General features: G+C 73.7%; 53 protein-coding genes and 2 pseudogenes (1 of these 55 only partly in view). 34 read left to right on the top strand and 21 right to left on the bottom strand.

Annotation, left to right across the window (positions count from 1 at the left end; translation table 11 throughout):
* From pgl to tkt, 6 genes are all read right to left on the bottom strand, one after another.
* A protein-coding gene (gene pgl, locus ABT006_RS22185; protein ID WP_350709150.1) for a 6-phosphogluconolactonase crosses the window boundary here: on the bottom strand, positions 1-710 show its 5' portion. It extends 61 nt beyond the left edge of the window; the window shows 710 of its 771 coding nt (coding positions 1-710); the start codon lies at positions 708-710; its stop codon lies off the left edge, out of view.
* Between the two features lie 67 nt (positions 711-777).
* On the bottom strand, positions 778-1,794 hold the full coding sequence (locus ABT006_RS22180) for a glucose-6-phosphate dehydrogenase assembly protein OpcA (protein WP_350709148.1): 1,017 nt from the start codon (positions 1,792-1,794) through the stop codon (positions 778-780).
* Positions 1,795-1,825: 31 nt separating this feature from the next.
* Positions 1,826-3,367: a glucose-6-phosphate dehydrogenase gene (gene zwf / locus ABT006_RS22175; protein WP_466024345.1), complete on the bottom strand. Its 1,542-nt coding sequence runs from the start codon at positions 3,365-3,367 to the stop codon at positions 1,826-1,828.
* Between the two features lie 11 nt (positions 3,368-3,378).
* Positions 3,379-5,028, bottom strand: coding sequence for a phosphoglucose isomerase-related protein (locus ABT006_RS22170; protein WP_350709147.1), 1,650 nt, complete (start codon positions 5,026-5,028; stop codon positions 3,379-3,381).
* Positions 5,029-5,095: 67 nt separating this feature from the next.
* Positions 5,096-6,277: a transaldolase gene (gene tal, locus ABT006_RS22165; protein ID WP_350709145.1), complete on the bottom strand. Its 1,182-nt coding sequence runs from the start codon at positions 6,275-6,277 to the stop codon at positions 5,096-5,098.
* Positions 6,278-6,293: 16 nt separating this feature from the next.
* On the bottom strand, positions 6,294-8,432 hold the full coding sequence (tkt, locus tag ABT006_RS22160) for a transketolase (RefSeq protein ID WP_350709143.1): 2,139 nt from the start codon (positions 8,430-8,432) through the stop codon (positions 6,294-6,296).
* Between the two features lie 263 nt (positions 8,433-8,695).
* Between tkt and ABT006_RS22155 the strand changes: the two genes are divergently transcribed.
* From ABT006_RS22155 to ABT006_RS22145, 3 genes are all read left to right on the top strand, one after another.
* On the top strand, positions 8,696-9,655 hold the full coding sequence (locus tag ABT006_RS22155; RefSeq protein WP_350709141.1) for a heme o synthase: 960 nt from the start codon (positions 8,696-8,698) through the stop codon (positions 9,653-9,655).
* A 318-nt stretch (positions 9,656-9,973) separates the two neighbouring features.
* Positions 9,974-10,306, top strand: coding sequence for a hypothetical protein (locus tag ABT006_RS22150; RefSeq protein WP_350709139.1), 333 nt, complete (start codon positions 9,974-9,976; stop codon positions 10,304-10,306).
* A gap of 6 nt (positions 10,307-10,312) precedes the next feature.
* On the top strand, positions 10,313-11,236 hold the full coding sequence (locus tag ABT006_RS22145; protein ID WP_350709137.1) for an ATP-grasp domain-containing protein: 924 nt from the start codon (positions 10,313-10,315) through the stop codon (positions 11,234-11,236).
* A gap of 122 nt (positions 11,237-11,358) precedes the next feature.
* Here the strand turns inward: ABT006_RS22145 and ABT006_RS22140 are convergent, their stop codons facing one another.
* Positions 11,359-12,321 carry a COX15/CtaA family protein gene (locus ABT006_RS22140; RefSeq protein ID WP_350709135.1) on the bottom strand — a complete coding sequence of 321 codons (963 nt, stop codon included), beginning with the start codon at positions 12,319-12,321 and terminating at the stop codon, positions 11,359-11,361.
* A gap of 98 nt (positions 12,322-12,419) precedes the next feature.
* Between ABT006_RS22140 and ABT006_RS22135 the strand changes: the two genes are divergently transcribed.
* The 8 genes from ABT006_RS22135 (at position 12,420) to ABT006_RS22100 (ending at position 19,252) form a co-directional block, all read left to right on the top strand.
* Positions 12,420-13,178: a helix-turn-helix transcriptional regulator gene (locus tag ABT006_RS22135; RefSeq protein ID WP_350709133.1), complete on the top strand. Its 759-nt coding sequence runs from the start codon at positions 12,420-12,422 to the stop codon at positions 13,176-13,178.
* Positions 13,175-14,605: a Fe-S cluster assembly protein SufB gene (gene sufB, locus ABT006_RS22130; protein ID WP_091105216.1), complete on the top strand. Its 1,431-nt coding sequence runs from the start codon at positions 13,175-13,177 to the stop codon at positions 14,603-14,605. Before ABT006_RS22135 ends, sufB begins: the two co-directional genes overlap by 4 nt.
* 116 nt (positions 14,606-14,721) lie before the next feature.
* Positions 14,722-15,864: a Fe-S cluster assembly protein SufD gene (gene sufD / locus ABT006_RS22125; protein WP_350709131.1), complete on the top strand. Its 1,143-nt coding sequence runs from the start codon at positions 14,722-14,724 to the stop codon at positions 15,862-15,864.
* Positions 15,864-16,190, top strand: a complete 327-nt coding sequence (locus tag ABT006_RS22120; RefSeq protein WP_350686402.1) for a non-heme iron oxygenase ferredoxin subunit — start codon at positions 15,864-15,866, stop codon at positions 16,188-16,190. Before sufD ends, ABT006_RS22120 begins: the two co-directional genes overlap by 1 nt.
* Positions 16,190-16,963 (top strand): Fe-S cluster assembly ATPase SufC, encoded by a 774-nt coding sequence (gene sufC, locus ABT006_RS22115; RefSeq protein WP_350686401.1) that lies wholly within the window; start codon positions 16,190-16,192, stop codon positions 16,961-16,963. Before ABT006_RS22120 ends, sufC begins: the two co-directional genes overlap by 1 nt.
* Before the next feature lie 31 nt (positions 16,964-16,994).
* Positions 16,995-18,299, top strand: coding sequence for a cysteine desulfurase (locus ABT006_RS22110; RefSeq protein WP_350709129.1), 1,305 nt, complete (start codon positions 16,995-16,997; stop codon positions 18,297-18,299).
* 42 nt (positions 18,300-18,341) lie between these two features.
* Entirely contained in the window at positions 18,342-18,818 is a 477-nt protein-coding gene (sufU, locus tag ABT006_RS22105) for a Fe-S cluster assembly sulfur transfer protein SufU (protein WP_350709127.1), read from the top strand.
* Positions 18,815-19,252 carry a metal-sulfur cluster assembly factor gene (locus ABT006_RS22100; RefSeq protein WP_350709125.1) on the top strand — a complete coding sequence of 146 codons (438 nt, stop codon included), beginning with the start codon at positions 18,815-18,817 and terminating at the stop codon, positions 19,250-19,252. Before sufU ends, ABT006_RS22100 begins: the two co-directional genes overlap by 4 nt.
* Here ABT006_RS22100 and ABT006_RS22095 read toward each other — a convergent pair.
* Complete coding sequence (locus ABT006_RS22095) at positions 19,242-19,403, bottom strand: hypothetical protein (RefSeq protein ID WP_350709123.1); 162 nt, start codon at positions 19,401-19,403, stop codon at positions 19,242-19,244. The genes ABT006_RS22100 and ABT006_RS22095 overlap by 11 nt on opposite strands.
* A 102-nt stretch (positions 19,404-19,505) precedes the next feature.
* Between ABT006_RS22095 and ABT006_RS22090 the strand changes: the two genes are divergently transcribed.
* Both ABT006_RS22090 and ABT006_RS22085 read left to right on the top strand, forming a co-directional pair.
* Entirely contained in the window at positions 19,506-19,892 is a 387-nt protein-coding gene (locus ABT006_RS22090; protein WP_350709121.1) for a hypothetical protein, read from the top strand.
* Between the two features lie 187 nt (positions 19,893-20,079).
* A complete protein-coding gene (locus ABT006_RS22085; protein ID WP_350709120.1) occupies positions 20,080-20,709 on the top strand; it encodes a LysE family transporter in 630 nt (209 codons plus the stop codon).
* 25 nt (positions 20,710-20,734) lie between these two features.
* On the opposite strand, the gene ABT006_RS22080 is transcribed toward ABT006_RS22085, so the two are convergent.
* Positions 20,735-21,715 (bottom strand): DsbA family protein, encoded by a 981-nt coding sequence (locus ABT006_RS22080; protein WP_350709118.1) that lies wholly within the window; start codon positions 21,713-21,715, stop codon positions 20,735-20,737.
* Between the two features lie 57 nt (positions 21,716-21,772).
* Here ABT006_RS22080 and ABT006_RS22075 point away from each other — a divergent pair, with 57 nt between their 5' ends.
* From ABT006_RS22075 to ABT006_RS22060, 4 genes are all read left to right on the top strand, one after another.
* Complete coding sequence (locus ABT006_RS22075; RefSeq protein ID WP_350709116.1) at positions 21,773-22,330, top strand: TetR/AcrR family transcriptional regulator; 558 nt, start codon at positions 21,773-21,775, stop codon at positions 22,328-22,330.
* 42 nt (positions 22,331-22,372) lie between these two features.
* Positions 22,373-23,032 (top strand): acVLRF1 family peptidyl-tRNA hydrolase, encoded by a 660-nt coding sequence (locus tag ABT006_RS22070; RefSeq protein ID WP_350709114.1) that lies wholly within the window; start codon positions 22,373-22,375, stop codon positions 23,030-23,032.
* Positions 23,033-23,182: 150 nt separating this feature from the next.
* Complete coding sequence (locus ABT006_RS22065) at positions 23,183-24,538, top strand: helix-turn-helix domain-containing protein (RefSeq protein ID WP_350709112.1); 1,356 nt, start codon at positions 23,183-23,185, stop codon at positions 24,536-24,538.
* Positions 24,535-25,866, top strand: coding sequence for a helix-turn-helix domain-containing protein (locus ABT006_RS22060; RefSeq protein ID WP_350709111.1), 1,332 nt, complete (start codon positions 24,535-24,537; stop codon positions 25,864-25,866). The genes ABT006_RS22065 and ABT006_RS22060 overlap by 4 nt, the downstream gene beginning before the upstream one ends.
* A gap of 197 nt (positions 25,867-26,063) precedes the next feature.
* Here the strand turns inward: ABT006_RS22060 and ABT006_RS22055 are convergent.
* A pseudogene (locus tag ABT006_RS22055) lies at positions 26,064-26,237 on the bottom strand (carbohydrate-binding protein); the annotation flags it as partial.
* A gap of 26 nt (positions 26,238-26,263) precedes the next feature.
* Between ABT006_RS22055 and ABT006_RS22050 the strand changes: the two are divergent.
* Entirely contained in the window at positions 26,264-27,550 is a 1,287-nt protein-coding gene (locus tag ABT006_RS22050) for an RNA-guided endonuclease InsQ/TnpB family protein (protein WP_350709110.1), read from the top strand.
* Here ABT006_RS22050 and ABT006_RS22045 read toward each other — a convergent pair.
* Positions 27,547-27,783: a hypothetical protein gene (locus ABT006_RS22045; RefSeq protein WP_350709109.1), complete on the bottom strand. Its 237-nt coding sequence runs from the start codon at positions 27,781-27,783 to the stop codon at positions 27,547-27,549. The genes ABT006_RS22050 and ABT006_RS22045 overlap by 4 nt on opposite strands.
* 215 nt (positions 27,784-27,998) lie before the next feature.
* Here ABT006_RS22045 and ABT006_RS22040 point away from each other — a divergent pair, with 215 nt between their 5' ends.
* On the top strand, positions 27,999-29,339 hold the full coding sequence (locus tag ABT006_RS22040) for a carbohydrate-binding protein (protein ID WP_350709107.1): 1,341 nt from the start codon (positions 27,999-28,001) through the stop codon (positions 29,337-29,339).
* Between the two features lie 103 nt (positions 29,340-29,442).
* Here the strand turns inward: ABT006_RS22040 and ypfJ are convergent, their stop codons facing one another.
* On the bottom strand, positions 29,443-30,360 hold the full coding sequence (ypfJ, locus tag ABT006_RS22035) for a KPN_02809 family neutral zinc metallopeptidase (RefSeq protein WP_350709105.1): 918 nt from the start codon (positions 30,358-30,360) through the stop codon (positions 29,443-29,445).
* Between the two features lie 244 nt (positions 30,361-30,604).
* Here ypfJ and ABT006_RS22030 point away from each other — a divergent pair, with 244 nt between their 5' ends.
* On the top strand, positions 30,605-32,209 hold the full coding sequence (locus ABT006_RS22030; protein ID WP_350709103.1) for an ABC-F family ATP-binding cassette domain-containing protein: 1,605 nt from the start codon (positions 30,605-30,607) through the stop codon (positions 32,207-32,209).
* Positions 32,210-32,223: 14 nt separating this feature from the next.
* Here the strand turns inward: ABT006_RS22030 and ABT006_RS22025 are convergent, their stop codons facing one another.
* Complete coding sequence (locus tag ABT006_RS22025) at positions 32,224-32,823, bottom strand: cadmium resistance transporter (RefSeq protein WP_350709101.1); 600 nt, start codon at positions 32,821-32,823, stop codon at positions 32,224-32,226.
* Positions 32,824-33,033: 210 nt separating this feature from the next.
* Here ABT006_RS22025 and ABT006_RS22020 point away from each other — a divergent pair, with 210 nt between their 5' ends.
* The 3 genes from ABT006_RS22020 to ABT006_RS22010 all read left to right on the top strand — a co-directional run bounded on the left by ABT006_RS22020 (position 33,034) and on the right by ABT006_RS22010 (position 36,164).
* Positions 33,034-33,261: a helix-turn-helix domain-containing protein gene (locus tag ABT006_RS22020; RefSeq protein WP_007462679.1), complete on the top strand. Its 228-nt coding sequence runs from the start codon at positions 33,034-33,036 to the stop codon at positions 33,259-33,261.
* 46 nt (positions 33,262-33,307) lie between these two features.
* Positions 33,308-34,075 (top strand): enoyl-CoA hydratase/isomerase family protein, encoded by a 768-nt coding sequence (locus tag ABT006_RS22015; RefSeq protein ID WP_350709100.1) that lies wholly within the window; start codon positions 33,308-33,310, stop codon positions 34,073-34,075.
* 112 nt (positions 34,076-34,187) lie between these two features.
* Positions 34,188-36,164 (top strand): ABC transporter ATP-binding protein, encoded by a 1,977-nt coding sequence (locus ABT006_RS22010; protein WP_350709372.1) that lies wholly within the window; start codon positions 34,188-34,190, stop codon positions 36,162-36,164.
* Between the two features lie 4 nt (positions 36,165-36,168).
* Here the strand turns inward: ABT006_RS22010 and mug are convergent, their stop codons facing one another.
* The 6 genes from mug to ABT006_RS21980 all read right to left on the bottom strand — a co-directional run bounded on the left by mug (position 36,169) and on the right by ABT006_RS21980 (position 40,561).
* Positions 36,169-36,816, bottom strand: coding sequence for a G/U mismatch-specific DNA glycosylase (gene mug / locus ABT006_RS22005; RefSeq protein ID WP_350709098.1), 648 nt, complete (start codon positions 36,814-36,816; stop codon positions 36,169-36,171).
* On the bottom strand, positions 36,816-37,583 hold the full coding sequence (locus ABT006_RS22000) for an SDR family oxidoreductase (protein WP_350709096.1): 768 nt from the start codon (positions 37,581-37,583) through the stop codon (positions 36,816-36,818). The genes mug and ABT006_RS22000 overlap by 1 nt, the downstream gene beginning before the upstream one ends.
* A gap of 54 nt (positions 37,584-37,637) precedes the next feature.
* Entirely contained in the window at positions 37,638-38,084 is a 447-nt protein-coding gene (locus tag ABT006_RS21995; protein WP_350709094.1) for an SCO6045 C-terminal-like domain-containing protein, read from the bottom strand.
* Complete coding sequence (locus ABT006_RS21990) at positions 38,081-38,899, bottom strand: MbnB/TglH/ChrH family RiPP precursor modification enzyme (RefSeq protein WP_350709092.1); 819 nt, start codon at positions 38,897-38,899, stop codon at positions 38,081-38,083. The genes ABT006_RS21995 and ABT006_RS21990 overlap by 4 nt, the downstream gene beginning before the upstream one ends.
* On the bottom strand, positions 38,896-39,792 hold the full coding sequence (locus ABT006_RS21985; RefSeq protein WP_350709090.1) for a TIGR04222 domain-containing membrane protein: 897 nt from the start codon (positions 39,790-39,792) through the stop codon (positions 38,896-38,898). Before ABT006_RS21985 ends, ABT006_RS21990 begins: the two co-directional genes overlap by 4 nt.
* 196 nt (positions 39,793-39,988) lie before the next feature.
* A complete protein-coding gene (locus tag ABT006_RS21980) occupies positions 39,989-40,561 on the bottom strand; it encodes a TetR/AcrR family transcriptional regulator (RefSeq protein WP_350709088.1) in 573 nt (190 codons plus the stop codon).
* A 108-nt stretch (positions 40,562-40,669) separates the two neighbouring features.
* Between ABT006_RS21980 and ABT006_RS21975 the strand changes: the two genes are divergently transcribed.
* Together ABT006_RS21975 and ABT006_RS21970 are read left to right on the top strand one after the other, a co-directional pair.
* Positions 40,670-41,536 carry a carbon-nitrogen hydrolase family protein gene (locus ABT006_RS21975; RefSeq protein WP_350709370.1) on the top strand — a complete coding sequence of 289 codons (867 nt, stop codon included), beginning with the start codon at positions 40,670-40,672 and terminating at the stop codon, positions 41,534-41,536.
* A gap of 180 nt (positions 41,537-41,716) precedes the next feature.
* Positions 41,717-42,652 (top strand): serine protein kinase RIO, encoded by a 936-nt coding sequence (locus ABT006_RS21970; protein WP_350709087.1) that lies wholly within the window; start codon positions 41,717-41,719, stop codon positions 42,650-42,652.
* Positions 42,653-42,695: 43 nt separating this feature from the next.
* Here the strand turns inward: ABT006_RS21970 and ABT006_RS21965 are convergent, their stop codons facing one another.
* Complete coding sequence (locus ABT006_RS21965; RefSeq protein WP_350709085.1) at positions 42,696-42,944, bottom strand: DUF2630 family protein; 249 nt, start codon at positions 42,942-42,944, stop codon at positions 42,696-42,698.
* A 92-nt stretch (positions 42,945-43,036) separates the two neighbouring features.
* Between ABT006_RS21965 and ABT006_RS21960 the strand changes: the two genes are divergently transcribed.
* From ABT006_RS21960 to ABT006_RS21925, 8 genes are all read left to right on the top strand, one after another.
* On the top strand, positions 43,037-43,951 hold the full coding sequence (locus tag ABT006_RS21960; RefSeq protein WP_350709083.1) for a GNAT family N-acetyltransferase: 915 nt from the start codon (positions 43,037-43,039) through the stop codon (positions 43,949-43,951).
* Between the two features lie 231 nt (positions 43,952-44,182).
* Entirely contained in the window at positions 44,183-45,523 is a 1,341-nt protein-coding gene (locus ABT006_RS21955) for a cytochrome P450 (protein WP_350709368.1), read from the top strand.
* 95 nt (positions 45,524-45,618) lie between these two features.
* Complete coding sequence (locus ABT006_RS21950) at positions 45,619-46,494, top strand: terpene synthase family protein (protein ID WP_350709366.1); 876 nt, start codon at positions 45,619-45,621, stop codon at positions 46,492-46,494.
* Positions 46,491-48,080, top strand: a complete 1,590-nt coding sequence (locus tag ABT006_RS21945) for a prenyltransferase (RefSeq protein ID WP_350709081.1) — start codon at positions 46,491-46,493, stop codon at positions 48,078-48,080. Before ABT006_RS21950 ends, ABT006_RS21945 begins: the two co-directional genes overlap by 4 nt.
* Before the next feature lie 190 nt (positions 48,081-48,270).
* Positions 48,271-50,832, top strand: coding sequence for a sensor histidine kinase (locus ABT006_RS21940; protein WP_502891015.1), 2,562 nt, complete (start codon positions 48,271-48,273; stop codon positions 50,830-50,832).
* Positions 50,833-50,924: 92 nt separating this feature from the next.
* A complete protein-coding gene (locus ABT006_RS21935; protein WP_350686945.1) occupies positions 50,925-51,344 on the top strand; it encodes a roadblock/LC7 domain-containing protein in 420 nt (139 codons plus the stop codon).
* Between the two features lie 5 nt (positions 51,345-51,349).
* Positions 51,350-51,736, top strand: coding sequence for a DUF742 domain-containing protein (locus ABT006_RS21930; RefSeq protein ID WP_350709077.1), 387 nt, complete (start codon positions 51,350-51,352; stop codon positions 51,734-51,736).
* A complete protein-coding gene (locus tag ABT006_RS21925; RefSeq protein ID WP_350709075.1) occupies positions 51,717-52,319 on the top strand; it encodes a GTP-binding protein in 603 nt (200 codons plus the stop codon). The genes ABT006_RS21930 and ABT006_RS21925 overlap by 20 nt, the downstream gene beginning before the upstream one ends.
* Before the next feature lie 122 nt (positions 52,320-52,441).
* Here ABT006_RS21925 and ABT006_RS21920 read toward each other — a convergent pair whose 3' ends face one another.
* Positions 52,442-55,297 (bottom strand): aconitate hydratase, encoded by a 2,856-nt coding sequence (locus tag ABT006_RS21920; protein WP_350709073.1) that lies wholly within the window; start codon positions 55,295-55,297, stop codon positions 52,442-52,444.
* 160 nt (positions 55,298-55,457) lie between these two features.
* Between ABT006_RS21920 and ABT006_RS21915 the strand changes: the two are divergent.
* A pseudogene (locus ABT006_RS21915) lies at positions 55,458-55,595 on the top strand (glyoxalase); the annotation flags it as partial.
* Between the last annotated feature and the right edge of the window lie 109 nt (positions 55,596-55,704).

The following is a 55,704-nucleotide window of genomic DNA, read 5'->3' as shown; positions in this document are numbered from 1 at the left end:
AGCGTACGACCCGTGCCCTGCACGCCGGCCGCCGGCAGTTGCACCGGCCCCGCCCCGGCCAGCGCCATGCCGACCGCCCGGGACTTGTCGGCGCCGCTGGCCACCAACCAGACCTCCTCGGCGGTGTTGATCGCCGGGAGGGTCAGGGTGGTCCGCACCGGCGGGGGCTTCGGGCTGCCCCGGACGGCGCTGACCGGCCGGATGTCGTGGTGCACCGGGTGCTCCGGGAACACCGACGCCACGTGCCCGTCCTCGCCGACGCCGAGCATCAGCACGTCGAAGTGGGGGAGCGCGGCGTGGCCGGGAAGCGCCGCCCGGGCCAGCTCCTCGGCGTAGCGGGCGGCCGCCTCCTCCGGATCCGGCCCGGCCGGCCCGTCGGAGGCGGGCATCGGGTGGACCCGGGCCGGGTCCAGCGGCACCACGTCCAGCAGGGCCGCCCGGGCCTGCGTCTCGTTGCGCTCCGGGTCGCCGGCGGGCAGGAACCGCTCGTCGCCCCACCAGACGTCCACCCGGGACCAGTCCACGGCGTCGCGGGCCGGCAGCGCCGCCACCGCCCGGTGCACCGCCGCGGCTATCCGCCCGCCGGTCAGCACCACCGACGCCTGGCCCCGCTCGGCCTGCGCGTCGAGCAGCTTGACCAGCAGCCGGGCGGCCACCGCCTGGGCCAGCAGGTCGGCGTCGGCGTGGACGGCGACACTCGCCTCACTCATCTGATGTGCCTTCGTTTCTCCGGCCGTCGCGCGGTCGGTGTTCCTCGTGCGCCCGGCAGTCGGGCGCTCAGTGCTGGGCGCTCGTTCCCGCGTGCGCGGTCACCCCCGCCTCGGCCCGCTGCGCGGTGGCCGGGTCCTTCCAGACGTGCACCCGCTGCGCCGGGCGCTGATCCAGGCCGGTCAGGCCGGCCGTGGTGCCCAGCGCCTCCGCGTACACCTGGTCGGCGTCGAGCCGGCGCAGCTCCTCGGCCAGCTCGTCGCCGAGCGGCCGGCGGACGAGCGGCAGGTGCCGGTCCTCCTGACCGGTACGCCGGAACGTCGCCACGCTGTCCTCCCGGGTCAGCGTCAGCTCGTCGCCGTTGGCGCAGCGCAGCTGCACCTCCCGCATGCGGGGGAACTCGTCCGTGCGCTGCCACACCGGGTCGATGCCGAGCCGGGCGGCCAGCCAGCCCCGCATCAGCGCGGCGGTGGGGTCGGAGGCCGGGGCGACCACGGTCGCCTCGGTCACCCGCGCCTGGGTGGTGTCGAACGCCCCGGCCACCAGCGTGCGCCACGGGGTGATCCGGGTCCACGCCAGGTCGGTGTCGCCCGGCGCGTAGTCCCGGGCCCGCTGGCGCAGCGCCTCGACCGGGTCGGCGGCCTGCGCCGCGTCGGTGATCCGCCGGTCGGCCACGACGCCGAGGAAGTCGGTGGCGATCTCGGCCGGCGGCTCGCCGTGCCACCACGTCACCACCGGCACGTCCGGCACCAGCAGCGGCATCACCACCGACTCGGCGTGCAGGGCGAGCCGCCCGTACATCCGGGTGACCACCGCCTCGCAGGGGCCGAGCCGACCGCCGACGACGATCTCCGCGTCGAGGCGGTTACGCTCCCGCTCGACGTCGGAGCGGACCACCACCACCAGCCGGCAGGGGTGGGCGGCGGCCGCTATCGTGGCCGCCGCCTCCGCCTCGCGTACCCGCTTCTCGTCCACCACCACGATCAGGGTGAGCGCCATGCCGCTGGCCACCCCGCCGGCACTGCGCCGTTCGGCGGCGAGCGCCTTGACCACCTCGTTGCCGGTGGTGTCCCACAGGCCGATCACTGGAGCCTCCTGGTTGACTCGCTGGGCTTGCTCACGCTCTGCGCCAGGCCCGGCCCTCGCGGGCCAGCATCTCGTCGGCGGCGCGGGGCCCCCACTCACCGGCCCGGTACGGCTCCGGCTTCGTGCCCGCCCACGCGTGCTCCAGCGGGTCCACCACCTGCCAGCTCTGCTCGACCTCGGCGGCGTCCGGGAAGAGGGTGCGGTCACCGATGAGCACGTCCAGCACCAGCCGCTCGTACGCCTCGGGGCTGGACTCGGTGAACGCCTCGCCGTACTGGAAGTCCATCGCGATGTCGCGGACCTCCATCGTGGTGCCGGGCACCTTCGAGCCGAACTTGAGCACCACGCCCTCGTCGGGCTGCACCCGGATGACGAGTTGGTTGTTGCCCAGCGACTCCATGTCGGCGGCGTTGAACGGCAGGTGCGGCGCCTTCTTGAACATGATGGCGACCTCGGTGACGCGGCGCGGCAGCCGCTTGCCGGCCCGGATGTAGAACGGCACCTCCGCCCAGCGGCGGTTCTGGATGCCGAGCCGGACCGCCACGTACGTCTCGGTGGTCGAGTCCTCCGGGACGCCCTTCTCCTCCAGGTAGCCGACCGCGCGCTGGCCGCCCACCCAGCCGGGCAGGTACTGGCCGCGGACGGTGCCCTCCGCGATGTCCTTCGGCAGGGTGATCGCCCGCAGCACCTTGAGCTTCTCGGTGCGGATCTCGTCCGCGTCGAAGCTCGTCGGCTCCTCCATCGCCACCAGCGCCAGCAGCTGGAGCAGGTGGTTCTGGAGCACGTCCCGGGCCGCGCCGGCCGAATCGTAGAAGCCGGCGCGGGTGCCGATGCCGACGTCCTCGGCCATGGTGATCTGCACCGAGTCGACGTACTTGGAGTTCCACAGCGGCTCGAACAGGTTGTTGGCGAACCGCAGGGCGAGGATGTTCTGGACGGTCTCCTTGCCCAGGTAGTGGTCGATGCGGAAGACGTCCTTGCGGGTGAAGACGTCGTCGACCAGGTCGTTGAGCGCCTTCGCCGAGGGCAGGTCGTGCCCGAACGGCTTCTCCACCACCACCCGGCGCCAGCCGCCGGACTTGGCGTTGTCAGCCATCCCCGTGCGGGCCAGCTGCTTGAGCACCACGGGGAACGCCGCCGGGGGGATGGAGAAGTAGAAGGCGGCGTTGCCCGGGATGCCGTGCGTCTGGCGCAGCTCGTCGAGGGTGGCGGCGAGGTGGTCGAACGCGGCGTCGTCGTCGAACGAGCCGCCCACGAACTTGATGTTGCCGACCAGCCGCGCCCACACCTCCTCCCGCCAGGGGGTGCGGGCGTGCTTCTTGGCGGCCTCGTGGGCCAGCGACTCGAAGTCGCCGTCGCCCCAGTCGCGACGGGCGAAACCCAGGACGACGAAGCCCGGGGGCAGCAGCCCCCGGTTCGCCAGGTCGTACACCGCCGGCAGGAGTTTCTTGCGGGCCAGGTCGCCGGTGACGCCGAAGATCACCAGGGCGCACGGCTCCGGGATCCTCGGCAGCCGGCGGTCCTGCGGGTCGCGTAGCGGGTTCACGCCGCCTCCTCGCTCCGCATCGTCCATGGTCCTCATCGTCACGCCCGCAGCGCCCCGACCGCATCGAGCAGCTGGGCCACGCCCGCGGACCGGTCGGTCAGGTGCAGCCGCACCAGGGGGCGCTCCCGCCCGGCCAGGGCCTGCCGGTCGCCGGCGGCCTGCGCCGCCTGCAGCTCCCCGAAGGTGTACGGCTTGCCGGGCACCGGCAGGTCGTCGGCGACCGCGCCGGTGAGCTGGAGGTAGCTGCCGACCTGCGGGCCGCCCTTGTGGTACTGGCCGGTGGAGTGCAGGAACCGCGGCCCCCAGCCGAAGGTGACCGGCCGCCCGGAGGCCCCGGCCAGCAGCGGCCGCAGCCGGGCCGCGTCGGCGTCGGCGAACCGGTCGAGGTACGCCATCACCGCGAGGTAACCGTCGCCGCCCAGCCCGTCGACCAGCCAGCGGAGCACGCCGGCCAGGTCGCCCGGGGCGCCCTGCGGCGCGTACACCTCGATCGCGCCCGAGGTGAACGACGGCGTCTCCGCCGGCGGACCCGAGGCGAGGATCTTGTTGGTGTTGTCCTTGGACTCGGTGACGTTGGGCTGGTTGAACGGGTCGATGCCGAGCACCACACCGGCGATCGCGGTGGCGTACTCCCAGGCCAGGAACTGCGCGCCGAGCGGGCCGTTGACCGCCACGTCCGGGCCGGTGCCGCCGCCCGGGACGGCGCCGGTGGCCAGCGCGCCGCCGTAGGTCACGGTGAGCACGTCGGCGCCGCCGGCGCCGGGGCTCTCCGGGGACTCCACGACGACCGGGAGGATGCCGATGCCGGACTTGCCGGTGGACTCGGCGATCAGCTGCTCCGCCCAGTCGCCGAGGCCGTCGATGCCGGTGCCGTCGGAGATCAGGGCGACCTTGTCCCGGCCCATGGTGGCCGCCGCCCCGAGGGCGGCGCCCAGGGCCAGGCCCGGGTTGTCCCGGTCGCCGCCCAGCGACCGGGACAGCGCGTCCGCCTCGTCGAGCAGTTCGGCCACCTCGACGCCGGCCAGCGCCGACGGGACCAGCCCGAACGCGGTCAGCGCCGAGTAGCGGCCGCCCACGTTCGGGTCGGCCAGCACGGTGAAGGCGCCCATCTCGGCGGCGGTGGCCTCCAGCGGCGAACCGGGGTCGGTGACGATGACGAAGTGCCGGCCGGCCTCCGCCTCGGTCATCCCGGCGTCCAGGAACGCCTGCCAGTAGGCCCGGCGGTGGCTGTCGGTCTCCACCGTCGAGCCCGACTTGCTGGCCACCACGACCACGGTGCGCTCCAGCCGGTCGGCCAGCGCCGCCCGGACCTGCCCCGGGTCGGTGGTGTCGAGCACGGTCAGCTGCTTGCCGAGGGTGCGCGCGATGACCTCCGGGGCCAGCGACGAGCCGCCCATGCCGGCGAGCACCACGTGGTCCAGGTCGGCCAGCTCCGCCTTCAGCTCGGCGAGCTGGGGGAGCAGCTCGCGGCTGCGCCGGTGGGTGTCCACCCAGCCGAGGCGGATCTTCGCCTCGGCCTCGGCGTCCGGGCCCCACAGGGTCGGGTCCTTCTCCGCCAGCCTGCCCGGCACGCCGGCCTTGACCAGCGCGTCCCGAGTCGAGGCCGGGGCCGACTTGTCCACCGTGTCGGCCCCGTGCACGGCGAGCCCGGCGGCCGTCTCGACCGGCCCGGCGAGCAGGTCGCTCACGCCGCCACCTCGCTCCGCTCGGCGGCGGCGCGCGGCGCCACGCTGCGGTGCCTGATGGTTCGCTCGCTCACGCGTTGCCTCCCGCCTGCTGCGCGGCCCGCGCGTTGCCCTTCGCGGCGTCGCCCGGGTGGCTGGTGCCCTTGCCCGCGGCGGCCAGCGACTTGCGTACGCCGTCGAGCAGCTCCAGCCAGCTGGCCTCGAACTTCTCCACGCCCTCGCGCTCCAGGGTGGCGATCACGTCGGCCATGTCGACCCCGACCGACGCCAGGTCGGCGAAGACCTTGCGGGCCTCGTCGTACGAGCCGGTGATGGTGTCGGGGTGGGTCTCGCCGTGGTCGGCGTACGCGTGGATGACCGGTTCCGGCATGGTGTTGACGGTGCCGGGCGCGATCAGCTCCTCCACGTAGATGACGTCCCGGTAGTCCGGGTTCTTGGTGGAGGTGGACGCCCACAGCGGCCGCTGCGGGTGTGCGCCGGCGTCGGCGAGGGCCTGCCAGCGGTCGGAGGAGAAGACCGTGCCGTAGCGCTCGTACGCCAGCTTGGCGTTGGCGATGGCGGCCTTGCCGCGCAGCGCCTTGGCCTCGGCGGAGCCGATCTTCTCCAGCCGCTTGTCGACCTCGGTGTCGACGCGGGAGACGAAGAACGACGCCACGGACCCGATCTTGGACAGGTCGTGGCCGTTCGCCTTCGCCTGCTCCAGGCCGGCCAGGAACGCGTCCATCACCTGGGAGTAGCGGTCCAGCCCGAAGATCAGCGTGACGTTGACGCTGATCCCCTGGGCCAGGGTGGCGGTGATCGCCGGCAGGCCCGCCTCGGTGGCCGGGATCTTGATGAAGAGGTTGGGGCGGTCGATCAGCCACCACAGCGCCCCGGCCTCGGCGACGGTCTTCTCGGTCTCGTGGGCCAGCCGCGGGTCCACCTCGATGGAGACCCGGCCGTCCACCCCCGCGGTCGCGTCGTACGCCGGCCGCATCACGTCACAGGCCCACCGCACGTCGTACGTGGTGAGCATGCGGACGGCCTCCTCGACGTCCACCCCACGGATGGCGAGGTCCTTCAGTTGCCAGTCGTACTCGTCCGCGTCGCTCAGCGCCTTCGCGAAGATGGTCGGGTTGGAGGTCACCCCGACCAGGTGCTTCTCGCGGCGCAACTGGTCCAGCCCGCCGGAGCTGAGTCGCGTCCGGGAGAGATCGTCGAGCCAGATCGCCACACCCGCGGCGCTGAGCTCGCCCAGCCTGTCCTTCGTCATGCCGTCCACGCTCCCCTCAGTTGCCGGTCGTGAAACCGGTGATGTCGCCCACCCGGGTGAGCGCCGCGTGCGCGGCGGCCACGATCCGGTCGGGGGTGAACCCGAACTGCTCGAAGAGCATGGAGTGCGGGGCGCTGGCGCCGTAGTGCTCCAGGCTGACGCTCTCGCCGCAGTCGCCGACGAGGTGCCGCCAGGACATGGCGATGCCCGCCTCCACGCTCACCCGTGCCTTTACCCCGCGTGGCAGCACCGACTCCCGGTATGCCTCGTCCTGCTCGGCGAACCACTCCTGGCAGGGCATCGAGACGACCCGGGTGGGGGTGCCGTCGGCCTCCAGCCGCTCCCGCGCGGTCAGGCAGAGCTGCACCTCGGAACCGGTGCCGACGAGGATCACCTGCGGCTTGCCGGTGGACGCCTCGGCGAGTACGTAGCCGCCCTTCGCCACGCCCTCGGCGCCGGCCAGCGTCGACCGGTCGAAGGTCGGCAGCGCCTGGCGGCTGAGCGCCAGCGCGGTCGGCCGGTCGGTGTGCTCCAGCGCGCACCGCCAGGCCCAGGCGGTCTCGTTGGCGTCGGCCGGGCGGACCACGTCCAGGCCGGGGATGGCGCGCAGCGCGGTCAGGTGCTCGACCGGCTGGTGGGTGGGGCCGTCCTCGCCGAGGCCGATCGAGTCGTGCGTCCAGACGTAGACCACCGGCAGCTTCATCAGCGCGGCGAGCCGGACGGAGGGGCGCATGTAGTCGCTGAACACCAGGAAGGTGCCGCCGTACGGGCGGGTGCCGCCGTGCAGGGCGATGCCGTTGAGGATCGCGCCCATGGCGTGCTCGCGGATGCCGAAGTGCAGCGTGCGGCCGTACTCGTGGCCCGGGAACTCCTTGGTGGCCCAGGCGGCCGGGATGAAGGACGGCTCGCCCTTCATGGTGGTGTTGTTGCTCTCGGCCAGGTCGGCCGAGCCGCCCCACAGCTCGGGCAGCACCGGGGCGAGCGCCGCCAGGACCTTGCCGGAGGCGGCCCGGGTGGCGATGCCCTTGGCGTCGGCCGGGAATTCGGGCAGGGCCTCGGCCCAGCCGTCCGGCAGCGCCCGGCCGGACATCCGGTCGTAGAGCGCCCGGCGCTCCGGGTTGGCCTTCGACCAGCCGTCGAACGCCGCGGTCCACTCCTGCTGGGCGCGGGCGCCCCGCTCCATCACCAGGCGGGCGTGCGCGAGCACCTTCTCGTCGACCTCGAAGGACTGCGCCGGGTCGAAGCCGAGGATCTGCTTGGTGGCGGCCACCTCGTCGCCGCCGAGCGCGGAGCCGTGGATCTTGCCGGTGTTCTTCTTGTTGGGCGCGGGCCAGCCGATGATGGTGCGCAGCGCGATGAAGGAGGGGCGGCCGGTCTCGGCCTTCGCCGCCAGCAGCGCCCGGTGCAGGGCCTCCACGTCCTCGTGGTAGTCGCCCTGGTCGGCGTCGCCGGTGCGCCAGTCGACCGTCTGCACGTGCCAGCCGTACGCCTCGTAGCGGGCCGCGACGTCCTCGCTCATGGCGATCCGGGTGTCGTCCTCGATCGAGATCTCGTTGTCGTCGTAGATCACCGTGAGGTTGCCGAGCTGCTGGTGCCCGGCGAGCGCGCTGGCCTCGTGGCTGATGCCCTCCTCGATGTCGCCGTCGGAGGCGATGCACCAGATGTCGTGGTCGAAGACCGAGGCGCCCGGCTCGCCCTCCGGGTCGAACAGGCCACGCTCGCGGCGGGCCGCCATCGCCATGCCGACCGCGTTGCCGAGGCCCTGGCCGAGCGGGCCGGTGGTGGTCTCGACGCCCGGGGTGTGGCCGTGCTCGGGGTGGCCCGGGGTGAGCGAGCCCCACTGCCGCAGCGACTTGAGGTCGTCGAGGCTGAGCGGGTAGCCGGCGAGGAAGAGCTGGATGTAGAGGGTGAGGCTGGAGTGGCCCGCCGAGAGCACGAAGCGGTCCCGGCCGGGCCAGTTCGGGTCGGCCGGGTTGTGCCGCATGACCCGGTTGAAGAGCAGGTAGGCAGCGGGCGCGAGGCTCATCGCGGTGCCCGGGTGGCCGTTGCCGGATTTCTCCACGGCGTCCATGGCCAGCACGCGGACGGTGTCGACGGCCCGGCGGTCGAGGTCGGACCAGTTCAGTGCGGGGTGCTCGGGTCGGTTGGCAGCCACGATGGTTGTGCTCCTCGGCAGATGGGCGGAACCCTCAGCGATGACCCTATCGAGCGGTCCTAAACGTCCGCCCGGGGATCTCTGCATGCAGGTCCGTGCGCGTCCGGGAGGATCGGTGGTTCGATCGGCGGTGTGACGGCCCGCACCGTTGTCGGGTCGCCCGGGCAGCCAAAACGACAGCGCGTAGTCTGTGGTGCGGTGTGTGGCCCGAGCCGGGTCCGACCGATCCGACCTCCCCTGCCGACGCCGGAAGGTGGCAATCCGTGAGCATGATCACCGAGCGCCCCGTCAGCAACTCTGCCGGGCAGCCGCCGGTGCGCGCGGCGGCGGAGGCCCCGGCGGCCGGTCGCCGCGACGTCCGCGCGGTGCTCTCGGCGTACGTGACGCTGACCAAGCCGCGGATCGTGGAGCTGCTCCTGGTCACCACCGTGCCGGCGATGATGCTCGCGGACGGCGGCATGCCGTCGCTCTGGCTCATGGCCGTGGTGCTGGTCGGCGGCTCGCTCGCCGCGGGCGCGGCCAGCGTCATCAACTGCTACATCGACCGGGACATCGACGAGTTGATGCGGCGCACCAAGCGCCGCCCGCTGCCGGCGCACACCGTGTCGCCGCGCAACGCGCTGATCTTCGGGCTGGTGCTGGCGGTGGTGTCGGTCGCGCTGATGGCGGCGTTCACCAACCTGCTGGCGGCCGGCCTCACCCTGGCCGCGATCGCCTACTACGACCTCGTCTACACCCTCTGGCTCAAGCGCACCACGACGGCGAACACGTTCTGGGGCGGCGCCTGCGGGGCGGCGCCGGTGCTGATCGGCTGGGCGGCGGTGACCGGGTCGCTGGCGCCCGCCGCGTGGGCGCTGTTCGCGGTGGTCTTCTTCTGGCAGATGCCGCACTTCTACCCGCTGGCGATGAAGTACAAGGACGACTACGCCCGGGCCGGCATCCCGATGCTGCCGGTGGTGGCCTCCGCCCGTCGGGTCAACGCCGAGATCATCATTTTCGCGTGGCTCACCGTGGCCTCCTCGCTGGCGGTGTGGCCGCTGGGGATGAGCGCGATCTACGGCGTGCCCACCCTGGTGGTCGGCGGCATCTTCCTGGTGGAGGCGCACCGGCTGGCCCGGTCGGTCTCGCGGGGCCAGGCCGTCAAGCCGATGCGGCTGTTCCACTGGTCGACGACCTACCTGACGATCCTCTTCGCCGCCGTCGCGCTCGACGCGCTGATCTGACCCCGGACGGTCACCGCGCGCCCCGGCCGGCGAGTGCGTGCGCTGGCGGCGCGCCGGGTGCGGGGAGCACCGTGCGGGAAAATCAGCATCGTGTATGCCTTGTCCGGGTTTCTTGTTACATCCGTGACAGCATGGGCATCGTCCGAACGGTTCGGCATGCCCCAGGCAGGCCCGATTTGCGGCGGAGCTTTGCGGTGGTAAGTCCGGATAAAATCGGGCGATTCACCTGTGGTCTTCCTTAAACCTCGTGGTAATTGGCATCACAAAAGCTTCATGGTTCTCGCCCGGCCGGATGGAAGTCTGCTTACGCTTCGCGTCATGGCAGATGGTTCCGATACGACGCTGACGGCCGATCAGACCGCCGACCAGGCCCCCCAGGGCCTGGTCGCGGGCATCAAGTCGTTCGCCGCCGGACACGGCGGGGCGAAGGCGGTCATCGAGTACGTCGGCAAGCGCGGCGCACGCATCGTCCTCGTGGGCGAGGACGGGGTGTGGGGTGACCAGTTCGCGGACGACACCGTCGTCGCGCGGCAGGCCTGCGCGAAGGCGGGCGTCACCGTCGAGAACGCCTGGGAGCGTGAACTCATGGACCAGATGCGCCCGAGCAACGACCTCTGGCGGTCGATGGCGCGGCGCTCGATGGCCCGTTGACATAAATTGACCACCCACCACCAGTCGACCCGGGGGGAACCCCGGGTCGCTCTCATCACCTGTGCCGAACTGCCCACCCTCGAGGCCGACGACCGGCTGGTGCTCGACCCGCTCGCGCGCCGCGGCGTGACCGCCGAACCGGTGGTCTGGGACGACCCCACCGCCGACTGGGCCGGCTACGACCTGGCCGTGCTCCGCTCGCCGTGGGACTACACGCCCCGCCGCGACGAGTTCGTCGCCTGGGCGGCCGCCGTCCCCGCCCTGGCCAACCCGGCCGACGTGGTCCGCTGGAACACCGACAAGCGGTACCTCGCCGAACTCTCCGCCGCGGGCGTGCCGACCGTCCCCACGACCTGGGTGGAGCCGGGAGAGAGCTGGCAGCCGCCCGCCGACTCCGGCGAGTACGTCCTCAAACCGTCGATCAGCGCGGGCAGCCAGGACACCGGCCGGTACGACCTGGCCGATCCGGAGCACCGGGAACTGGCCGTCGCGCACGTGCGGCGGCTCGCGGCGACCGGCCGCGTGACCATGGTCCAGCCGTACCTGGCCGCCGTCGACACCGTCGGTGAGACGGCGCTGCTCTTCCTGGCCGGCCCGGACGGCCTGGCGTACAGTCACGCGATCCGCAAGGGCCCCATGCTCACCGGGCCGGACCTGGGCGTGGAGGGGCTCTACAAGCCCGAGGAGATCACGCCACGGACGGCCACCCCGGAGCAGCTGGCGGTGGCGGAACAAGCCCTCGCGGCGGTGCCCGGCGGGCCGGAGCGGCTGCTCTACGCCAGGGTCGACCTGATCCCCGGCCCGGACGGCGCCTCGATCCTGGTCGAGCTGGAGCTCACCGAGCCGTCGCTGTTCCTCGGGTACGCCGAGGGCGCCGCCGACCGCCTGGCCGGCGCGATCCTGACCCACCTGGGCCGCCCGCCACGCTGACCCGACGCCGGGCGGTCGCCACCGTGCGGACCGCCCGGTGCCCGGGCCGCCAGGGTCCGCACCGTGCGGCTCGTCCCGCCCGCCGTCGGCGGACGTCGCCGTCGGTCGCCGCCTGACGCCCGTCAGGCGGCGACGGGGACGGCGTCCTCGGCGGGGGAGGGGTCCGGGGCCGGCGCGACGGGACGGCGTTCGCGGGTGGCCCACTGGACCGAGAGGGTGGCCAGCAGCACCAGGCAGGAGCCGAGCATGTGCGCGCCCACCAGTAGCGCGGGCAGGTTGGTGAAGTACTGCACGAAGCCGATCAGGCCCTGACCCAGCTCCACCGCGACCAGCACCAGGGCGGCCCGTGCGGCCCGTGCCGCGCCGACCGCGCGGAACGCGAAGACCAGCGCCACGGAGAGGCCGATGAGCAGGAAGACGCTGTCGGCGTGCACCTGGGAGATCGCCTCCGGGTCGAGGCCGTTGCGGGCCGCGCCGTGGTCGCCCGCGTGCGGGCCGCTGCCGGTCACCCAGGTGCCGATCACCAGCACCGCCGCGCTGACCACGGTGGTGATCACCGCGAGGGTCCGCAGCGGCGCCGGCACCACGGCCACCGCCGGGCCGGCCGGGTCCCCGATCCGCCGCCACAGCGCGTACGCGGCCGCGATCACGAGCATCGAGGCGAGGAAGTGCAGGCCCACCACCCACGGGTTGAGGTCGGTGAGCACGGTGATGCCGCCGACGACCGCCTGGGCCGGGATGCCGAAGAGCACGGCGACCGCGAGGGGGAGCAGTTCGCGGCGGCGGGGGCGTTGCAGCAGCACGGCCACCAGCACCGCCAGCGCGATGACGCCGACCGCGAAGGTGAGCAGGCGGTTGCCGAACTCGATCGCCCCGTTGATGCCCATCTCGGCGGTTGCCACGTACGACTCGTCCGTGCACCGGGGCCAGGTGGGGCAGCCGAGGCCGGACTGGGTGAGCCGGACCGCCCCGCCGGTGACGACGATGCCCACGTTCGCGATGATCGAGGCGAGCGCGAGGCGGCGCAGCAGGGCGGTGGAGACCGGGAACCGGACGGATGGAGTCACGGCGCAAATCCTACGCACCGTAGTGATCGAGGTTCGTGCGGCTCCGCCGGCGCGGTGGTTCGGATCACCGGGACCCGGGTTTGCGGCCCCCCGACGAATTACGTAACGTGGGCGTTGTGAAAAACGCGGCGGCGCTCTCCGGGCACCAGCCGGCGGCCGCCCCGGCCGCCGGTCAGCCCGTGTCCGCCAGCGACCTTTCCACCCGGGACCGGGTCACCCACCTGCTGCTGGAGCGGGGGGCGACCACCGCCGCGCAGCTCGGCTCGGCGCTCGGGCTCAGCCCGGCCGCGATCCGGCGGCACCTCGACGCGATGCTCGCCGACGGTGACGTGGTCGCCCGCGACCAGACGGTCCGCGGTCACCGGGGCCGGGGCCGCCCGGCGAAGGTGTTCCTGCTGACCGACGCGGCCCGGGGCCGCTGCGGCACCCACCACTACGACAACATGGCCACCGCCGCGCTGCGCTGGATCGCGCGCAACGGCGGCGCCGAGGCGGTCGAGGCGTTCGCCGCCGACCAGGTCGCCGCCCTGGAGGCCCGCTGCCGGGCCGCCATGGAGGACGCCGGCGACGACCCCCTCGCGCGGGCCGAGGCGCTCGCCGGGGCGCTGACCGCCGAGGGCTACGCTGCCAACGCGTCCACGATCGCCTCCGGCGGCCAGCTCTGTCAGCACCACTGCCCGGTGGCGCACGTGGCCGCCGAGTTCCCCCAGCTGTGCGAGGCCGAGACCGCGGTGATTTCCCGCCTGGTCGGCACCCACGTGCAGCGCCTGGCCACCATCGCGCACGGCGACGGGGTGTGCACCACGCACATTCCCGCCCAGCCGGGGCGCGCCCAGTCCGGTAAGACCGTCACCACTGTGAGGACAGATAGATGACCGAGCAGATCGTCCAGCCCCTGACCCAGGAAGAGCAGCTCGCCGCCCTGGGTCGATACGAGTACGGCTGGGCCGACCCCGACGTCGCCGGGGCGGTCGCCCAGCGCGGCCTCAACGAGGCGGTGGTGCGGGACATCTCGGCCAAGAAGAACGAGCCGGCCTGGATGCTCGACCTGCGGCTGAAGGGCCTGCGGCTGTTCGACCGCAAGCCCATGCCGGCCTGGGGCGCCGACCTCACCGGGATCGACTTCGACAACATCAAGTACTTCGTCCGGTCCACGGAGAAGCAGGCCACCAGCTGGGAGGACCTGCCCGAGGACATCAAGAACACCTACGACAAGCTGGGCATCCCCGAGGCGGAGAAGCAGCGGCTGATCGCGGGCGTCGCGGCGCAGTACGAGTCCGAGGTCGTCTACCACAAGATCCGTGAGGACCTGGAGGAGCAGGGCGTCGTCTTCCTCGACACCGACACCGCCCTCAAGGAGCACGAGGACCTGTTCAAGGAGTACTTCGGCACGGTCATCCCGGTCGGCGACAACAAGTTCGCCGCGCTGAACACCTCCGTCTGGTCCGGCGGCTCGTTCATCTACGTGCCGAAGGGCGTGCACGTGGAGATCCCGCTGCAGGCCTACTTCCGGATCAACACGGAGAACATGGGCCAGTTCGAGCGGACGCTGATCATCGTCGACGAGGGTGCGTACGTGCACTACGTCGAGGGCTGCACCGCGCCGATCTACTCCTCGGACTCGCTGCACAGCGCCGTGGTGGAGATCATCGTCAAGAAGAACGCCCGGTGCCGCTACACGACCATCCAGAACTGGTCGAACAACGTCTACAACCTGGTCACCAAGCGCGCCGTGTGCCACGAGGGCGCGACCATGGAGTGGATCGACGGCAACATCGGCTCCAAGGTCACCATGAAGTACCCGGCGGTCTACATGACCGGCGAGCACGCCAAGGGCGAGGTGCTCTCGGTGGCCATGGCCGGCGAGGGCCAGCACCAGGACGCCGGCGCCAAGATGGTGCACGCCGCGCCGCACACCTCCTCCACCATCGTCTCCAAGTCGATCGCCCGGGGCGGCGGCCGCACCTCGTACCGCGGCCTGGTGCAGGTGCTGGAGGGCTCGACCAACAGCCGCAGCACGGTCAAGTGCGACGCGCTGCTCGTCGACACCATCTCCCGCTCCGACACCTACCCGTACGTCGACATCCGTGAGGACGACGTGTCGATGGGGCACGAGGCCACCGTCTCCAAGGTCAGCGAGGACCAGCTCTTCTACCTGATGAGCCGGGGCCTGAGCGAGGACGAGGCGATGGCGATGATCGTGCGCGGCTTCATCGAGCCGATCGCCAAGGAACTCCCGATGGAGTACGCCCTGGAGCTCAACCGCCTGATCGAGCTGCAGATGGAGGGCGCGGTCGGCTGACGCCGACCGGTGACCCGTCGGGATCGCGCGAAGCCCGACCCGCTGGCCGAGTCGCGCGAACCCGGGCCCACCCTCCGATCAATGACACCGTCGTCGCGAAACAGACCAAGGAAGAGATGACTACCCAGGCTTCCGCGCCGCCCAGCACCAAGTCGCAGGCGCTCCGCTCGTACGACGTCGCCGACTTCCCGGCCCTCACGGGCCTGGAGGAGGAGTGGCGCTTCACCCCGCTCAAGCGGCTGCGCGGGCTGGTGGGCGGGGCGCAGGCCGCCACCGGCACGGTCCGCCACGAGTACGGCGACCTGCCCGAGGGCGTGACCGTCGAGCGGATCGGCTCCGACGACCCCCGGGTGGGCAGCGTGCTCACCCCCGTCGACCGGGTCAGCGCGCTGGCCTACGGCGGGGCCGGGCAGGCGCTGCTGGTCCAGGTCGCCCGCGACGCCGTGGTCGCCGACCCGGTGACCCTGCGGGTGGTCGGCGACGGCGCCGAGGGTGTCGCCTTCGGGCACACCTTCGTCGAGGTCGGCCGGTTCGCCGAGGTGACCCTGGTGCTGGAGCACGCCGGTTCGGCGACGCTGGCCGACAACGTCGAGGTGGCGGTGGCCGACGGGGCGAAGCTGACCCTGGTCACCGTCGCCGACTGGGCCGACGACGCCGTCCAGGCCCAGCACCTGAAGGTGAAGCTGGGTCGGGACGCCAGGGTGGTCCACGTCCAGGTCTCCCTCGGTGGCGACCTGGTCCGGCAGTACACCTCGGTGGAGTACACCGACCGGGGCGGCGAGGCCGAGCTGTACGGCCTCTACTTCGCCGACTCGGGGCAGCACCTGGAGCACCGCCAGCTGGTCGACCACAGCGTGCCGGACTGCCGCAGCTACGTCGGCTACCGGGGCGCCCTGCAGGGCGAGAGCGCGCGTACCGTCTGGGTGGGCGACGTGCTGATCCGTGCCGAGGCGACCGGCACCGAAACGTACGAGATCAACCGGAACCTGCTGCTGACCGACGGTGCGCGGGCGGACTCCGTACCCAACCTGGAGATCGAGACCGGCGAGATCGCCGGCGCCGGCCACGCGAGCGCGACCGGCCGCTTCGACGACGAGCAGCTGTTCTACCTGATGGCCCGGGGCATCCCGGAGGCCGAGGCGCGGCGCCTGGTGGTCCGCGGCTTCTTCGCCGAGCTGATCAACAAGATCCCGGTCGAGGAGCTGCGCGAGCGGCTCGGCGACGCGATCGAGGCCCGGCTGAGCAAGGCCGGCGCCTGATGATCAAGATCTGCTCGACCGAGGACGTGCCGAAGGGCACCGCGATCGCCGCGGACGTCGACGGCACGCAGATCGCGATCGTGCACGGCGAGGACGACGCCTTCTACGCCGTCTACGACGAGTGCTCGCACGCCGCGGTCGCCCTCTCCGAGGGGGAGGTCTCCGGCTGCACGCTGGAATGCTGGCTGCACGGTTCCCGTTTCGACCTGAGGACCGGCGAGCCGACCGGGCTGCCCGCCACCGAACCCGTTCCCGTCTATCCCGTCGAAGTCCGCGACGGCGACATCTACGTCAGCCTCACGCCGAGCAATGGAGTGACCCGATAATGAGCACCCTGGAGATCCGCGACCTGAAGGTGTCGGTCAAGCTGCCCGAGGGTGAGCTCAAGCCGATCCTGGCCGGTGTCGACCTGACCGTCCGCTCGGGCGAGACCCACGCGATCATGGGGCCGAACGGCTCCGGCAAGTCCACCCTGGCCTACTCGATCGCCGGCCACCCCAAGTACGAGATCACCGGCGGCTCGGTGACCCTCGACGGCGAGGACGTGCTGGCCATGTCCGTCGACGAGCGGGCCCGCGCCGGCCTCTTCCTGGCCATGCAGTACCCGGTCGAGGTGCCCGGCGTCTCGGTGGCGAACTTCCTGCGTACCGCCAAGACCGCCATCGACGGCGAGGCGCCGAAGCTGCGCACCTGGGGCGGCGAGCTGCGCGGGGCCATGGAGCGCCTCCAGATGGACCCGGCGTTCGCCCAGCGCAACGTCAACGAGGGCTTCTCCGGCGGTGAGAAGAAGCGGCACGAGATCGTGCAGCTGGAGCTGCTCAAGCCGAAGATGGCCATCCTCGACGAGACCGACTCCGGCCTCGACGTCGACGCGCTGCGCGTGGTCAGCGAGGGCGTGAACCGGGTCCGCGACACCGGCGACACCGGCCTGCTGCTGATCACCCACTACACCCGGATCCTGCGCTACATCAAGCCGGACTTCGTGCACGTGTTCGTGGCCGGCCGGATCGTCGAGCAGGGCGGCCCGGAGCTGGCCGACAAGCTCGAGGAAGAGGGCTACGAGCGGTACGTCGCCGGGGCCGGTTCGGCGCGGGCCTGATTCCTCTCGGAGAATGGGTGGGCCGGTCGACATGACTACCATCGCGATCCCGCCGGGGATGCCGCAGTACGACGACGTGCCGCGTTACGACGTGGCGAAGGTGCGCGCCGACTTCCCGATCCTGGACCGGGAGGTCAACGGGCACCGGCTGGTCTATCTCGACAGCGCCAACACCTCGCACAAGCCGCGGCAGGTGCTCGACGTGCTCGCCGAGCACTACGCGATGCACAACGCCAACGTCTCCCGCTCGGTGCACACGCTGGGCACGGAGGCCACCGAGGCGTACGAGGGCGCCCGGGCGAAGGTCGCCGCGTTCGTCAACGCGCCGAGCCCGGACGAGGTGGTGTTCACCAAGAACTCCACCGAGGCGATCAACATCGTCGCGTACGCCTTCTCCAACGCCTCGCTGCGGCCCGACGCCGACCCGCGGTTCCGGCTCGGCCCCGGTGACGAGGTGGTGATCTCCGAGATGGAGCACCACTCGAACATCGTCCCGTGGCAGCTGCTCTGCGAGCGGACCGGCGCGACGCTGCGCTGGTTCCCGGTCACCGACCAGGGGCGCCTGGACGAGTCGGGGCTGGCGGACCTGGTCACCGAGCGGACGAAGATCGTCTCGCTGGTGCACATGTCCAACATCCTCGGCACCGTCAACGCCACCGCGCGGATCACCGAGCGGGTCCGCGAGGTGGGGGCGCTGCTGCTGCTCGACTGCTCCCAGTCGGTGCCGCACATGCCGATGGACGTGGTCGACTACGACGCCGACTTCGTCGTGTTCACCGGGCACAAGATGTGCGGCCCGACCGGCATCGGGGTGCTCTGGGGCCGGGCCGAGCTGCTGGCGGCGATGCCGCCGGTGCTCGGCGGAGGGTCGATGATCGAGACGGTGTCGATGGCGCGCTCGACCTTCGCGGCGCCGCCGGCCCGGTTCGAGGCGGGCACCCCGCCGATCGCCGAGGCGGTCGCGCTCGGCGCTGCCGTCGACTACCTCACGGGCATCGGGATGCGGGCCGTCCAGTGGCACGAGAAGGAGCTGACGGCGTACGCGCTGGACGCCCTCGCCACGGTGCGCGGCCTGCGGATCTTCGGGCCGACCGTGCCGGTGGGCCGGGGCGGCACCATCTCGTTCGCCCTCGGCGACATCCACCCGCACGACGTCGGGCAGGTGCTCGACTCGCTCGGCGTGCAGGTGCGGGTGGGCCACCACTGTGCCCGGCCGGTGTGCACCCGGTTCGGCGTGCCGGCCATGACGCGGGCGTCGTTCTACCTCTACACCACCACCGAGGAGATCGACGCCCTGGTGGCGGGCCTGGAGCAGGCGCGGAAGGTGTTCGAGTGAGCGGCGACGCAGGAGCCCGCGGATCGACGGGAGTTCAGCCTGATGCAGCTTGAATCTCTTTACCAGGAGATCATCCTGGACCACTACAAGCACCCGCACGGCCGTGGCCTGCGCGACGCGGGCGACCCGGGCGCCCGGGTCGCCGAGGCGCACCACGTCAACCCGACCTGCGGCGACGAGGTCACGGTCCGGGTGGCGACCGACGGCGACGTGCTGCACGACGTCTCGTACGACGGCATGGGCTGCTCGATCAGCCAGGCGTCGGCGAGCGTGTTGCACGAGCTGCTGGTCGGGCGGGGCGCGGGTGAGGCGTTCCAGGTGCACGAGGCGTTCGTGGAGTTGATGTCCGGCCGTGGTCAGGTCACGCCGGACGAGGACGTGCTCGGTGACGGGGTCGCGTTCGCGGGCGTCGCCCGCTACCCCGCCCGGGTGAAGTGCGCGCTGTTGCCGTGGATGGCGTTCAAGGACGCCGCGGCACGCGCCGGCGTGGGCGTGAGCCCTTCGGAGGTTAAGGCATGAGTAGCGAGGACACCGCCACCGCGGCGACGCCGGCGGCCGAGGGCACGGCGACGCCGGCCGCGGACGCCACCGCGCCGGCCGCGGGTGACGGCGGCAAGGCCGCGGGTGCCCGGGCCGCCGTCGCCGACATCGAGGAGGCGATGAAGGACGTCGTCGACCCCGAGCTGGGCATCAACGTGGTCGACCTCGGCCTGGTGTACGGGGTGCACGTCGGCGACGACAACGTCGCCACGCTGGACATGACGCTGACGTCGGCGGCCTGCCCGCTGACCGACGTGATCGAGGACCAGGCCCGCCAGGCGCTGACCACCGGCCCCGGCGGCGGCCTGGTCGACGACATCCGGATCAACTGGGTGTGGCTCCCGCCGTGGGGCCCCGACAAGATCACCGACGAGGGGCGCGACCAGCTCCGCTCCCTCGGCTTCAACGTCTGACCCGGCCCAGCGTCGGTCCCCGTCGAGCGCGCCGCCCCTCCCGGGCGGCGCGCTCGACGCGTTCCTGCCGACGGACGACGGCGGCCAGCTCGCCGACGGCGGCGAGGGCGTCGCCCAGCCGCGGACGACCCCGGGCGTGCGGGGACGGCACTCTCTTCCACCCTGCCGCGTTCGGGCGGAGCCGACACCACGGTGCGATCCGCGTGCCATCCTCTATCGATAGTTGTCACCATCTATCTGAAGGAGACGGCACATGCGATCTCGGTTGCTCTCCATCGCGTCCGCGCTGGCGCTCGTCACGGGTGGCTCGGCGCTGGCGTTGCTGCCCGCCAGCCCGGCCAGCGCGCACTGCAGCGGGCACGGCACCCACCCGGATCTGTACAGCGGGGGCGCCATCTCGTTCGGGAACGGGACCAACATCCGGGCCTATCCACACATCGACTGCGGCAGTCGCGGACTCGGCTACCCGAGTCACGGGATCGACGTCCACTGCGCCACCTACACCAACGCGCTCTGGATCTACCTCCGTAACACCACCACCGGAGTCAACGGGTGGTCCCGGTTGGACGCCCTCAACGTCTCGGAGCCCACCACCATCGCCGACTGCTCGAACACGGTCGCGGCGCACCGGCTGGCCTGACGCCCACGGCCGGCGTTCGTCGCAGCCGACGACGCGCCGGGAAATGGGTGGCGGCGGGTGGGGTGGGGAAGCAGGATCGGGGCGTGATCGAGACGTACCCGGTGCAGAGCCTCCCCGTTGCCGCGGCCACCGCCGCGCGGCGACAGCGGACGGTGCCCGGTCGCGTCTCGGCCCGCCGCCCGCCGTCGTGACCGGCGCGTTCCTGGCTGGTCTGGTCGCCGGCTACGGCGTCGCCGTCCCGGTCGGTGCGATCGCCATCCTCATCCTCGGGCTCAGCGCCCGCACGTCGTTCCGGGTCGGCGCCGCCGCAGCGCTCGGAGTGGCCGCCGCGGACGGGCTCTACGCCGCCGCGGCGGCCCTCGGCGGGGCCGCGGTCGCCGGCCTGCTCGCCCCGGTCGCCGGGCCAATGCGGCTGGTCGCCGCGGTCGTGCTGCTCGCCCTCGCCGGCCACGGCGCCTGGCGTGCCCTGCGCCCCCGCACCGCGCCGGCGGTCCCCGCCGAGGCCCGCCGGGGCCTGGACACTCCGGCCCGGGCCTTCGCCGGCGTGCTCGCGCTGACCCTGTTCAATCCGGCGACGGTGGTCTACTTCGCCGCCCTCGTCCTCGGGCGGCAGGGTGGCGCGGACCCCGGCGTGGCCGAGGCGCTGCTCTTCGTGGCGGGGGCCTTCGTCGCCTCGGCCAGCTGGCAGTTGCTGATCGCCGGTGGGGGCACCCTCGTCGGGCGGGCGTTGGCCGGGCCACGCGGTCGGCGCGTCACGGCGTTGGTCTCCAGCGTCCTCATCGCGGCCCTGGCGACTGCCATGGTGCTGCCCCGATGAAGGCCGCCGGCTACGGCGCCCTGGGTCAGGCGGCGTAGCCGGGGGACATGGCCGCCGCCAGGCGCAGGTGGACGGCGGCGCGCCGGGCGTCCCCCTGTCGCTGCAGGGTGCGCCCGAGCAGCAACTGCACGTACGAGTCGTCCGGCGCCGCCGCCGCGAGCGGCTCCAGCATCCGCAGGGCCCGGGTGAGCTGGGCGGAGTGGAAGTACGCCCGGGCGGCGAGCAGCCTGGTGCCGCGGTCGTCGCCGTGGGCGTCGAGCAGGGGCTGGAGCAGGGTGAGGGCACCCAGGGGATCGCCCAGGTCCAGCAGCGCCTCGGCGTGGCGGAGGCGTTCGACCTCCTCGGGGAGTTGTCGGGGGCTGACCCGTGCGGCCCCGGACAGGAAGTCGTGGATCACCTCCGGGGGCTGAGCGCCCCGCAGTGCCATCCCGTTCGCGACGACCGTCGGTGACGTCGCCACGCCCGCGGCCCTGCCCCGCAGGACCAGCTCCCGGACGACGGCCTCGCCGCCGCCGTCGGCCAGCAGCGCGCCTCCCTCGGGGAAGCCCGCCCTCCGGGCCACCTCGGCCAGCACCTCCGGGCGGCTGATGTCCCGCGCGTCGACGAAGTGCGCGTGCATCACCTCTTCCGCCACCGCGTCCTGCAGTCGCGTACCGCCGGCGGAGTCGGCGAGGGCGATCAGGCGGTGGGCGTCGTGGCTGTTGGCCCGCCAGCCGGCGCCCCAGCGCGGACCGATGCCCTCGGCCTGCGCGATCTGGGAGACGCGTTCCCGGTTCTCGCCGGGCGTCAGGTCCGGCGCGCACCGCTGGAGTGCGGCGTCCACCATCGGGTCACGCAGCACGTCCGCCAGCGGCTCGGCCGGGACGGGGGCGGAGGGGTCGATCCGGAACGGCCGCCAGACGACCTCGACCGGTTCGCCCTCCCAGGACGCCAGCGCCCGTTCCAGCCGCCGCTTGGCGATGTACGCCCACGCGCAGACGACGTCTGCCCACACCTCGATCCGCATACCCCGCACGCTACACGACACGTGTCGCGTAAGCGACGGCTGTCGTATAGTGGCCCGGTGAACTCCTCCGACCCGCGGGCGCGACGGACACGAGCCCGACTCCGGGCCGCCGTCCTGGAACTGGCCGCCGAGCGGGAGCTGGGCGACATCACGATCGCCGAGGTCGCCAAGCGGGCCGGGGTCAACCGCGCGACCACGTACCTCCACTTTCCCGACCTGGACGCGCTCGTCACGGACGCGATGGAGGAGGCGACCGCCCAGGTGGCGCGCGCCGCGGCGCTCTGCCCGCTGGACGCTCCGCGCGACGAGGCGCCGCAGCCGCTGCGCGACCTCTTCGACACCGTCGCCGCCAACGCGGTCCTCTACCGTCGGATGCTGTCCCCGCACGGCAGCGCCCGCTTCGCTGCGGGCCTGCGGGACCGGCTGGCCGCGGAACTGCGGAAGAGTTTCGAGGCGCGGGCGCGTCCCCCCGGCGTCAACGACGTGCCGGTGGACGTCCACGCCGCCTACCTCGCCGGCGCCCTCACGGGCGTCATCGCAGACTGGACCGCGGCGCGGGCCCCGGCCGGAGCGGCAGAGACCGCGCTGGCCACGTGGCGGCTGCTCCGTGGCTGAACCCATCCGCGTCTCGACGCGACCAACACAGGGGAGGTTGCCGTGGTCGGCAGGCCGGCAGTAGGTGGCGGTCGGTGGGTCGAGGTGGCCCCGGGCCGCGTCGCCCGCTGGGTCGAGGGCTTCGCCGACCGGCACGGCGCGCCCACCACCACCGTCCAGCCGCACGGCTTGCTGCTCGCCGCCCCGGACGGCGCGACCGCCGAGCTGCACAACCCGCCCGGCGCGCCGGCCACCCCGGACGTGCCCGGTTTCGTGGCCGCCGCGGCCACGCCCCGCCGGATCGGCCTGCTGCTGGTCCGTAAGGGCGCGGTGGCGGTGGGCGTCGCGGCGGGCGAGGAGCTGACGGTGTCGAAGGTGGACACCCGGTACGTGCAGGGCCGCACCGCCGCCGGGGGGTGGTCCCAGCAGCGCTTCGCCCGGCGGCGCGACAACCAGGCGAAGGCGGCGCTGGGCGACGCGACCGAGCTGGCCGTACGGCTGCTGTTGCCGGAGGCGTCGTCGCTGAGCGCGCTGGTCTGCGGCGGCGACCGGCGGGCGGTGGACACCGTGCTGGCCGACCGGCGGCTCGCCCCGCTAGCGGCGCTGCGCGCGGAGCGGCTGCTGGACGTGCCCGAGCCCCGGCACGCCGTGCTGGTCGGCGCGATCGCGGCGGCCCGCGCGGTCCGGATCCTGGTCCGCGACCGCCTCGGAGAAACCCAGTGATCCCGCTTTCCGCTTCGTGAGTCCGTGCCCCCGCCGAGCCGGGGTATCCCGGGCGGACGGCTGCCGCCGGTGCGGACCCGTCCCACGTCGGTCGGCGGCGGGCCACGGTGGACGCACTAGGCTGGGCGCGATGGTCGGGAAGGAGCCGGGATGGCGGAGACGGCCGCGGCCGACGTCGTCGTGGTCGGTGGCGGGGGCGGTGCTCCCGGCGACGAACTGGTCGTGGAGAGCCTGGGCCACCGGATCCGGCGGCTGCGCATCGCCCAGGGCCTGACCCAGCAACAGGTCGTCGGCTCCCGTTACACCCGCGCGTTCCTGGGCGCCGTGGAGTCGGGCGTCCGGGTGCCCAGCCCCGAGGCGCTGGCCTACTTCGCGGACCGGCTCGGGCTGCCGGTGGACGACCTGCGGTACGGCCGGCCGGCCGACGCCGCCACCCGGCTCGCCGCCGAGCAGGCGTCGGCCCGGCGGGACCTCTCCGCCGGCCGGTTGGACGCCGCCGAGCGGGCGCTGACCGGGATCCGCCGTCGGGCGGACCACTACCGACTGCCCGAACTGGCTGGCTGGGCCGCGTACCACCTGGCGGAGGCGCAACTGCACCGCGGGTCGACCGAGGACGCCGCCGCCCGGTACGACGAGTTGGCGGCGACGCTCCCCGACGGGTGCCCGGCGCTGCGCGCGGCGGTGCTGGCCCGGCAGGCGTACTGCCTGCTGGTCACGGGGGACGCGCCGCGGGCGGTGGCGATCCTGGAGGGCGGCCTGCGGGCCCTGCGGGCGGCGCCGCCGGTGGACGCCGACGCCGAGCTGCGGTTGACCAACGCCCTGATGTACACGTTCCTCGAACTGAGCTGGCGGGACCGGGCGCGGCGGCTGGAGCGGGAGGCGGCTTCCCTGCTCGACCGGGTGACCAACCAGGAGTGGGTGGCGCAGTTCCACGCCGTCGCCGGGCAGCTGCGCCGCGACGGCGAGCTGGACGAGGCGGACCGGCACCTGCGGGAGGCCGGCCGCCGTTACGCCGAGCTGGGGCTCACCCGGGAGATCGCCCTGTGTCACTGGGCCCGTGGCTACGTGTTGCTGCGGGCCGGGCGGCCGGGGGAGGCGGGGCCGGAGTTGCGGCGCGCCCGGGAGATGCTGGGCGCCGTCGGCGCGGTGCTCGACCACGCCGGGGCGACGCTGGAACTGGCCGAGGCGCGCCGCCGGGAGGGCGTCCTGGACGAGGCGGGTGCGCTGGCCGAGGAGGCCGCCCGGACGGCGGCGGCCTGCGACCACCGGGAGATCATGGCCGAGGCCGACCGGGTGCGCGGGCTGGTGCGGGCCGCGCAGGGCGACCACGACCAGGCGCGGCGGCTGCTGCTGCGGGCCGTCGACCGGTACGAGCGGGCCGGCCTGATGGGGGACGTGGTGATCACCTGCCGCCATCTCGCCGAGCTGTTGCTGGCCGGGGCGGAGCGCGACGCGGCGACCGCGGTGCTGCGTCGTGGCCTGCGTGCGGCGGAGCGCCTGTCGTGAGCCCGCCGGAGCCTGTCGTGGCGGGCGACCCGGTGGGGGAGCTGGGCGCACGCCTCCAGCGGCTGCGGACGGCACGAGGGCTCACCCAGCGTGCCCTGGCCGAGCCCCGGTACACCGCGGCCTACGTGTCCGCCGTGGAGGGTGGTCGCCGGATGCCCTCCGCCGATGCCGTCGCCCACTTCGCCGAGCGGCTCGGGGTGACTCCGGCGGACCTGGCCACCGGCCGCTCGCCGGCCGAGGTGGTGCGCCTGCGGCTCCGGCTGGTCGGGGCGGACCTGGCCGGGTCCACCGACGAGAGGGCTGCCGTCTGCCGGGAGGTGGCGGCGGTCGCCGCCGACCTGGACGAGCCGGTGCTGGCCGCCCGGGCCCGGCTCGGTCTGGCCGGCGTCGCGCTGTTCCGCGACGATCCCGACGCCGCGTCGGCCGAGGTGGACCGGGCGGAGGCGCTGCTGGCGGGGGCGCCGCCGCACGTCCGGGCCGAGGCGGCGGCCAGGCGCGCCGCGGTGCTGCGCCACACCGGTGATCCCCGGTACGCCGGCTTCCTGCTCGCCGAGGCGCGGGACGCGCTGGCGCGGGACGGGTGGCCGGACCCGTCGACCCTGCTGACCCTGTACGCGGAGCTGGTGCTCTGCCACGTCGCGCTCGGCGACGAGGAGGCGGCGGCGGAGGCCGCCGGACAGGCCCTGGCCCTGGCGGTGCTGCCCGCGCCGGCGCGGGTCGCGGGGATGCACCTGACGGTCGCGGACGCGTTGCTCGCCTCAGGACGGACGGCGGAGGCCGACGTCGCCGCGGAGCAGGCCCGCCAGGCGGCCCGGCAGGTCGCCATGGGGGTGCAGTTGGCGTGCTGCCACCGGGCCCGGGGGCAGGGGCGCCGGGCGGCCGGCGACCTGGCGGCTGCCCTCGCCGACCTGGCGACCGCGCACACGGCGCTGACGGTCGCCGGGCAGCGGGCGCTGGCCCGGGAGGTCGGGGTGGAGCTGGCCGAGGTCCACCACGCGCTGGGCCAGCCGGAGCGCGCGGCGGCGCTGCTGTGCGACGCCGTCGATCCGGCCGTCGACGCGGTGGTGGCGGCGCGCGCCGACCGGGTGCGCGGCCTGCTGCGGGCCGATGCCGGGGAGCAGGTTGACGCCGAGCGGCACCTGCGGGCGGCGGCCGCCGGCTATCGGGCGGCCGGGCGGCGCCGGGAGTTGGCCGCGGTGGTCCTGCTGCTGGCGGAGCGGCTGGAGCAGTGGGGGCGGCCCGGGGACGCCCTCGACCTGCTCCGCGACGGGCTGCACCAGGTGGAGCAGCTCGGTGAGCGGGTAGCCGCGTTCCGCGCCACGGCCTGATCCTCGGCGCCGACCACTGTGGCGGGCCGCGCCTGCGGGCCGGTTCGCCGGGCCGTCGGCCCGCGCCCTGGTGTCGGACCGGGCGCGGGCCGGTTCGCCGGGGCCGCCGGCTCGCGCCCGGGGCGCCGGCCCGGGGCGGCCGGCCGCCTACCCCGGGCCACGAGCGGCCGGGCCGCCGGTGTGTCCGCGGTCCCGCGTCAGTCCCGGGCCCAGAGCGCCGGGGTGTGCGGCGGCTCCCAGCCGGGCTGGGCGGTGTGTGCCTGGAGGCAGCGGTACGCGACGCCGCCGTAGGTCACCCGGGCGCCGGCCGGGTAAGCGGTGCCGGGCGCCCAGGTCCCGCCGGGTGCGCTGCCGGTCGGGGTGGGGTGGGGGCCGAGGTCACCGGATTACCGCCAGGATGCCCCATCTTTCAGGGCGGGGAGGAATGGCGGACGCGTCGTCAACCATGACTGTCCCTTGTGGTAGGACTGGTCGTGTGCGGACGGCGTACAGGTGTCGGGCGTACCCGACGCCGGAGCAGGTGAGCGTGCTGAATCGCACGTTTGGTTGCATCCGGGTGGTGTGGAACCGCACTCTCGCCGCCCGCCATGCTCGTTACCGCGCTGAGGGCAGATCGACCTCGTACGCCCAGACGGATCGGGCGTTGACGGAGATGAAGAAGCAGCCCGATCTGGCGTTTCTGGGTGAGGTGTCGTCGGTGCCGTTGCAGCAGACCCTGCGCCACCAGCACACCGCCATGACCGCGTTCTTCGCCAAGCGGGCCCGGTACCCGCGCTACAAATCCCGGCACGGCCGCCAGTCCGCGAGCTTCACCCGGTCGGCGTTCCGCCTCCGTGGCGGGAACCTGTCGCTGGGGAAGACTCCGGGTGTGCTGCGGTTCGTGTGGTCGTGGCCGGACGTGGACGTGGCGGGGCTGGATCCGACGATGGTGACGGTGTGCCGTGACCCGGACGGCCGTTGGTTCGTGACCTTCGCCGTCGACATCGAGGCACCCGCCGCACCCGAACCGATGGGCGGGGTGGTGGGTGTGGACCTCGGCCTGACCGATTTCGCGGTGTTGTCCACCGGCGAGCGCATCTCGCATCCGAAACACATGGAGCGGCGCGAACGCCGACTCAAGCGGTATCAGCGGATGATGGCCCGCCGGCAGAAGGGCTCCGCCAACCGCGCCAAAGCCAAACGGAAGGTCGCGCGGGCGCATTCGCGGGTCCGCGACGCGCGCCGGGACTTCCTCCACCAGCAGTCCACGACCCTGGTACGCCGGTTCGCCGCCATCGCGGTGGAGGACCTGGCGGTGGCGAACATGGTCCGCAACCGGTCCCTGGCCAGATCCATCTCGCGTACCGGCTGGGCCGAGTTCCGCACCCTGCTCACCTACAAGGCGCACCGCGACGGCCGCACCCTCGCCGTCGTGGACCGCTGGTACCCATCGAGTAAGACGTGTTCGACGTGCGGGCACCTGCTCGCCCAGCTTTCCCTCGGCACACGCCACTGGACGTGTCCGAGTTGCGGCACCCGGCATGACCGGGACGTCAACGCCGCCAAGAACATCGCCGTCGCGGCCGGGCTGGCCGAGACGCAAAACGCCTGCGGAGCGGACGTCAGACACGAGGGGCAACCTTCCGTGCGGTCTGCGGCGAACCAGGAACCCCAACCCGCGAGGGTCGGAATCCCCCGCCTTTAGGCGGGGGAGGATGTCAAGTACACCAGCTCGTAGAAGGTGTGCCGGTGCGGAAAGTCGGCGCGGGACAGCGGCCCGATCTCGTCGAAGGTGCCGACGGCGAACGGCACGTCGTCCGGGGCGGGTGCCGCCAGGTCGTGCCGGGGCAGCGCCGACGGTGGACCGGCGGCGGCCGGTCGTGATCGGACGGACGGAGCCCGGCGGGCGGGCGGGTCGGGCGGGCGCGACGGGGACACAGGCAGCTCCCTGTGTTGACAAGGGTCGGATCTGATCGATCGACAGCTGTATTGACGGCGTCGGATGTCTAACCTACGGTAATGGCAACAGAGTTAACAACAATTGTTGTCTCTCCAGTAGCGCACCGGCAGTGCGGCTGCCACGCGGCACTGCGTGCCTGCTCGCACCCGGTCGCTGCGACCCTCCACATCGTCCTGACCCCGAGGAGACCCCCATGCTCCGACGAACAGCCACCGTGGCGGCAACTACCCTGAGTGCCGTCGCGCTGGTGCTCACCGTGGCCCTGGCCGCCCAGGCCAGCGCCGATCCCGACCGCGTGCCCGCCGCCCCGGTCGACGCTCCCGACGGCGTGGCCCCCGAGATGTTCGCCGCCCTGCAACGGGACCTGCGGCTCACCCCGGCCCAGGCCCGTGCCCGTCTCGACGTCGACGACCGGGCCGCTCGGGTCCAGCAGGTGCTGCGCGCCACCCTCGGCGCCCGCTACGGCGGCACCTGGGTCACGGAGCCGGGCGCCACGGTGTCGGTCGGCGTCATCAGTGCCGCCGACGCCGACGCGGTCCGTGGCCTCGGCGCGGCCCCGGTCCCGGTGAGGCACACCGAGCGTGCCCTGGACGGGGCGGTCGACCGGCTCAACCGCAGGGCCACCGCCGCGCCGCCCGCCGTCGTCGGCTGGTACGCCGATCTTCCCGGCAACGCCGTCGTGGTGCTCGCCCGGGACGGCGCGGTGCCCGCGGCCCGGTCCTTCGCCGCCGCCGCCGGGGTGCCGGCCGGGGTGCTGCGGGTGCAGGCCAGCACGGAGGACCCGAAGCCGTACGCCGACGTGATCGGCGGCAACGCCTACTACACCGGCAGCAGCCGGTGCTCGATCGGGTTCTCGGTGAACGGCGGTTTCGTCACCGCCGGACACTGCGGCCGGGCCGGGGCCCGCACCTCGCAACCGGGCGGCACCGTGCGCGGCTCCACGTTCCCCGGCCGGGACTACGCCTGGGTGCAGGTGGACGCCGGGAACACCCCGCGCGGGCTGGTGAACGACTACCGGGGCGGGACGGTGGCGGTGGCGGGCAGCGTCGAGGCCGCCGTGGGGGCGGCGGTCTGCCGGTCCGGTTCCACCACGGGGTGGCGCTGCGGCACCATCCAGCAGAAGAACGCCTCGGTGACCTACCCGGAGGGCACGGTGACCGGGCTCACCCGGAGCAACGCCTGCGCCGAGCCGGGCGACTCCGGTGGTTCGTGGCTCTCCGGCAGCCAGGCCCAGGGCGTCACCTCGGGCGGCTCCGGCAACTGCAGCACCGGCGGGACGATGTACTTCCAGCCGGTCAACGCGATCCTGGCGGCGTACGGGCTGACGCTGGTCACCACCGGCGGCCCCGAGCCGACCCCCACGCCCACCTCGACCGGCACCCCGCCCGGCGGGACGACCTGGCAGGCGGGCGCCGCGTACGCCGCCGGCGCGACGGTGAGCTACGCCGGGGTGTCCTACCGCTGCCTGCAGGGGCACACGGCGCAGCCGGGTTGGGAGCCGCCCAACGTGCCGGCGCTCTGGCAGCGGGTCTGAACACCGCTGCCACGCCGCACACGGTACGGGCCCGGTCTCCGCAACGACCGGGCCCGTACCACGCCTGTCCGTGGGAGGCGGTCGGCCGCCCCGCCCGCTGACTTCACACCGCCCCGCTGAAGGTGTCGCAGGACTTCGGGTCGCCGGTCTCGTAACCGCGGCTGAACCACTGCCTGCGCTGCTCGGACGAGCCGTGGGTGAACTCGTCGGGGTTCACCGGCCGGTTCGCCCGCTCGGAGATGGCGTCGTCGCCGATCTTCTCGGCGGTGTCGACGGCCTGCCGGATGTCCTGCTCGCTGATGCTGGTGAAGATCTTCTGGCCACTGGCGTCGGCGGTGCCGGTGGCGTTCTTCGCCCAGGCGCCGGCATAGCAGTCGGCCTGCAGCTCCAGCCTGACCGAGAGCGCGTTGGCGTTGTCCGGGTCGCGCTGCTGCTGGCGGCGCATCTGGGCCTCGGTGCCGAGCAGGTCCTGCACGTGGTGGCCGTACTCGTGGGCGAGCACGTACGGCTGGGCGAATTCGCCGGAGGCCCCGAGCTGCTGGGCGAGCACCCGGTAGAAGGTGAGGTCGATGTAGACCAGGTCGTCGGCGGGGCAGTAGAACGGGCCGACGCCGGAGTCGGCCTGCCCGCAGGCGGTGTTGACGCCCTGGCTGAAGAACACCGTCCGGGACGGGCGGTACTGCTCGCCGAACGCCTCGGGCAGCGCCTTCTGCCAGTACGCCTGGATGGAGTTGACGTAGAGCGCGTTGCGGCAGTCGAGCTGCTGGAGCGCGTCGTCGGCCGAGCACTTCTGCTCCAGTGACGTGTTGTCGCCCTGCGGGTCCCCGCCGCCGTTGGTGGCGGCGTTCAGGCCGAAGCCGCCACCGACGAGGGCCACCAGCACGGCGATGACGAGGCCGACGATGCCGCCCCGGCCGCCGCCGATCGGGATGGGTATGCCGCCCAGCCCGCCGCCCCCGCCGGATCCTCGCCGGTCGTCCACCTGGCTGGTGTCGATCCGTGCGTTCTCGTTCAGCTCCATGTCTACCCCGATCACCGTTTTGGTCCGTTTTGGTGGTTGCGGTACCGGACCGGGTCCGGACGGCGTTTCGGTACCCGATGATCTTGGTCGGTAATCCGGCGGGGCGGTCGGGCGACGCCCGGTACACTTGCCACGTGCTGCTCTGCGAAGGCTGAACCGCCCCGCGCCGACGGGCCTCGTGCCCGCCGGCGCTTTCGCGTGCCCTGAGTCAGCCCTTCCAGACCCCGAGAGCGAGTCCTCCGACATGATCACTGCCACCGGCCTGGAGCTTCGTGCCGGCGCCCGGATCCTGCTGTCCGACACCACGCTGCGGGTGCAGCCGGGTGACCGGATCGGCCTGGTCGGCCGCAACGGCGCCGGCAAGACCACCACGCTCAAGGTGCTCGCCGGCGAGGGTCAGCCCTACGCCGGGCAGATCGAGCGGCGCAGCGCCATCGGCTACCTCCCGCAGGACCCGCGGACCGGCGACCTGGAGGTCACCGGCCGCGACCGGGTGCTCTCCGCCCGGGGCCTGGACGTGCTGATGGCCCAGATGAAGGAGATCGAGGCCAAGCTCGCCGACGGCGCCGACGACCGGCTGGTCCGCCGCTACGGCGCGCTGGAGGACCAGTTCGCCTCCCTCGGCGGGTACGCCGCCGAGGCCGAGGCCGCCCGGATCTGCGCCAACCTCGGGCTGCCGGACCGGGCGCTCGCCCAGACCATCGGCACCCTCTCCGGCGGCCAGCGCCGCCGCATCGAGCTGGCCCGGATCCTGTTCCGGGACGCCGGCGAGAACGGCGGCGGCATCCTGCTGCTCGACGAGCCGACCAACCACCTCGACGCCGACTCGATCACCTGGCTGCGCGGCTTCCTCGCCAACCACAAGGGCGGCCTGATCGTGATCTCCCACGACGGCTCGCTGCTGGAGTCGGTGGTCAACAAGGTCTGGTTCCTCGACGCCACCCGCTCCGTCGTCGACGTCTACAACCTCGGCTGGAAGGCGTACCTGGAGGCCCGCGAGACCGACGAGCGGCGCCGCCGCCGGGAGCGGGCCAACGCCGAGAAGAAGGCCGGCGCGCTGATGGCGCAGGCCGACAAGATGCGGGCCAAGGCCACCAAGACCGTCGCCGCGCAGAACATGGCCCGGCGGGCCGAGAAGCTGATCGCCGGCCTGGAGGAGGTACGCGTCGCCGACAAGGTGGCGAAGGTGCGCTTCCCGAGCCCGGCCCCGTGCGGCAAGACCCCGCTCACCGCGACCGGCCTGTCGAAGTCGTACGGCTCGCTGGAGATCTTCACCGACGTGAACGTGGCGGTGGACCGGGGCTCCCGGGTGGCCATCCTCGGCCTCAACGGCGCCGGCAAGACCACCCTGCTGCGGATGCTCGGCGGCCTGCTGGAGCCGGACACCGGCGAGGTGCACGCCGGCCACGGCCTGCGGCTCGGCTACTACGCGCAGGAGCACGAGACGCTCGACGTGGACCGCACGGTCCTGGAGCACATGCGCAGCGCCGCCATCGAGCAGACCGACACCGACCTGCGGAAGATCCTCGGCGCGTTCCTGTTCTCCGGCGACGACGTGGACAAGCCGGCCGGGGTGCTCTCCGGCGGCGAGAAGACCCGGCTGGCGCTGGCCACCCTGGTCTGCTCCGGGGCGAACGTGCTGCTGCTCGACGAGCCGACGAACAACCTCGACCCGGTCAGCCGCGAGCAGGTGCTCGACGCCATCGCCCGCTACCCGGGCGCGATCGTGCTGGTCACCCACGACCCCGGCGCGGTCATGGCGCTCAAGCCGGACCGCGCCATCCTGCTCCCCGACGGCGACGAGGACGCCTGGAGCGACGACCTGCTCGAACTCGTCGAGCTGGCTTGACCCGTCCGGCCCGGTCAGCGCACCAGGCCGAGCAGGTGGGGGAGCACCCCCGAGGTGGCCAGGATGACCACGCCGATGGCGACGAACACGGCCGGGACGAGCCAGTGGCCGGCGCGGCCGACGGCCCGCACCACCCGCGGGTGGCCCCCCAGCCAGGCTCCCGCCGCGCACCACAGCGCGACGAGCACCACGAAGACCAGCAGGAACACCACGCTGTCGGCCGGCCCGAGGGCGCGGAACACCGGCACGTAGACGGCGATGTTGTCCGCGCCGTTGGCGATCGTCACCGCGGCCACCCCCAGCGTGGAGCCCACCACCGTCGGGGCCTCGTCGGCTTCCCGGTCGAGCAGCGCGCGCACGCCGAGGGCGATCGGCAGCAGCCCGAGCAGCCCGGTCCACGGATCGGGCACCACCAGCAGCCCGGCCGCGACCACCGTGCTGGCCAGGGCGAGCGCGCCGATGCCCAGGTACTGCCCGGCCACGATCTGCCAGGTGCGGGGGCGGCCGGTGCCGCGGGCGGCGACGAAGAACAGCGTCAGGACGACGATGTCGTCGATGTTGGTGGCGGCGAAGACCACCGCCGCGCCGGCGGCAGTGTCGAGGAGGTCCGTCACGTCACGCAGGGTACGGAGCGAGCGCCCGTCGCCCCCGCGCGGGCACGCTGCGTCGACCCCGGCCCCGTCGGGAGGATCACTCTATCGGGAAGATGACAACGCATAGCGTGTCGGTTGGCGAAGAGTTGATATCTGGCGCATGATCGTTCGAGGCGGTCTAATAGGTGGGACCGTATCCGAACCGCACAGTCTGGGACGTGAGGACACAGCATGGCAGCCACTGGCACAGCCACCAGCACTGAGAAGGGTCGCCGGATCGTCGGAGCCGAGCGTCAGACGCTCGCCAAGGACCTGGTAAAGCGGTACACCTCGGGTGAGAGCATCCGCGCGCTCGCGGCCTCGACCGGCCGTTCCTACGGGTTCATCCACCGGGTGCTCACCGAGTCCGGGGTGCAGCTGCGGCAGCGCGGCGGCGCCCGGCGCCGCAAGAAGGCGTGACCCGCCCCCCAGCGTCGTCCACCAGCGCCGCGCCCCGGGTCGTCCGGTGACCGCCGAGGCGACCGGGGTTCGGCTGGAATACGAAGGGCCGGTCGCGACGGTCACGTTGTGTCGGCCCGACGTGCTCAACGCCCAGACCCCGGCGATGTGGCGCGCGATGAGCGACTTCGCGCGCGACCTGCCCGGCGACGTCCGCGTCGTGGTCGTCCGTGGCGAGGGGCGGGCGTTCTCCGCCGGCCTCGACCTGACGGTGGCCGGCGCCTCCGGGCCGGGCTCGTTCGCCGAGCTCGCCACCCTGCCCGAGCAGGAGTGCGCGGACCGCATCGCGGAGTTGCAGGGCGGCTTCACCTGGTTGCACCGGCCCGACATCGTCTCCGTCGCCGCCGTGCAGGGCCACGCGATCGGCGCCGGCTTCCAGCTGGCGCTCGCCTGTGACCTGCGGGTGCTCGCCGAGGACGCGAAGTTCTCCATGGCCGAGGTGACGCTCGGCCTGGTGCCGGACCTCGCCGGCACCAAGCGCCTGGTCGACCTCGTCGGCTACTCCCGCGCGCTGGAGATCTGCGCCACCGGCCGGCGGATGGACGCCGCCGAGGCGGACCGGATCGGCCTGGCCACCCTGGTCGTGCCGAACGCCGACCTCGACGCCGCGGTGCGCGACCTGACCGCGGGTCTGCTGGCCAACAACCGGGACGCCGTGGTGGAGATCAAGGCGCTGCTGGCCGGCGCCGCCGGCCGGTCCGCCGCGGAGCAGCAGCGGGCCGAGCGCGAGGCGCAGACACGTCGGCTGCGCGATCTCGCCGGGCGGGGAGAATAGTAAGGACCGTTCGGGAAGATCCGGGTTACGGCCGAGGTTGTCAGAGTCGTCGGGAGAATCGACCTGACGGTGCGGTCGACCCGACGACCCGGAGGTGAACGTGTCCAACCCGATGTCCGGCGGCGGCATGGCCGGTTGGAGCATGCTCCGGTCGATGCGCAGCCGCGACGAGATCTCCACGCACCGGCTCAAGCGCGGCGTGGCCAGCCGGATCGTGGCGTTCGCGCGGCCCTACCGCCGCGACATCGTCGTCTTCCTGGTGACCGTGGTGCTGGCCGCGATCATCGGGGTCGCCACCCCGGTGCTCGCCGGCGACGTGATCGACGCGATCAGCCGGGGCGGCTCGGGGGCCGGCGACCTGGTGGTGCGGCTGGCCCTGGTCATCGCCGCGCTCGCCGTGGCCGACGCGCTGCTCTCCCTGGCCCAGCGGTGGTATTCGGCCCGCATCGGCGAGGGCATCATCCTCGACCTGCGCACCCGGGTCTACGACCACGTCCAGCGGATGCCGCTGCAGTTCTTCACCCGCACCCAGACCGGCGCCCTGGTCAGCCGGCTCAACAACGACGTGCTCGGCGCCCAGCGGGCGTTCACGTCGACGCTGTCCGGCGTGGTCAGCAACGTCATCCAGCTGGTGCTCACCGCCGCCGTGATGTTCACCCTCTCCTGGCAGATCACGGCGCTGTCGCTGGTGCTGCTGCCGGTCTTCATCATCCCGGCCCGCCGGGTCGGCAAGCGGCTCGCCGAGATCACCCGGGAGTCCTACAACCTCGACGCGAAGATGAACGCGACGATGACCGAGCGCTTCGGCGTCTCGGGGGCGCTGCTGGTGAAGCTCTTCGGCCGGCCCGAGGTGGAGGCGCGCCGGTTCGCCGGGCGGGCCGAGCGGGTCCGCGACATCGGCATCCAGTCCGCGATGTACTCGCGGACGTTCTTCGTCGCGATGCTGCTCGTCGCCTCGTTGGCCCAGGCGCTCACCTACGGCCTCGGTGGCTGGCTCGCGGTCACCGGCAACGTCAGCGCCGGCACCGTGGTCACCCTCGCGTTGCTGCTCACCCGCCTCTACGGCCCGCTGACCGCGCTGTCCAACGTCCGGGTGGACGTGATGAGCGCGCTGGTCTCCTTCGACCGGGTCTTCGAGGTGCTCGACCTGAAGCCGGCCATCGAGGAGAAGCCCGACGCGGTCGCGGTGCCCCGGGGCAGCGGCCGGGTCGAGTTCCGCGACGTGCGGTTCCGCTACCCCAGCGCCGCGGAGATCTCGCTGGCCTCGCTGGAGGAGGTCGCCGCGCTGGACCGTACGGTCAACGAGCCGGTGCTCAAGGGCGTCTCGTTCGCCGTCGAGCCGGGGCAGATGGTGGCGCTGGTCGGCCCCTCCGGCGCAGGCAAGTCGACGCTGTCCATGCTGATCTCCCGGGTCTACGACGTCACCGACGGGCAGGTGCTGGTCGGCGGGGTCGACGTCCGCGACGCCACCTTCGGCTCGCTGCGCGACGAGATCGGCGTGGTGACCCAGGATTCGCACCTGTTCCACGAGACCATCGCCGAGAACCTGCGCTACGCCAAGCCGGACGCCACCGACGACGAGATCTGGGCGGCGCTGGCCGGCGCGCAGGTCGCCGACCTGGTGCGGTCCCTGCCGGACGGGCTGGACACCACCGTCGGCGAGCGCGGCTACCGCTTCTCCGGCGGCGAGAAGCAGCGCATCGCCATCGCCCGGCTGCTGCTCAAGGCTCCGTCGATCGTGATCCTCGACGAGGCGACCGCGCACCTCGACTCGGAGAGTGAGGCGGCGGTGCAGCGGGCGCTGTCGGTGGCGCTGACCGGGCGTACGGCGCTGGTGATCGCGCACCGGCTCTCCACCGTCCGCGACGCCGACCAGATCCTGGTCCTCGACGAGGGTCGGATCGTCGAGCGGGGCCGGCACGAGGAGTTGGTCGCCGTGGGCGGGCTCTACGCCGAGCTCTACCGCACCCAGTTCGCGGTCGCCGACTCGCCCACCCCGTACGTGGACGCGACCGGCCCCGAGCCGGTGAGTCTGCCGCTGCGGTCCTACGTCGCCGACGAGGCGATGCCGCCGGCCGCGGCCAACTGACGCCTCAGCCGGTGGCGACGACCGCCGCCCGTAGCTCGCCGAACGCCGCGCCGAGGGTCTCGGGGGTGAAGTGCGCGTTCAGGCCGCTGGGGTTGGGCAGCACCCAGAGCCGGGCGCCGGCGAGCGGCTCCGGCTGCGGGCCGAACGCCGCCTTCGGCCGGGCGAACCCGATCCGGTACGCGGTCACCCCGACCACGGCGACCCACCGGGGGCCGTACCGCTCGACCTTGCCGGTGAGGATCTCCGCCCCCTCGACCAGTTCGGCGGCGGTCAGCTCGTCGGCCCGGGCGCTGGCCCGCGCGACGACGTTGGTGATGCCCAGCCCGAGGCCGGGCAGCTCGTCCTGCTCGGCGGGGTGCAGCAACCGGGGCGTGAAGCCGCCCCGGTGCAGCGCCGGCCAGAACCGGTTGCCGGGCCGCGCGAAGTGCCACCCGGTCGCGGCCGACCACAGGCCCGGGTTGATCCCGACGAAGAGCACGTCCAGCCCGGGCGTGACGAGGTCGGGGATGGTGCGGTTTGCCGCCGCGGCGAGTTCCTCCCGCGTGGGCCGCGGATACCGGTGCGCGGCGTCCCCGGGGGCGGGTGTCGGTTCGGGTCGGCCAGCCCGTCCGGTGCCCCCGGCCCCGACCGGTCCGCCGGGGGACGGAACCATTACAGGCTCCGCAGCGCGCCACCGTCGACCGGCACGGTGACCCCGGTGAGGTAGCTCGCGGCGGGGGAGAGCACGAACGCGGCCACCCGGCCGAACTCCGCCGGCGCGCCGATGCGGCGCAGCGGGATGCCCGCCTCGGCCTCCGCGCGGGCCCGCTCGGGGTCGCCCGTGGCGGCGAACAGCTCGACGTTGCGGTCCGTCATGATCCGCCCGGGCAGCAGGCCGACCATCCGTACGCCCCGGGGCCCGTACTCGTCGGCGACGTCCTTGGCCATCCCGACCAGGCCGGGCCGCAGGCCGTTGGAGATGCCCAGGCCGGGCACCGGCGAACGTGCCGAGGTCGACAGGACCAGCCCGATCGCGCCGCCGTCGCCCTCGCCCAGGGCGGCGGCGACCGTACGCACCGTGCGGACGGTGCCCAGGAAGACCGTTTCGAAGGATCGGCGCCACTGCTCGTCGGTGACCGACGCGGCGCTGCCCGGCGGCGGCCCGCCCACCGAGACCAGCGCCCCGTCGAGGCGCCCGAAGTGCTCGCGGGCCGCCCCCACCAGCCGCTGCGGTGTCTCCGGGTCGGCCAGGTCGGCGGTCAGGCCGACGGCCCGCTCCGGCCCGCCGAGGCGCTGGGCGGCGGCAGCCACCGCGTCGGCGTCCCGGGCGGAGAGCACCACGCGGGCGCCGTCGGCGACGAGGCACTCCGCGGTCGCGTAGCCCAGGCCGCGGGAGGCACCGGTCAGTACGTACACCCGATCGGTCAGTCCGAGATCCATGCCGTCGATCCTGCCGTACCGGGCGGATGCGCCAGCCGGGGGCGGTGGGCCGGGTCAGCGGCGGGCGGGGCGCAGCAGGCGTACCCGACCGGCGAGCTGGACCGCGACGGCTCCGCCGGCGCGCCCCCAGCCCGGCAGGCGGCGGGGCCGCGGCGGCCCGTGCCCGTCGTAGCGGTCGGTGGCCTCCCGGGCGGCCAACTCCTCCGCGCCCAGCGGCGGCAGCGAGCCCCGGTCGCGCAGGTCACGGGCCAGGTCCCAGCCGTCGCGCAGGGAGCCGGTGGTCGGCCGCCCCGCCGCCCACCGGGCGAAGGTCGCCGGCCAGTCCGTGCCGAGGCCGGCCGCGAGCAGCGGCCAGTGCCGGGCCACGTCCCCGGCCCGCTTGCGCAGCAGGGCGGCCCGGGCGGCGGCGAGCGCGGCCGGGTCGAAGCCGGGTGGGGGCGGGCCGTCGGCCACCAGCGCCGCCACCAGTTCCGCCTGCCGGGCGGCCAGGTCGCCGTTCATGTGACCGCCGGGAACCCGGAGGCGGCGGCGAGGGCGTCCAGCTCGGCGCGGAGCGTGGCCGCGGGCGGATAGTGACCGTCGCGTTCCAGCAGCAGCGCCGGCGGCCGGTGCCGGGCGCACAGCTCGCGCAGCAGGTCGAGCACCGCCGGGGGCACCGGGTCGGTGTGGGTGTCGTGGTAGAAGCCGCCGTGGTCGGCGCCGCCCGCCACGTGCAGGTAGGCGATCCGGTCCAGCGGCAGCCGGTCGAGCAGCGCGACCGGGTCGCCGCCCCGGTTGCGGGCGTTGGCGTACACGTTGGCGACGTCGAGCAGCAGGAGCGCGCCGGTGCGGTCCAGGATCTCGGTCAGGAAGTCGGCCTCGTCGAGCTCGTCGTCGGGCCAGTCGAACAGGGCGGCGATCGGCTCCAGCGCGATCGGCGCCGGCAGTTCGGCCTGTGCGCGGGCGACGTTGGCGCAGACCGCGTCGACCGCCTCCCGGCTGCGCGGCAGCGGTAGCAGGTGGCCGGCCTCTACGCCGCCGGCCCGGACGAACGCGATGTGCTCGCTGACCAGTGGCGCCTCGACCAGTTCCGCCACCGCGGCCAGGTGGGCGACCCGGGCCGGGTCGACCGGCTCCGCGCCGCCGAGGGAGAGCCGGACGCCGTGCGGCACGACGGTCACGCCGCGTTCGCGCAGCTCGGCGAGCCCGGCGGGCAGCGGCCCGGTCGCGGTGACGCCCTCCGCGACCACCTCCACGAAGCGCAGCCCGGGCAGGTCGGCGACGAAACCGGCGATCTCCGGTCGCCAGCCGATGCCCACCCCGCGCGGGCCGGTCATCCCCCGCACCCGCCTCCGCAGCCGCCCCCGCAGCCGCCGCCCCCGCCGCCGCACGAGCTGCCGCCACCGCAGCCGGAGGAGCCCCCACCGCCGCTCGCCGCCTGCCGCTGGATCTCGGCCTGCTCGGCGAAGCCGGGGTCCATCGCCCACAGTGACGCGGCGCCGAACAACGCCACCCCCATCGCGGCGCCCGCCGCGCCGTAGGTGGCGTAGGCGGGGGTGGACGCGGGCGCGAGGTAGGTGTGCTGCTGTCGCAGGCCGCGCAGCGCCCGGGTGGCGGCGCGGGTCCGCCACGGCACCCGGTGCAACAGGACGGACACCACGACCAGCGGGATCTGGCTCAGCACGAGCCAACCCACCGGACGGTCGTTCTGCAGGCCCGCGATGATCCGGAACACGCCGACCGCCAGCAGGAGGGTGAGCGGGAACGACCACAGGCGCAGCGCCGTCCGGCGCGCCTGCGTCAGCGCGAGCCCGCGCTGCTCCAGGCTGGTCCGGAGCTGGTCGAGCGCCCGGCGTACCCACTCGTCGCGGCGCAGCTCGCGGGTGGTCGCGTTCCGGCCGGCCGCGAGGTGGATCGCCTGGTCCAGCGGCGTGGTCCCGGCCGGCATGGGGCCGCCGGTGGTCAGCCGCCGGTCCGGTCGTACGCCGATCGCCCCGCTGCCCCGCAGCCCGCCGAGCGAGGCCCAGATCGCCAACTGCTCCCCGCCGTTGAGGTAGGCGACCTGTTGCGGGCCGAGCTGGCCGACGTCGCCGGCCGGCGGGCCGGCGAGGACGCGGACGCGGTGGATGATGGCGCCGACGACGACCACGGCGGCGGCGAGGAGGTAGACCCGGAGGAAGACGGGACCGGGAATGCCCCAGGTGTCACCCGGTGCGGCGAGGACAGACATCTGCTGCTCCTGTCGTGCGAGGGGATCGCGGCCCCATTGTGGGGCAGTCCCGCCACGGCGGATCGGCCGCGAGGGGCGAGTTACCGGACCGATACGTAAACAGTGGAGGCTCCGGACGCCGTGGGGGAGGCGAGCCGCGCGAGCGCCGGACGCCCCGGGAGGCGACCCCGCGCCAGCGCCGTGCCCGGGTGGCCGGTCAGCGGCGGCGGACCGCCTCCTCGACCAGGTCGAGCACCGGGTCGAGGTCGCCGGCGGGGCGCCCCATCGCGAGGTGCAGCACCAGGCCGTCGTAGGCCAGTTCGAGGAACTGGGCCAGCACGTCGATCGGCACGTCCTCGCGGAGCACGCCCGCCTCCCGCTGCCGGGACAGCCGTTCGCGGGTCGCCTCGGCAACCGCCGCCGATCGTTCCGCCCACCGCTTGGCGAACGCCGGGTCGGTCCGCAGCCGCCGGGAGACCTCCAGCTGGCTGCCGAGCCAGCCGGTGGTGTCGGGGGAGACCGCGCCGGCCAGCAGGTCGCGCATCACCTGGACCAGGCCGTTGCGGGCGACCGTCTCCACCATGGCGGCGGCGTCGTCCTCGGCGACCGCGAGGAAGAGCGAGTCCTTGTCGCGGAAGTGGTGGAAGATCGCACCCCGGGACAGCCGGGTGGCCTCTTCGAGTCGACGCACGGTGGCGCCCTCGTAGCCGTGCCGCGCGAAACACGCCCGCGCGGCGGCGAGGATCTCCTGCCGGCGAGCGTCGAGCTGGTCCTGACTTACCCTGGGCACGGGTCGATCGTGTCAGGTGACCCCAGGCAACGCAAACCGTACGTACGGCTTGTTGTGGCAGGCGAATGATCATCGGGCCTTCGGCGGCCCCACTAGGATCGGCGCGTGATGCCACTCCCCACCGCCGTCGCGGTCCCCGCCGCCCCGCTGACCGTCGCGGCCGTGCAGGCCGAACCCGTTCCCGGAGACGTGGCCGGCAACGCGGCCAGCGCCGCCCGCCTGGTGCGCCGGGCGGCGGAGCGGGGCGCCCGGGTGACCGTGCTGCCGGAGCTCTTCCTGCCCGCGTACCACCCGCCGACGCTCGCGTCCGACCCGGCCGGCACCGACGTCGCGGCCGACGCCACGGCGGCCGTCGCCGACCCCCGGCTGGACCCGCTGCGCGAGGCCGCCCGCGATGGCGGCGCCGCCGTGGTGGTCGGCGCCGCGGTCCGGCACCCGGACGGGCGGCGGACCATCTCGTCCCTGGTCGTCGACCGGGCCGGCGTGGTCCGCGTCGGGTACGACAAGCAGCAGCTCTGGAGCGGCGAGCGCGAGCTGTTCAGCCCCGGTGACCGGGGCGCCACCCTGCTCGTCGACGACTGGCGGCTCGGGCTCGGCATCTGCTACGACGGCTGCTTCCCGGAGCACGGCCGCGCCGCCGCGGCCGACGGGGCGCACGGCTACCTGTGCCCAAGCGGCTACCTGGCCGGCTCCGAGCACCGCCGCGACCTCTACTACGCCGCCCGGGCGCTGGACAACACGATGTACGTGGTGTTCGCCAACGCCGTCGGCGGCGCGGACCCGTGGCGGTTCAACGGTGGCGCCGCGGTCTACGACCCGGAGGGCCGGCCGCTGGCGCGCGGCGCGGACACCGGCGAGGCCGTGCTGGTCGTCGCGCTGGCGCCGGAGGCCCTCGCCGCCACCCGGGCGGCTCACTCCATGCTGCTCGACCGCCTTCCCGACCAGGGACGCGCCCGTTCGTCGCTGCCGGTCTGACGGAGCGGGTCGGGGCGGCTCGGGTAATTCGGTTGACCCGGCGCCGCCGGGCCGTGAACATGGTCGGCGCATCGTGCACCCGGGCGTGCGCCCGGTCGAGGAGAGGGGGTCGGTCATGGCCGTCTTCGCAGGTCACATCCACCTGCCTCCATCAGCCTCGAGCAAGGGATCACCACCGCAGTGCGCGATCACGACCTTCCGGCGCGCGAGCGCCGTACCCGCGGCAAGCGCCGCTTCGACGACGACGAACCGCTCTTCCTGAAGCGTGGCCGGGCCCCCGAGCCCGCCCCCGCCGACCCCGACGACGAGCCGGATCCCGACACGGGGGAGCGCTGGTCCTCCTGGGACGCCGCCGTGCACGGCCCGCAGCCCCACCCGGACTGGCTGGTCACCGAACTGGCCGCGAAGGACACCGAGCTCGGTGTGCTCAAGACCGGCAAGGAGGCGGACGTCCACCTGGTGCGCCGGGCCGTGCCCGGCACCGACCGGTCCTGCCTGCTGGCCGTCAAGCGCTACCGGGACGCCCAGCACCGGCTCTTCCACCGCGACGCCGGCTATCTGGAGGGGCGTCGGGTCCGCCGGTCCCGGGAGAACCGGGCGATGGCCGGGCGGACCGCGTTCGGCCGGCAGATGATCGCCGGCCAGTGGGCGGCGGCCGAGTTCGACGCGCTGGCCCGGCTCTGGGAGATCGGCACCCGGTACGGCACGATCTCCGTCCCCTACCCGGTGCAGCTGCGCGGCACGGAGCTGATGCTGGAGTTCCTCGGGGACCCGGCCGAGGGGCTGGCCGCGCCCCGGCTGGCCCAGCTTCGGCCCGAGGCCGCTGAGCTGCGCGACCTGTGGAACCAGATGGTGGACGCCCTGGTGGTGCTCGCCCGCGCCGGCCTCGCGCACGGCGACCTGTCGCCGTACAACCTGCTGGTGCACGCGGGGCGGCTGGTGCTGATCGACCTGCCGCAGGTGGTCGACGTGGTGGCCAACCCGCAGGGGTCGGAGTTCCTGGCCCGCGACGTCCGGGTGGTGGCGACCTGGTTCGCGGCCCGGGGGCTGCCGGCGGGGGAGGCCGACCCGGCGGCGCTGACCGCGCTGCTGCTGCGGGAGGCGGGGATCCGCTGACCGGGTGCCCCGGGCGGCCGGCGCCGGCCGCCCGGGGCCCGCGTCACTGCAGGTAGCGCTCGACCTCGGGCTTGGGGCGCAGCCCCTGGGCGTCCGGGTCGCCGTGGGTCTGCCGGGCGGCCCGCCGCCGGCGCAGCAGGTCCCAGCACTGGTCGAGGGACTCCTCCAGCTCGCGCAGCCGGTTGCGGGCGTCGTCGTCGGTGCCCGACTCGTTGGCCTGCGCGTCGGCGCGCAGCCGGTGCTCCTCGTCGACCAGCTCGGAGATCCGGTTCAGGATGGTCTTGTCGTCCATGCCCTGAGCCTGGCACAGGCGGTGCGGGCGCGCCCGGATTCCACCGCCGGCCGCCCCCCGCCGCGCCGGCCGCTGCGGTAGGTTGCCCAGCCATGGTCCCTACCGTCCGGGCCGCCGGGGGGCGCGACGCGACGCCGGTGGCCGGCCTGCTCCGCACCGCCGAGCCCCACCTGGTCGTCACGCCCGCGTTGCTCGCCTGGCAGGCGACCGGCAAGCCGGCGGAGCGCTTCGGGATGCTGGTCGCCGAGACGGGCGACGGGATCGCCGGCGTCGCCCGGACGGGGCTGCTGCACGAGAGCGCCGAGCCCGGGCTCGGCTTCGTCAACCTGGTCGTGCGCCCCGAGCGGCGGGGGCGGGGCGTCGGGTCGGCGCTGCTCGCCGCCGCCGAGGAGCGGCTCGCCGGGCTCGGCGTGCGCCGGGCGTACGCGCGGGTGGCCGACGCGCCGGCGTCCCTCTCCTTCGCCGAGGGGCGCGGCTACCGGCCCGGCCGGCGCAACCTGATCCTGCGCCTGGACCTGGCGGCGACGTTGCCGACGCCGCCCGCGCCGCCGCCCCGGGTGCGGCTGACCACGGCCGCCGACCTGCCCGATCCGCGCCCGCTCTACGAGGCGGACCTGGCCGCCGCCGCCGACGAGCCGGGCGACGTGGGGATGGACGAGATCAGCTACGCCGACTGGCGGGCCGCGTACTGGGACCGGCCGGACCTCGACCGGGGCCTCACCACGGTGGCCGTGGCGGACGGGGCGGTGGTGGCGTTCAGCGTCGCGCTGACCGACGGCGGCGACCGCTACCTGTCGGGGATGACGGGTACCCGGGCCGAGTGGCGGGGCCGGGGTCTGGCCCGGCTGGTCAAGCACGTGTCGCTGCGGTCGGCCCGGTCGGCCGGCTACCGGCGGGCGTTCACCGTCAACGACGCCGGCAACGACGCCATGCGCGCGGTGAACGAGTGGTTCGGCTACCGCCCGGTGGCCGCCGAGTGGCGTTACCTGCGCTCGCTCCAGGAGTGACACCCGACACGAATTCCTTCATGGATCAGCATTCCCATGAGCAAAATTCTCGTACGGCTCTGGCGGGTCCGAACGGGTGATGGCATGCTCTCCGAATCGTGACGTAAGGCAGCCGTCCGGAGGACGGTCTGTCACAACGGAGCGTGACCGTGATCGGGGAGGAGCCGCAGGTGCAGGGGTGCCATGGCTGACCGGAGTGCCGACGGCCCGCACGGGCGGGCGGCGCGGACCGTGCCACTGTGGAGGATGCTGCCGGGCCTGCTGCGCGATCCGCTGCGCGAACTCGTCGCGCTGGCGGACGCGGCGCAGGGCGAGGTCGTCCGGCTCAACGTCGGGACGGTCCGCCCGTACCTGGTGACCGAGCCGGCCCACGTGCAGCACATCCTGCGCGACAACGAGGCCAACTACACCCGTGGCGGGCAGAGCATGCTCTGGCGGCCGGTGCGGCGGCTCACCGGGGAGGGCATCCTGTCCGACGGGCCGAAGTGGCAGGCCAGCCGAGCGCGGATGCAGCCGCACTTCACGGCCAAGCGCATCGACTCCCTGGTGGACACCATGAGCCGCGCGGTCAGCGAGGCCGTGGACGAGTTCGAGGAGCCGGCCCGTACCGGCCGGTGGCTGGACGCCGGCGCGGAGCTGGGGCGGGTCATCTGCCGGGCGATCAGCAGCGTCTTCTTCGCCGACCGGGTCAGCCTCGCCGACCAGCTGCGGATCGTCGCCGCCCAGGACACGGTCGTGACGGCGCTGCGGGCGCGGCTGCTGCTGCCCTTCGTGCCCGACGCCGTGCCGGTGCCGGGGGACCGCGCGCTGCGCCGCGCGATCGGCGTCGTCGACGACATCATGCTGCCGCTGGTGCGGGCCGAACTCGCCGACCCGCGCGACGGCGACGACCTGCTCGCGGCCCTGACCCGTGCCCGCGACGCCGACGGCCGCCCGCTCGACGAACGGCAGGTCCGCGACGACGTGGTGGCCTCGTTCGCCACCGCGACCGAGACCACCTACGCCGTGCTGACCTGGCTGTGGCCGATCCTGGACGCCAACCCCGGGATCGCCGAACGGCTCTACGCGGAGCTGGACGAGGTGGTGGGCGCCGACCGGGTGATCAGCCGGGAGCAGTTGGGCGCCCTCACCTACACCCGGTCGGTCGTGGACGAGCTGCTGCGGATGTATCCCGCCGGCTGGTTGCTGCCGCGTACGGCGTTGGCGGACGACGTCATCGGCGGCACCCGGATCCCCGCCGGCAGCATCGTCGTCGTCAGCTCCTACGTCACCCAGCGGCTCGCCCGGTACTGGGACCGTCCGGACACCTTCGACCCCGACCGGTTCCGCGCCGACCAGCCGCGCCGGAGCCACCGGTACGCGTACTTCCCGTTCGGTGGCGGCCCGCACCAGTGTCTCGGCATGTACCTGTTCAACCTGGAGGCTCCGCTGGTGGTGGCCACGATCCTCAGCCGCTACCGCTTCCGGTTGCGCGAGCCCGGGATGCCGCCCAGGCAGTTGGCGGCGGCCCTGCGTCCGGGCAAGCCGGTGGTCATGGCGCTGACCCCGGTCCGCGAACGGAGGCCGGCGTGATCCCGGCGACGACGCACGGCGGCAGCCGGATCGGGACGGAGCCGACCCACGGCGGCCGCCCCGGGACGGGACCAGCCGGTGGTGGGCGGGACGAGCTGCGTGACGCGCAGGAGCAGGGGCGCATCTGCGGCCTGGCGGTCCGCGGGCAACGGGACCTCCAGGCGTCCGCCGCCGCGCACCCGGAGCTGTTCCCCGCCGAACCGTTCGACACGATGCTGTTCGCCAACATCTCGCTGGCCATCGCGTTCGGCGCCCCGTGGTGCACGCCGGAGCAGCTGCGGGCCGCCAACCGGACCGTGCTGTGGGGCTTCGCCCTCGACTGGCTGATCGACCACCGGGCGCAGTCCCGGGACGAGGTCGACCGGCTCGTCGCGCGCTGCCGCTCGGTGGCCGCCGGCGAGCCGCCCGCCACCGACGACCACCTCGGCGCCTACCTGGCCGCGCTCCAGGACGAACTCGCGGCGGCCCCGGCCTTCGCCGTGCACCGTCCGCTGTGGCGGGACCGCCTGGACGCGACGGTGCGGGCGATGGCCCAGGAGTGGGCGTGGAAGGCGGCCTGGCGCTCCGGCGACCGGGCGGCCCTGCCGAGCCTCGACGCGTACCTCGCCAACGCCGACAACCACGCCTGCACGATCGTCAACGTCGCGCACTGGATCCACACCGGGGACGAGGCCACGCTCGCCCGGATGGACGACCTGGTCGCGGTCAGCGACGAGGTGCAGCGCGCCCTGCGTCTCGTCAACGACCTCGGCACGTACGAGCGGGACCTGCGCTGGGGCGACCTCAACGCCCTCCTGCTGGTCGAGGACCGCGCCGAGGTGGAGCAGCGGCTCGCCGCCCTGGTGGACGACTGCCGGCGGATGCTCGTCCCGCTCCGGTCGGCCTGCCCACGCGAGGCGGACTACCTGGCCCGGCAGGTCGGCTTCAGCAGCGGCTTCTACCAGCTGGCCGATTTCTGGGGGATGTCGTGACCGCCGCCCCGGTCGCCGTGGCGGGGGTCGGCGGGCCGGGGCTCGCCGGCGCCGGACGGGCGCTCGTGGCGGCGATGGCCACCAGCCCCGCCGGCACGGTCTCGCCCTCCGTGTACGAGACGGCGCGACTGGTCAGCGACGCGCCCTGGCTGCCGGGGCAGGCCGGGCGCCTGCGCTACCTGGTCGCCGCCCAGCGGGCCGACGGCGCCTGGGGGGCGCCGGGCGCGTACGGCCTGGTGCCGACCCTGAGCGCGGTGGAGGCGTTGCTGAGGTCCGTGCCCACCGTGGGGCGCGCCGACCGGCCGGAGGCGGCGCACCTGCCGTCGTCCGTGCTGGACCGCGGCGTCGGGGCGCTGCGGCGGCTGCTGGCCGCCGACGAACCGGTGCCGGACATGCCGGGCGTGGACCTGATCGTGCCCGCGCTGCTCGACCGGATCGACGCGCTGCTGCGCCCGGCCGGTGGCGCCGAGCCGTCGCGGTGGGCGCACGCGCTGCCGTTGCCGATGCCGCACGGCATGACACGGCACCGGTCTGAGGCGGTCGGTCGGCTGCTCGCCGGCGGCCGGCCCGTGCCGGAGAAGCTGTTGCACGCCTTCGAGGTGCTGGACGAGCGGACGCGGGTGCGGCTGCCCGTCCGGCCCGTCTCCGGCGCCGTGGGCGCCTCGCCCGCCGCCACCGCCGCCTGGCTGGGCGACCCCTCCCGCCCCGACGTTGACCGGGCGGTGCTGGGCTACCTGACGAACGCCGTCGGCCCGGGGGGCGGGCCCGTGCCGTGCACGACGCCCATCGCCGTGTTCGAGCGCTCGTGGGTGCTCAGCAGTTTCGCCCGGGTCGGCGCGGCCGTGGACGTCCCCGGCCGGATGGTCGCCGACCTGGCCGCCGCGGTCGGCCCGGCCGGCGCGGCGACCTCGCCCGGGCTGCCGACGGACGCCGACACCACCGCCGTCACCCTCTTCGCGTTGGCCCGCCTCGGCCGCCCGGTCGCCCCCGACAGCCTGCTCGGGTACGACACCGGGGCGCACTTCTGCACCTGGCAGGGCGAGGACGGCGCGTCGGTCACCACCAACGCGCACGTGCTGGAGGCGCTGGGCTGGCACGCCCGGCACTCACCGGGGCGACCGCACGCCGACGTGGCGCGCCGGGTGGCCGGCTGGCTGATCGACGGCCAGCTCCCCGACGGCCGGTGGACGGACCGCTGGCACGCCTCGCCGTACTACGCCACCTCGGCCGTTGCCGCCGCGCTGGCCGAGTACGCGCCCGAGGCTGCCGCCGCGGCGCTCGACCGGGCGGTCGACTGGGTGCGGGACACCCAGCGGGCCGACGGCTCGTGGGGGCTGTGGGGCGGCACCGCGGAGGAGACCGCGTACGCCCTGCAGGTGCTGCTCGGCGCCGGACGGCCGACGCCGCCCGGTCTCGGCGCCGCCGTGCGACGCGCGCTGGTCTTCCTCGACGACCACGACGGTGGCACCGGGCACGGGGTTCCACTGTGGCATGACAAGGATCTCTACCATCCGGTGCTGATCGTGCGGGCCGCCGTGCTGGCGGCGCGGCACCTGGCGCGGCTGGGCGGCCACATAGGACGCTGATCGCCTGGGCCGCGGTCCACCGCGCAGCGTCATGATCAGCACTGCTTGAGCGATCGTCCTGACACTGCTACCGTGCGCCGGGTCGGTCGAAGCGACATGCGCTACCACCGATCGGATGAATCAGGCTCCCCGCCAGGGATGGTTTCAAATGGGTTCCCGCAGCTCGAATCTGCGCCGGAAAGTCGTGGCTATGTTGGCCTCGCTCGTTGCGCTGTGGGCTTTCGCCGCCTGGGTGACCCTGCGGGAGGGCGTCACCCTCCTCTGGGTGCAGACGCTCGACAGCCAGGTCGCCCAGCCGGGTGAGCCGCTCGTGCTGGAGCTGCAGGCGGAGCGCCGGGCCTCCGCGGCGTACCTGGGCGGGGCAGGCGAGGCCGAGCGGGCCCAGCTCGACGCGCAGTGGCAGCGGACCCAGGCCGTCGTCGACGACTTCCGCGAGTCCGTCAGCGGCTGGCGGGTGGACCTGGCGGCGAGCGACGACAGCAAGCGGCAGATCGACGCGGTAGTCGCCGGGCTGGACCGGCTGGGCAGCGTGCGCGAGTCGATCCGCAGCCGCCAGGTGGACCGGGCCGCCGCCGCCGAGGCGTACACCGGGCTCATCGACTCGACGCTGCGGATGTACGGGTCGCTGGGCAACCTGGACGACGAGCAGTTCGCGCAGGAGACCCGGGCGCTGATCCAGCTCGTCCGGGTCCGGGAACTCATGTCCCAGGAGGACGCGCTGGTCACCGGGGCGCTCGCCGCCGGCCGGATGACCCCGGAGGAGTCCGCCGCCTTCGCCCGCACCGTCGGCGCCCAGCGCTTCCTGGACAGCCAGACCCGCTCCGACCTGGCCGGCGCCGACCTCACGCGGTACGAGGCGCTGCTCGGCAGCGAGGCGTACACCTCGTTCCGGGCCCTGGAGGACCGGGTGGTCCTCGCGGGACGGACCTCCGGCGCGCCGACCATCACGGCGGCCCAGTGGCGCGCGGCGGCGGACGTCGTGGTCGAGGAGCAGCAACGGTTCATCATCGAGGCCGGTGACGCGCTCGTGGACCGGTCCACGCCGATCGCCGCCGGTGTCATCATCCGGCTGGTGCTGGCCGCCGGCCTGGGCCTGCTCGCCGTCATCGCCTCCATCGCCATGTCGGTCACCACCGCCCGGGCCCTGGTGCGGCAGCTGGAGCGGCTGCGCGACGCGGCGTTCGGGCTGGCCAACGAGCGGCTGCCCGGCGTGGTCGAGCGGCTCGGCCACGGCGAGGAGGTCGACGTCGCCAAGGAGGCGCCCCCGCTGGAGTTCGGCGACGACGAGATCGGCCAGGTGGGCAAGGCGTTCAACGCCGTGCAGGAGACCGCCATCCGCACCGCCGTCGAGCAGGCCGAGCTGCGCCGCAACGTCCGGGACGTCTTCCTCAGCCTGGCCCGGCGCACCCAGGCGCTGGTGCACCGCCAGCTCACCCTGCTCGACGCGATGGAACGCCGCGAGCACGACGCCGAGGAGCTGGAGGACCTGTTCCGGGTCGACCACCTGGCCACCCGGATGCGGCGCAACGCGGAGAACCTGATCGTGCTCTCCGGCTCCACGCCGGGCCGGGCGTGGCGGCGCAACGTGCCGATGGTCGACGTGGTCCGGGGCGCGGTCGCCGAGGTCGAGGACTACACCCGGGTCAACGTGCTGCCCCTGGGCCCGGTCTCGCTGACCGGGCGGGCGGTCGGTGACGTCATCCACCTGCTCGCCGAGCTGATCGAGAACGGGCTGTCGTTCTCCCCGCCGCACACCACCGTCGAGGTGCGTGGGCAGATGGTGGCCAACGGCTTCGCCATCGAGATCGAGGACCGCGGCCTGGGCATGAGCGAGGAGGACCTGGCCGCCGCGAACCACCGGATCGTCGACCAGTCCGAGCTGAACCTGGCCAACGCCTCCCGCCTGGGGCTCTACGTGGTGAGCCGGCTGACCGAGCGGCACGGCGTGCGGGTGCAGCTCAAGGAGTCGGCGTACGGCGGCACCACCGCGGTCGTGCTGATCCCGGCCGAGCTGGTCACCGCCGACGACGCCGACCCGAGCACCTCCGGCGGCTTCCCGGCCGGGGTGCCGGCCACCACGCCGGTGCCGGGCGCGTCCGCCCCCGCCACCGAGCAGCCCACCACGGTGGCGCTGGCCGAGCCGCCGGCCGCGCCGAGGCCGCGGTCGGCCCCGGAGTCCGAGGCCCCTGCCGGGGACTCCGACGGGGGTGCCCTGCCCACCCGGTCGCGCGGTCGGAGCCTGTCGACCAACCCGACGGAGGAGCGCCTGCCCACCCGGGCGCGCGGCGCATCGATGCAGCCGGCCCTGGACGGCCCGACCTTCCCGACCGGCCTGCCGGTGGCCGCGGCCCGGCCTGCCGTGGCCGCTCCGCAGACGTTCGCGCCGACGGAGGACGGCCCTGCGGGGGCCGCCCCGGCGGAGACGGGCACCGGGACCCCGGCAGCCGCTGGCCCGGCGCGGGTGCCCTGCCCCGAGCAGGTGCGTACCGACTCCGGGCTGCCGGTCCGGGTCCGGCAGGCCAGCATCGTGCCGGAACTGCGCGACGAGCCCGCCGCGGGGGACGACGACCCGGACACGGTACGCCCGCCGGAGCAGGTACGCCGGATGATGAGCTCCTACCAGAGCGGCACCCGGCGCGGCCGTACGGACGCCGCCCGGCTGCTCGGCGGGGCCGGCGGCGGCCGGTCCGAGACAGGCGAGGGAGCCGGGGCCGGCGAGGGACCCGACGTCGGCGATCAGCAGACGACCTGACCGGCACCGCCCGCACTGCGGGGTGACCCCGCGGCGTGGCGGTCAGCCCAGACGAGCACGGCGACAACAGCCGGGGGAGAAGAGGACGACGAGTGGCGCAGAAGACGGCTTCGAGTGCCGACCTGACGTGGTTGCTGGATGATCTGGTCGGCCGGGTGAAGCAGGCCGACCACGCGGTCGCGCTCTCGACGGACGGCCTGTTGATGGCCGCCTCGCGAGGGCTCAGCCGGGACGACGGAGAGCACCTGGCGGCGATGGCGGCCGGCATCCAGAGCCTGGCCCGGGGCGCGGGCAAACGCTTCGGCGGCGGGCAGGTGCAGCAGACCATCATCGAGATGCAGTCGTCGTTCCTGTTCGTCACGGCGGCCGGACGCAACGCCTGCCTGGCCGTCCTCGCCAGCGAGGACGCCGACGTCGGGCTGATCGCCTACGAGATGGCGATGCTGGTCACCCGCGTCGGCAAGTACGTCGCGTCGCCGTCGCGGACCGAGCAGCCGGCCGACGAGAAGTAACCGCGATGACGGTGCAGGGGGAGTCCGCCGAGCACCAGTGGGTCGACGACCACGCCGGCCCGGTGGTGCGCCCCTACGCGGTGACCCGTGGCCGGGCCCGGCCGGTCACCGGCACGTTCGACCTGATCTCGCTGGTGACGGCGACCCGCGCGGACGTGACCCCGGAGATCGGACTGGGTCCGGAGCACCTGGCGATCGTCGGGCTCTGCCAGCGGATCCAGTCCGTCGCCGAGATCGCCGCCCACATGGACCTGCCGGTGGGCACCATCCGGGTCCTGCTCGGCGATCTGGTGGCCCGCAGCCTGGTGCAGGTGCGCGAGCCGCGCACCACAGCCGGCCTTCCCGACAACAGCGTTTTCGAGGCGGTAATCAATGGACTACGGGCACTCTGAGCGGCCGGCGGGAGCGCCGCCACTGCCCACCGCGATCAAGATCCTTGTCGCGGGTGGTTTCGGCGTGGGCAAGACCACCATGGTCGGCGCGGTCAGCGAGACGCGTCCCCTGCGCACGGAGGAGGTGCTGACCGAGAGCGGGGTCGGCATCGACGACCTCTCCGGGGTGGAGAGCAAGAAGACCACCACGGTGGCGATGGACTTCGGTCGCATCACCATCAGCGACGACCTGGTGCTCTACCTCTTCGGCACCCCGGGGCAGGACCGCTTCTGGTTCGTCTGGGACGAGCTGGCGCTCGGCGCGATCGGCGCGGTGGTGCTGGCGGACACCCGACGACTGGCGGACTGCTTCCCCTCCATCGACTACTTCGAGGGGCGCGGCACGCCGTTCGTGGTGGCGGTGAACTGCTTCGAGGGCGCCCGGCAGTACCAGCTCGACGAGGTGCAGTCGGCGCTGAACCTCGACCCGGGGGTGCCGGTGCTGCTCTGCGACGCCCGGCAGCGGGAGTCGAGCAAGGAGGTGCTCATCACGCTGCTGGAGCACGCCATGAAGACCCGGGACGCTCGCCGCCGGTCCGAGTGACCCCACCGCGGGGTCGGCGCGCGGGCAGGTGAGCCGCGACGCCGCCCCGCCCGGAGAGCGCCGAGCCGGTACGCGACAGGGCCCCTCCCGCGAGCGCGGGAGGGGCCCTGTTCGATGGTGCGTCAGCTGGCGATCATGCGGCGCAGCACGTACTGCAGAATGCCGCCGTGCCGGTAGTAGTCCGCCTCACCCGGCGTGTCGATCCGGACCACCGCGTCGAACTCGACGCCGGTGTCGGTGCTGACCTTGACCGTGCGCGGGGTCTCCCCGTCGTTCAGCGCGGTCACCCCGGTGATGGTGAACGTCTCCGTGCCGGCGAGGCCCAGCGACCCGGCGGTCTCGCCGGCCGGGAACTGCAGCGGGAGCACGCCCATGCCGATCAGGTTGGAGCGGTGGATCCGCTCGTACGACTCGGCGATGACCGCCCTGACGCCGAGCAGCATGGTGCCCTTGGCCGCCCAGTCCCGCGACGACCCGGAGCCGTACTCCTTGCCGGCCAGGACGACCAGCGGGACGCCCGCCTCCTGGTAGGCCACGGAGGCGTCGTAGATCGAGGTCTGCTCGCCGGTCAGGTGGTTGACCGTGAAGCCGCCCTCGACACCCGGGACCAGCTGGTTGCGCAGGCGGATGTTGGCGAAGGTGCCCCGGATCATGACCTCGTGGTTGCCCCGGCGGGAGCCGTACGAGTTGAACTCGTGCCGCGGCACGCCGTGCTCGGCGAGGTACTTCCCGGCGGGGGAGTCGGCCTTGATGGAACCGGCCGGGGAGATGTGGTCGGTGGTCACCGAGTCGCCCAGCTTGGCCAGCACCCGGGCGCCGGTGATGTCGACGACCGCCTTCGGCTCCCGCTCCATGCCCTCGAAGTACGGGGGCTTGCGGACGTAGGTCGAGTCGCCGGCCCAGGCGAAGGTGTCGCCGGTCGGGGTGGGCAGCGACTGCCAGCGCTCGTCGCCGGCGAAGACGTCCGCGTACGCCGCGCTGAAGCCGGTGGCGCCGATCGCCGAGGCGATGACGTCCTGGATCTCGGCGGTGTTCGGCCAGATGTCGCGCAGGAACACCGGGTTGCCCTGGCTGTCCTCGCCGATCGGCTCGTTGGCCAGGTCGATGTCCATCGTGCCGGCCAGCGCGTACGCGACCACCAGCGGCGGGGACGCCAGGTAGTTCATCTTGACGTCCGGGTTGATCCGGCCCTCGAAGTTCCGGTTGCCTGACAGCACCGAGACGACCGCCAGGTCGGCCTCGTTGACGGCGGCGGAGATCTCCTCCGGCAGCGGGCCGGAGTTGCCGATGCAGGTGGTGCAGCCGTAGCCGACCAGGTGGAAGCCGAGCTTCTCCAGGTAGGGCGTGAGGCCGGCCCGCTCGTAGTAGTCCATGACGACCTTGGAGCCCGGCGCCAGGGTGGTCTTCACCCACGGCTTGCGGGTCAGGCCCTTCTCCACCGCGTTGCGGGCCAGCAGCGCCGCACCGATCATGACCTGCGGGTTGGAGGTGTTGGTGCAGGAGGTGATCGCGGCGATCACCACGGCGCCGTGGTCCAGCTCGAACTCGGTGCCGTCGTCGCCGGTGACCCGGATCGGGTTGCTGGCCCGCCCGCCGGCGCCGACCGCGGCCGTCTCCAGGTCGCGCGGGGCGTCGGCCGGGTCGCTGACGCCGTTGGCGGGGGAGTCGCTGGCCGGGAAGGACTCGGCGCTGGCCTCGTCGGCGTGGCCCACGACTCCGAACGGCTTCTCCTGCTGCGGTACGCCAGCGGCGCGGCCCCGGTCGCCACCGGTCTCGTCGGCGGCCACGTAGTCGGTCAGCGCCGAGCGGAACAGCGTCTTGGCGCTGCCCAGCGGCACCCGGTCCTGCGGGCGCTTCGGGCCGGCCAGCGACGGCTCGATGGTGCTCAGGTCGAGCTCCAGGCGCTCCGAGTACTCCGGCTCGGCGTCCGGGTCGTGCCAGAGGCCCTGCTCCTTGGCGTACGCCTCGACCAGTGCGACCTGCTGCGGGTCGCGGCCGGTCAGCTCCAGGTAGCGGACGGTCTCGCCGTCGATCGGGAAGATCGCCACGGTGGAGCCGTACTCCGGCGACATGTTGCCGATGGTGGCCCGGTTGGCCAGCGGCACGGCGCTCACGCCCGGGCCGTAGAACTCGACGAACTTGCCGACCACGCCGTGCTTGCGCAGCATCTCGGTGATGGTGAGCACCAGGTCGGTGGCGGTGGTGCCGGCCGGCATCTCGCCGGAGAGCTTGAAGCCCACCACGCGCGGGATCAGCATGCTGACCGGCTGGCCGAGCATGGCGGCCTCGGCCTCGATGCCGCCGACGCCCCAGCCGAGCACGCCCAGGCCGTTGACCATCGTGGTGTGCGAGTCGGTGCCGACCACGGTGTCCGGGTACGCCTGGCCGTTGCGCTCCATGATCGTGCGGGCCAGGTACTCGATGTTGACCTGGTGCACGATGCCGGTGCCCGGCGGGACGACCTTGAACTCGTTGAACGCGGTCTGGCCCCAGCGCAGGAACTGGTAGCGCTCCTTGTTGCGCTCGTACTCGAGCTCGACGTTGCGCTGGAAGGCGTCCTCGCGGCCGAACAGGTCGGCGATGACCGAGTGGTCGATGACCAGTTCGGCCGGGGCGAGCGGGTTGACCTTGGTGGCGTCGCCGCCGAGGTCGCGGACGGCCTCGCGCATGGTGGCCAGGTCGACCACGCAGGGCACGCCGGTGAAGTCCTGCATGAGTACCCGCGCCGGGGTGAACTGGATCTCCACGCTCGGGTCGGCGGTGGGGTCCCAGCCGCCGAGCTGCCGGATGTGGTCGGCGGTGATGTTCGCGCCGTCCTCGGTCCGGAGCAGGTTCTCCAGCAGGATCTTCAGGCTGTAGGGGAGCCGTTCGTGCCCCTCCACCTTGCTGATCTTGAAAATCTCGTAGCTCGCGTCTCCGACGCGTAGCTGGGTCTTCGCACCGAAGGTGTCGAGGCTCGCCACGTCGTACTCCTTCACACCAGCGACCGTGAGTAGTCCTGAGCAGTCTGTCGCACCGGCCGGGGTGCCGCCGTGGTTAGGGGACACTTACCGCCGATTCTCGTCGTCAACAAAACCGTACGTCCGTCTTGCTAGCTGCGCAACCTCGTGCCATCGTTCGGGACGAGGAGGTGCCACCATGATCCATCACGTCCAGCTCGCCGGCCCACGCGGCTCCGAGGACGCGTCCCGTGCCTTCTACGTGGGGGTCGTCGGCATGACGGAGAAGCCCAAGCCCCCGGCGCTGGCGGCCCGTGGTGGCTGCTGGTTCACCGGGGACTGCCCGCTGCGGGCATGACGAAAGGGCCGGCCCCGTTCGGGGCCGGCCCTTGTCGTTGGTGGTGTGTGGATCAGGCGGCGTAGCCGCGGGTGGCGATCCAGTCGGC

This window comes from Micromonospora sp. NPDC002717 (assembly GCF_040295705.1).
Taxonomy (GTDB): domain Bacteria; phylum Actinomycetota; class Actinomycetes; order Mycobacteriales; family Micromonosporaceae; genus Micromonospora.
This window is presented reverse-complemented; position numbering and strand designations above follow the sequence as displayed.

What these genes read in the sequence shown, in the direction of transcription:
- zwf (WP_466024345.1), bottom strand. Translation starts at nt 3,367, where the DNA reads ATGGACGATGCGGAGCGAGGAGGCGGCGTGAACCCGCTACGCGACCCG.
- tal (WP_350709145.1), bottom strand. Translation starts at nt 6,277, where the DNA reads ATGACGAAGGACAGGCTGGGCGAGCTCAGCGCCGCGGGTGTGGCGATC.
- ABT006_RS22150 (WP_350709139.1), top strand. Translation starts at nt 9,974, where the DNA reads ATGGCAGATGGTTCCGATACGACGCTGACGGCCGATCAGACCGCCGAC.
- sufB (WP_091105216.1), top strand. Translation starts at nt 13,175, where the DNA reads ATGACCGAGCAGATCGTCCAGCCCCTGACCCAGGAAGAGCAGCTCGCC.
- sufD (WP_350709131.1), top strand. Translation starts at nt 14,722, where the DNA reads ATGACTACCCAGGCTTCCGCGCCGCCCAGCACCAAGTCGCAGGCGCTC.
- ABT006_RS22120 (WP_350686402.1), top strand. Translation starts at nt 15,864, where the DNA reads ATGATCAAGATCTGCTCGACCGAGGACGTGCCGAAGGGCACCGCGATC.
- sufC (WP_350686401.1), top strand. Translation starts at nt 16,190, where the DNA reads ATGAGCACCCTGGAGATCCGCGACCTGAAGGTGTCGGTCAAGCTGCCC.
- ABT006_RS22110 (WP_350709129.1), top strand. Translation starts at nt 16,995, where the DNA reads ATGACTACCATCGCGATCCCGCCGGGGATGCCGCAGTACGACGACGTG.
- sufU (WP_350709127.1), top strand. Translation starts at nt 18,342, where the DNA reads ATGCAGCTTGAATCTCTTTACCAGGAGATCATCCTGGACCACTACAAG.
- ABT006_RS22100 (WP_350709125.1), top strand. Translation starts at nt 18,815, where the DNA reads ATGAGTAGCGAGGACACCGCCACCGCGGCGACGCCGGCGGCCGAGGGC.
- ABT006_RS22090 (WP_350709121.1), top strand. Translation starts at nt 19,506, where the DNA reads ATGCGATCTCGGTTGCTCTCCATCGCGTCCGCGCTGGCGCTCGTCACG.
- ABT006_RS22080 (WP_350709118.1), bottom strand. Translation starts at nt 21,715, where the DNA reads ATGCGGATCGAGGTGTGGGCAGACGTCGTCTGCGCGTGGGCGTACATC.
- ABT006_RS22065 (WP_350709112.1), top strand. Translation starts at nt 23,183, where the DNA reads ATGGCGGAGACGGCCGCGGCCGACGTCGTCGTGGTCGGTGGCGGGGGC.
- ABT006_RS22050 (WP_350709110.1), top strand. Translation starts at nt 26,264, where the DNA reads ATGCCCCATCTTTCAGGGCGGGGAGGAATGGCGGACGCGTCGTCAACC.
- ABT006_RS22040 (WP_350709107.1), top strand. Translation starts at nt 27,999, where the DNA reads ATGCTCCGACGAACAGCCACCGTGGCGGCAACTACCCTGAGTGCCGTC.
- ypfJ (WP_350709105.1), bottom strand. Translation starts at nt 30,360, where the DNA reads ATGGAGCTGAACGAGAACGCACGGATCGACACCAGCCAGGTGGACGAC.
- ABT006_RS22030 (WP_350709103.1), top strand. Translation starts at nt 30,605, where the DNA reads ATGATCACTGCCACCGGCCTGGAGCTTCGTGCCGGCGCCCGGATCCTG.
- ABT006_RS22020 (WP_007462679.1), top strand. Translation starts at nt 33,034, where the DNA reads ATGGCAGCCACTGGCACAGCCACCAGCACTGAGAAGGGTCGCCGGATC.
- ABT006_RS22010 (WP_350709372.1), top strand. Translation starts at nt 34,188, where the DNA reads ATGTCCGGCGGCGGCATGGCCGGTTGGAGCATGCTCCGGTCGATGCGC.
- mug (WP_350709098.1), bottom strand. Translation starts at nt 36,816, where the DNA reads ATGGTTCCGTCCCCCGGCGGACCGGTCGGGGCCGGGGGCACCGGACGG.
- ABT006_RS22000 (WP_350709096.1), bottom strand. Translation starts at nt 37,583, where the DNA reads ATGGATCTCGGACTGACCGATCGGGTGTACGTACTGACCGGTGCCTCC.
- ABT006_RS21995 (WP_350709094.1), bottom strand. Translation starts at nt 38,084, where the DNA reads ATGAACGGCGACCTGGCCGCCCGGCAGGCGGAACTGGTGGCGGCGCTG.
- ABT006_RS21990 (WP_350709092.1), bottom strand. Translation starts at nt 38,899, where the DNA reads ATGACCGGCCCGCGCGGGGTGGGCATCGGCTGGCGACCGGAGATCGCC.
- ABT006_RS21985 (WP_350709090.1), bottom strand. Translation starts at nt 39,792, where the DNA reads ATGTCTGTCCTCGCCGCACCGGGTGACACCTGGGGCATTCCCGGTCCC.
- ABT006_RS21975 (WP_350709370.1), top strand. Translation starts at nt 40,670, where the DNA reads ATGCCACTCCCCACCGCCGTCGCGGTCCCCGCCGCCCCGCTGACCGTC.
- ABT006_RS21965 (WP_350709085.1), bottom strand. Translation starts at nt 42,944, where the DNA reads ATGGACGACAAGACCATCCTGAACCGGATCTCCGAGCTGGTCGACGAG.
- ABT006_RS21960 (WP_350709083.1), top strand. Translation starts at nt 43,037, where the DNA reads ATGGTCCCTACCGTCCGGGCCGCCGGGGGGCGCGACGCGACGCCGGTG.
- ABT006_RS21940 (WP_502891015.1), top strand. Translation starts at nt 48,271, where the DNA reads ATGTTGGCCTCGCTCGTTGCGCTGTGGGCTTTCGCCGCCTGGGTGACC.
- ABT006_RS21930 (WP_350709077.1), top strand. Translation starts at nt 51,350, where the DNA reads ATGACGGTGCAGGGGGAGTCCGCCGAGCACCAGTGGGTCGACGACCAC.
- ABT006_RS21925 (WP_350709075.1), top strand. Translation starts at nt 51,717, where the DNA reads ATGGACTACGGGCACTCTGAGCGGCCGGCGGGAGCGCCGCCACTGCCC.